The organism is Shewanella nanhaiensis, from assembly GCF_019457885.1.
In the GTDB taxonomy this organism is placed as follows: domain Bacteria; phylum Pseudomonadota; class Gammaproteobacteria; order Enterobacterales; family Shewanellaceae; genus Shewanella; species Shewanella nanhaiensis.
Window position 1 is genome coordinate 57,672 of record NZ_JAHZST010000013.1, and the last position, 57,671, is coordinate 115,342.

Annotated in this window: 49 protein-coding genes (2 of these 49 cut by a window edge); 30 read left to right on the top strand and 19 right to left on the bottom strand. The window is 44.4% G+C overall.

Features of this window, described 5'->3' with window-relative positions; translation table 11 throughout:
• Positions 1-499, top strand: partial view of an AraC family transcriptional regulator gene (locus K0625_RS16835; RefSeq protein WP_220110757.1) — the 3' portion only. The gene continues 521 nt to the left of window position 1, outside the view; only the last 499 of its 1,020 coding nucleotides appear in the window; its start codon lies off the left edge, out of view; it ends in the stop codon at positions 497-499.
• A 53-nt stretch (positions 500-552) separates the two neighbouring features.
• On the opposite strand, the gene mtr is transcribed toward K0625_RS16835, so the two are convergent.
• Entirely contained in the window at positions 553-1,809 is a 1,257-nt protein-coding gene (gene mtr / locus K0625_RS16840; protein ID WP_220110758.1) for a tryptophan permease, read from the bottom strand.
• Positions 1,810-1,916: 107 nt separating this feature from the next.
• Positions 1,917-4,340: a glycerol-3-phosphate 1-O-acyltransferase PlsB gene (gene plsB, locus K0625_RS16845; protein ID WP_220110759.1), complete on the bottom strand. Its 2,424-nt coding sequence runs from the start codon at positions 4,338-4,340 to the stop codon at positions 1,917-1,919.
• Positions 4,341-4,559: 219 nt separating this feature from the next.
• On the opposite strand from plsB, the gene lexA reads away from it, so the two are divergent.
• The 6 genes from lexA (at position 4,560) to K0625_RS16875 (ending at position 10,889) form a co-directional block, all read left to right on the top strand.
• Entirely contained in the window at positions 4,560-5,177 is a 618-nt protein-coding gene (lexA, locus tag K0625_RS16850; RefSeq protein WP_012322830.1) for a transcriptional repressor LexA, read from the top strand.
• The gene (locus K0625_RS16855; protein WP_220110760.1) at positions 5,174-5,686 is read left to right on the top strand and encodes a SulA-like leucine-rich domain-containing protein; all 513 of its coding nucleotides are present in this window, start codon (positions 5,174-5,176) and stop codon (positions 5,684-5,686) included. The genes lexA and K0625_RS16855 overlap by 4 nt, the downstream gene beginning before the upstream one ends.
• Before the next feature lie 597 nt (positions 5,687-6,283).
• Positions 6,284-7,819: a cytochrome c oxidase subunit II gene (gene coxB / locus K0625_RS16860; RefSeq protein ID WP_220110761.1), complete on the top strand. Its 1,536-nt coding sequence runs from the start codon at positions 6,284-6,286 to the stop codon at positions 7,817-7,819.
• Between the two features lie 9 nt (positions 7,820-7,828).
• Entirely contained in the window at positions 7,829-9,451 is a 1,623-nt protein-coding gene (ctaD, locus tag K0625_RS16865) for a cytochrome c oxidase subunit I (protein WP_438944508.1), read from the top strand.
• Between the two features lie 2 nt (positions 9,452-9,453).
• A complete protein-coding gene (locus K0625_RS16870; protein WP_220110762.1) occupies positions 9,454-10,017 on the top strand; it encodes a cytochrome c oxidase assembly protein in 564 nt (187 codons plus the stop codon).
• Positions 10,014-10,889 carry a cytochrome c oxidase subunit 3 gene (locus K0625_RS16875; RefSeq protein ID WP_220110763.1) on the top strand — a complete coding sequence of 292 codons (876 nt, stop codon included), beginning with the start codon at positions 10,014-10,016 and terminating at the stop codon, positions 10,887-10,889. The genes K0625_RS16870 and K0625_RS16875 overlap by 4 nt, the downstream gene beginning before the upstream one ends.
• A 120-nt stretch (positions 10,890-11,009) precedes the next feature.
• Here K0625_RS16875 and K0625_RS16880 read toward each other — a convergent pair whose 3' ends face one another.
• Positions 11,010-11,228 carry a DUF2909 family protein gene (locus tag K0625_RS16880; RefSeq protein ID WP_012322824.1) on the bottom strand — a complete coding sequence of 73 codons (219 nt, stop codon included), beginning with the start codon at positions 11,226-11,228 and terminating at the stop codon, positions 11,010-11,012.
• A 43-nt stretch (positions 11,229-11,271) separates the two neighbouring features.
• Here K0625_RS16880 and K0625_RS16885 point away from each other — a divergent pair, with 43 nt between their 5' ends.
• The 12 genes from K0625_RS16885 (at position 11,272) to K0625_RS16940 (ending at position 23,908) form a co-directional block, all read left to right on the top strand.
• The gene (locus tag K0625_RS16885) at positions 11,272-11,958 is read left to right on the top strand and encodes an SURF1 family protein (RefSeq protein ID WP_232847148.1); all 687 of its coding nucleotides are present in this window, start codon (positions 11,272-11,274) and stop codon (positions 11,956-11,958) included.
• 210 nt (positions 11,959-12,168) lie between these two features.
• Positions 12,169-12,714 carry a redox-active disulfide-containing membrane protein gene (locus tag K0625_RS16890; RefSeq protein WP_220110765.1) on the top strand — a complete coding sequence of 182 codons (546 nt, stop codon included), beginning with the start codon at positions 12,169-12,171 and terminating at the stop codon, positions 12,712-12,714.
• A complete protein-coding gene (locus K0625_RS16895; protein ID WP_220110766.1) occupies positions 12,714-13,697 on the top strand; it encodes a COX15/CtaA family protein in 984 nt (327 codons plus the stop codon). Before K0625_RS16890 ends, K0625_RS16895 begins: the two co-directional genes overlap by 1 nt.
• 102 nt (positions 13,698-13,799) lie before the next feature.
• A complete protein-coding gene (gene cyoE / locus K0625_RS16900; RefSeq protein WP_220110767.1) occupies positions 13,800-14,708 on the top strand; it encodes a heme o synthase in 909 nt (302 codons plus the stop codon).
• Between the two features lie 30 nt (positions 14,709-14,738).
• Entirely contained in the window at positions 14,739-15,380 is a 642-nt protein-coding gene (locus K0625_RS16905; protein ID WP_220110768.1) for an SCO family protein, read from the top strand.
• Between the two features lie 192 nt (positions 15,381-15,572).
• A complete protein-coding gene (locus K0625_RS16910) occupies positions 15,573-15,869 on the top strand; it encodes an STAS domain-containing protein (RefSeq protein WP_220110769.1) in 297 nt (98 codons plus the stop codon).
• Entirely contained in the window at positions 15,869-16,231 is a 363-nt protein-coding gene (locus K0625_RS16915; RefSeq protein WP_220110770.1) for a response regulator, read from the top strand. Before K0625_RS16910 ends, K0625_RS16915 begins: the two co-directional genes overlap by 1 nt.
• A gap of 34 nt (positions 16,232-16,265) precedes the next feature.
• On the top strand, positions 16,266-18,299 hold the full coding sequence (locus K0625_RS16920; protein ID WP_220110771.1) for a chemotaxis protein CheA: 2,034 nt from the start codon (positions 16,266-16,268) through the stop codon (positions 18,297-18,299).
• Between the two features lie 48 nt (positions 18,300-18,347).
• Positions 18,348-18,899: a chemotaxis protein CheW gene (locus tag K0625_RS16925; RefSeq protein WP_220110772.1), complete on the top strand. Its 552-nt coding sequence runs from the start codon at positions 18,348-18,350 to the stop codon at positions 18,897-18,899.
• A gap of 23 nt (positions 18,900-18,922) precedes the next feature.
• Complete coding sequence (locus K0625_RS16930) at positions 18,923-21,904, top strand: methyl-accepting chemotaxis protein (protein WP_220110773.1); 2,982 nt, start codon at positions 18,923-18,925, stop codon at positions 21,902-21,904.
• Between the two features lie 39 nt (positions 21,905-21,943).
• Entirely contained in the window at positions 21,944-22,786 is an 843-nt protein-coding gene (locus K0625_RS16935) for a CheR family methyltransferase (RefSeq protein WP_220110774.1), read from the top strand.
• Between the two features lie 99 nt (positions 22,787-22,885).
• Entirely contained in the window at positions 22,886-23,908 is a 1,023-nt protein-coding gene (locus K0625_RS16940) for a protein-glutamate methylesterase/protein-glutamine glutaminase (RefSeq protein ID WP_220110775.1), read from the top strand.
• Positions 23,909-23,924: 16 nt separating this feature from the next.
• On the opposite strand, the gene K0625_RS16945 is transcribed toward K0625_RS16940, so the two are convergent.
• Positions 23,925-24,953 (bottom strand): polysaccharide deacetylase family protein, encoded by a 1,029-nt coding sequence (locus K0625_RS16945; RefSeq protein ID WP_220110776.1) that lies wholly within the window; start codon positions 24,951-24,953, stop codon positions 23,925-23,927.
• A gap of 24 nt (positions 24,954-24,977) precedes the next feature.
• Between K0625_RS16945 and K0625_RS16950 the strand changes: the two genes are divergently transcribed.
• Positions 24,978-26,312, top strand: coding sequence for an MATE family efflux transporter (locus K0625_RS16950; RefSeq protein WP_220110777.1), 1,335 nt, complete (start codon positions 24,978-24,980; stop codon positions 26,310-26,312).
• A gap of 339 nt (positions 26,313-26,651) precedes the next feature.
• Here K0625_RS16950 and nfuA read toward each other — a convergent pair whose 3' ends face one another.
• Positions 26,652-27,230, bottom strand: a complete 579-nt coding sequence (nfuA, locus tag K0625_RS16955; RefSeq protein WP_220110778.1) for a Fe-S biogenesis protein NfuA — start codon at positions 27,228-27,230, stop codon at positions 26,652-26,654.
• 229 nt (positions 27,231-27,459) lie between these two features.
• On the opposite strand from nfuA, the gene K0625_RS16960 reads away from it, so the two are divergent.
• Complete coding sequence (locus tag K0625_RS16960; protein ID WP_220110779.1) at positions 27,460-30,006, top strand: M14 family zinc carboxypeptidase; 2,547 nt, start codon at positions 27,460-27,462, stop codon at positions 30,004-30,006.
• A gap of 5 nt (positions 30,007-30,011) precedes the next feature.
• Here K0625_RS16960 and K0625_RS16965 read toward each other — a convergent pair whose 3' ends face one another.
• Entirely contained in the window at positions 30,012-30,770 is a 759-nt protein-coding gene (locus tag K0625_RS16965) for a ComF family protein (protein WP_220110828.1), read from the bottom strand.
• A 123-nt stretch (positions 30,771-30,893) separates the two neighbouring features.
• Between K0625_RS16965 and bioH the strand changes: the two genes are divergently transcribed.
• Entirely contained in the window at positions 30,894-31,670 is a 777-nt protein-coding gene (gene bioH, locus K0625_RS16970; protein WP_220110780.1) for a pimeloyl-ACP methyl ester esterase BioH, read from the top strand.
• 61 nt (positions 31,671-31,731) lie between these two features.
• Positions 31,732-32,241, top strand: coding sequence for a hypothetical protein (locus K0625_RS16975; RefSeq protein WP_220110781.1), 510 nt, complete (start codon positions 31,732-31,734; stop codon positions 32,239-32,241).
• Here the strand turns inward: K0625_RS16975 and K0625_RS16980 are convergent.
• The 6 genes from K0625_RS16980 to greB all read right to left on the bottom strand — a co-directional run bounded on the left by K0625_RS16980 (position 32,234) and on the right by greB (position 40,929).
• The gene (locus K0625_RS16980; protein ID WP_220110782.1) at positions 32,234-34,204 is read right to left on the bottom strand and encodes an LTA synthase family protein; all 1,971 of its coding nucleotides are present in this window, start codon (positions 34,202-34,204) and stop codon (positions 32,234-32,236) included. The two genes, K0625_RS16975 and K0625_RS16980, sit on opposite strands and share 8 nt — an antisense overlap.
• A 182-nt stretch (positions 34,205-34,386) precedes the next feature.
• Positions 34,387-36,735 carry a Tex family protein gene (locus K0625_RS16985; RefSeq protein ID WP_220110783.1) on the bottom strand — a complete coding sequence of 783 codons (2,349 nt, stop codon included), beginning with the start codon at positions 36,733-36,735 and terminating at the stop codon, positions 34,387-34,389.
• A gap of 195 nt (positions 36,736-36,930) precedes the next feature.
• Positions 36,931-37,296, bottom strand: coding sequence for a hypothetical protein (locus K0625_RS16990; protein ID WP_220110784.1), 366 nt, complete (start codon positions 37,294-37,296; stop codon positions 36,931-36,933).
• Between the two features lie 200 nt (positions 37,297-37,496).
• Entirely contained in the window at positions 37,497-39,296 is a 1,800-nt protein-coding gene (locus K0625_RS16995; RefSeq protein ID WP_220110785.1) for a thiamine pyrophosphate-binding protein, read from the bottom strand.
• Positions 39,297-39,566: 270 nt separating this feature from the next.
• A complete protein-coding gene (locus tag K0625_RS17000) occupies positions 39,567-40,451 on the bottom strand; it encodes a class I SAM-dependent methyltransferase (protein WP_220110786.1) in 885 nt (294 codons plus the stop codon).
• Entirely contained in the window at positions 40,444-40,929 is a 486-nt protein-coding gene (gene greB, locus K0625_RS17005) for a transcription elongation factor GreB (RefSeq protein WP_012322801.1), read from the bottom strand. Before greB ends, K0625_RS17000 begins: the two co-directional genes overlap by 8 nt.
• A 495-nt stretch (positions 40,930-41,424) precedes the next feature.
• On the opposite strand from greB, the gene K0625_RS17010 reads away from it, so the two are divergent.
• The 3 genes from K0625_RS17010 (at position 41,425) to K0625_RS17020 (ending at position 46,415) form a co-directional block, all read left to right on the top strand.
• Positions 41,425-44,265 carry a TonB-dependent receptor domain-containing protein gene (locus K0625_RS17010; RefSeq protein WP_220110787.1) on the top strand — a complete coding sequence of 947 codons (2,841 nt, stop codon included), beginning with the start codon at positions 41,425-41,427 and terminating at the stop codon, positions 44,263-44,265.
• Positions 44,266-44,337: 72 nt separating this feature from the next.
• Positions 44,338-45,477 carry an N-acetylglucosamine-6-phosphate deacetylase gene (gene nagA / locus K0625_RS17015; protein WP_220110788.1) on the top strand — a complete coding sequence of 380 codons (1,140 nt, stop codon included), beginning with the start codon at positions 44,338-44,340 and terminating at the stop codon, positions 45,475-45,477.
• Positions 45,478-45,488: 11 nt separating this feature from the next.
• A complete protein-coding gene (locus K0625_RS17020) occupies positions 45,489-46,415 on the top strand; it encodes a dihydrodipicolinate synthase family protein (protein WP_220110789.1) in 927 nt (308 codons plus the stop codon).
• Positions 46,416-46,487: 72 nt separating this feature from the next.
• Here K0625_RS17020 and nagB read toward each other — a convergent pair whose 3' ends face one another.
• The 5 genes from nagB to K0625_RS17045 form a co-directional block, all read right to left on the bottom strand.
• The gene (nagB, locus tag K0625_RS17025; RefSeq protein ID WP_220110790.1) at positions 46,488-47,288 is read right to left on the bottom strand and encodes a glucosamine-6-phosphate deaminase; all 801 of its coding nucleotides are present in this window, start codon (positions 47,286-47,288) and stop codon (positions 46,488-46,490) included.
• On the bottom strand, positions 47,279-48,175 hold the full coding sequence (locus K0625_RS17030; protein WP_220110791.1) for an ROK family protein: 897 nt from the start codon (positions 48,173-48,175) through the stop codon (positions 47,279-47,281). Before K0625_RS17030 ends, nagB begins: the two co-directional genes overlap by 10 nt.
• Entirely contained in the window at positions 48,172-48,879 is a 708-nt protein-coding gene (locus tag K0625_RS17035) for an N-acetylmannosamine-6-phosphate 2-epimerase (RefSeq protein ID WP_220110792.1), read from the bottom strand. The genes K0625_RS17030 and K0625_RS17035 overlap by 4 nt, the downstream gene beginning before the upstream one ends.
• Before the next feature lie 45 nt (positions 48,880-48,924).
• Entirely contained in the window at positions 48,925-51,531 is a 2,607-nt protein-coding gene (locus K0625_RS17040; RefSeq protein ID WP_232847149.1) for a sodium:solute symporter, read from the bottom strand.
• A 171-nt stretch (positions 51,532-51,702) separates the two neighbouring features.
• A complete protein-coding gene (locus tag K0625_RS17045) occupies positions 51,703-52,410 on the bottom strand; it encodes a transcriptional regulator NanR (RefSeq protein ID WP_220110793.1) in 708 nt (235 codons plus the stop codon).
• Between the two features lie 421 nt (positions 52,411-52,831).
• Between K0625_RS17045 and ompR the strand changes: the two genes are divergently transcribed.
• Together ompR and envZ are read left to right on the top strand one after the other, a co-directional pair.
• Positions 52,832-53,557 (top strand): osmolarity response regulator transcription factor OmpR, encoded by a 726-nt coding sequence (ompR, locus tag K0625_RS17050; protein WP_220110794.1) that lies wholly within the window; start codon positions 52,832-52,834, stop codon positions 53,555-53,557.
• A 49-nt stretch (positions 53,558-53,606) separates the two neighbouring features.
• Positions 53,607-54,917, top strand: coding sequence for a two-component system sensor histidine kinase EnvZ (gene envZ, locus K0625_RS17055; RefSeq protein WP_220110795.1), 1,311 nt, complete (start codon positions 53,607-53,609; stop codon positions 54,915-54,917).
• Positions 54,918-55,003: 86 nt separating this feature from the next.
• Here the strand turns inward: envZ and K0625_RS17060 are convergent, their stop codons facing one another.
• Complete coding sequence (locus K0625_RS17060; protein WP_220110830.1) at positions 55,004-55,480, bottom strand: peroxiredoxin; 477 nt, start codon at positions 55,478-55,480, stop codon at positions 55,004-55,006.
• Between the two features lie 168 nt (positions 55,481-55,648).
• Between K0625_RS17060 and K0625_RS24615 the strand changes: the two genes are divergently transcribed.
• Positions 55,649-56,047 (top strand): VanZ family protein, encoded by a 399-nt coding sequence (locus K0625_RS24615; protein WP_220110796.1) that lies wholly within the window; start codon positions 55,649-55,651, stop codon positions 56,045-56,047.
• Positions 56,048-56,055: 8 nt separating this feature from the next.
• On the opposite strand, the gene K0625_RS17070 is transcribed toward K0625_RS24615, so the two are convergent.
• A complete protein-coding gene (locus tag K0625_RS17070) occupies positions 56,056-56,844 on the bottom strand; it encodes a class I SAM-dependent methyltransferase (protein ID WP_333473866.1) in 789 nt (262 codons plus the stop codon).
• 196 nt (positions 56,845-57,040) lie between these two features.
• On the opposite strand from K0625_RS17070, the gene K0625_RS17075 reads away from it, so the two are divergent.
• Positions 57,041-57,671, top strand: the 5' portion of a protein-coding gene (locus K0625_RS17075) for a 23S rRNA (adenine(2030)-N(6))-methyltransferase RlmJ (RefSeq protein ID WP_220110797.1). 212 nt of this gene lie beyond the right edge of the window; 631 of the gene's 843 nt are visible here — the first part of the coding sequence; it begins with the start codon at positions 57,041-57,043; its stop codon lies beyond the right edge, outside the window.

The window sequence follows — 57,671 nt, forward strand, 5'->3', positions numbered from 1 at the left end:
AGTGTCAAAGCTATTTGGCTCTCCGGTAGTTTGGAATGCAGCGCAAACAGAGATCTGGTTTGATATTGAGGAGATGGTTCACTCAGTGATCCCAGCTCAGGAATTTAATGCTCCCGTCACCTTACCAAGATCCCTGTTTGAGAAATACCTCAACATGCCTCAACCCCATGACGCACCTAAAGTGCTATTTGAGATGATCAACTACTCACGTTTTTATGGTCTACCAAAGGTAAAAGCAGTCGCTAAGCTTTTTAATATCTCCGAACAGCAGCTACAACGACGTTTACAGCATTTAGGTCTCACCTTCTCGACTATAAGTAACTATATTCTAAGTAATCAGGCAATTAAATATATGCTGGACGGTAAAGAGGTAGAGGAGATTGCCAGTTTGTTAGGTTATGCTAATCAACAGAGTTTTAGCCGAGCTTTTAAGCGATTGAGAAGGTGTACTCCACAGCAATACCTAGATAAGTTAAACCAGCAAACCATACAGAAATAAAAAAGCCCTCAATAATGAGGGCTCCAAATTAAGGCTTAAGGTTAAACTTGGTATTAGCCGTACACAGGAAGTAGATCCGCCATAGCCAAAAGATGACAAGCTCCGGTAATAACACCAAACAACATCACGATGACAATCACCGCATTACCGCCAGGTACTTTAAAACCGGTCGAATTAGGAAACTTCTTTCTAATCTTGTACACCATCATAGCTGGAACAACCGCAGTCCAAACTGTTGCCGCAAGTGCAGCAAAACCTATGGCAACCAAGAATCCATTCGGAAAAAGTAGCCCAAGCACAGTTGGCGGTAGAAAGGTCACCGCAGCCGTTTTAAAACGTCCACCTCTCGATTCATCGAAGCCAAAAAGATCGGCTAGAAAATCAAACAAACCTAAGGTAACCCCTAGGAATGAAGAAGCAACGGCTAGGTTTGCAAAAATCGTTAACATGGTAGTTAACCAGCTACTGCTCATCACATCAGATAGAGCCGCAACCAGAACCCCCATATTGCCGCCTTGGGCGATAATATTAACGAAGTCACCTCGAGCAATATTCCCCATGGTAGCCACTAACCAGCAAACATAGATAACAAATGCGATCAGGGTACCTATCAGTATCGCCTTGATGATAGTATTAGGCTTTTTGCCGTAATATTTGACCAGACTCGGTACATTACCGTGATAGCCAAAGCTCACAAGACCAAAGGGCAATGCTGCTAGCATGTAGGGTAGATAAGTGTCCTCCCCATTAGGTGCAAACAGCTTCACTGTATCGATATCGATCAACAGATCGCCGATTGCAAGGAAGAAGGTGATGATCATACCGCCGAGCATGATCGTGGTGATCCTATCCACAGCCTTAGTGCTGATAAAAACAATAAACGCCAAACCTAATGCGAAAACTAAACCAGCAAGACTCTGAGGCAGCTCGATACCTGACACTTGCAGGCTGTGGTTAACGACAGAGCCACCGCCACTGATATAGGCGTAGGCTAAGATATAGAGAACAAAGGCGATAGATAAACCGTTCACTATTCGCCAAAACTGGCCTAAAGTTTCACGCGTCAAGGTATCGAAACTCGAGCCTGGCTCAAAATGAAGGTTAGTTTCAAGTAGTAGTAAGCCGGAAACCAGCATACAGAACCAGACACCTAACATCATTAGAATTGAATAGCTAAACCACATACCTGCGCCGACAACTGGCAGGGAAAACATTCCTGCACCAACCGCTGTACCCGCAACTATCATCGCTCCGCCAAGCAGAGACTTGCCCGCAGCCTTATCTTTGGCTGCATTCATATGATTGGCCATATAACCCTATCTCTCCAAATCTAAACTATGGCCAATGATTGCCAATTTAATAAAACCGCTTTCAAGATGATGAGGCCGATTTACAGCCCCATACTCACTGTTAATTCTCAAGCAGAGCGCTCCGCAGCAACACTATCGACTATGGTCTGCCTAACAGAAGACCTTAATAAGCCATTGGCTGACGCACGAACTCTCTCAACGTCGGCTTTATTACCGTTATCTTTGAGGTAACCAAGATCTTTAAGCTTCACACTCAAGGTTCTATAGAGGTTCTTATCATAGAACTCAGGTGCGGTGATACCATGAAGGGCACCTAAACGCTTCGCCAGTTTATGACTTTCGGCCTCGAGATCTGAACGCTCCATCTCTGGAAAATCAGCTAACAGATTAAAGATGATGGCGTAACGCTGCAACGTCTCACTCACAGTGCCAGCAAGCAGTAACAGCTGATTAATACTGGTTTCAACCACACTGAAACCAGTATCTTCACGGATCAACTGCTGCTCAATAAACAGATCTAATATCTGCTCGACTAACTTATCGGTATCTTCAACCCCCATAAACAGTTCAGCTTCAAGCAGAGGATAGAAATCGGCGATGATCGCTTTGATCTCATCTCTGGTGATCCGCTCATGTTGAGTCAAACAGCTAGCAACCAGTGAAGGAATAATCATTAAATGAATAATGTTATTACGGTAATAGGTCATAGCAATGGAGATACTCTCATCAATGGAGACGATATCGCCAAGTGGATCGCTATCTAGCTGTAGCTTTTTCAGCTCTAAACCTTGAGTAACTAGTTGCTTACCGTCACCTTCTACTACAGATGTGTATGAGGTATAAGGCAGATCTTTTAGCAACTTAAGATAGAGATCTAGCTGCTTCTCAAGCTGAGTTCTCTCAAGGGCATTTTGCTCAGATGCCAACAGAACTAAGCTAGTCAGGGTGACTGAACTCACCGCCGCAGCGTCATTGATATTGGTCATAACTTGATTTGCTAGGGTGTTAACCACAGGGGTCAACCAAGTTGGTTTCTGCTCAGGATCGCTCGCGATCTCCTCACGCCAATCAGGCACCTGCTCATTTAGAAAACTATGCAAGGTGATAGGTTTACCAAAGTTCACATAACCTTGACCAAAGTTTCCTAGCTTACGCAAAGCACCAAAAACCTGCCAAACCGACTCTTTCTTTTTCTTCTTACCGCTTAATTCTTTATGGTAAGTCGCCACTTCCATCACATGATCATAACCAAGGTAGACAGGAACCAGCGTTACTGGGCGCTCCATTCCACGTAGTACACTGTTAAGTGTCATCGCGATCATACCGGTTTTAGGTGCCAATAGGCGTCCGGTTCTTGAACGTCCACCTTCGGTGAAGTACTCAACCGAGTAACCTTTAGTGAAAAGTTGATCCAGATATTCGCGGAAAACTGCTGTATACAGTTTATTACCTCTGAAACTACGGCGGATAAAGAAGGCACCACCGCGACGGAACATAGGGCCCGCTGGCCAGAAATTCAGGTTGATCCCCGCTGCAATGTGAGGCGGAACCATGCCTTGGTAATAAAGAATATAGGAGAGCAGCAGATAATCCATATGGCTTCTGTGGCAAGGCACATAGATGATCTCATGGCCATCATGGTGTAGCTGGCGGATCTGTTCAGCTCCCTTAATATTGATACCTTTGTAGAGCTTATTCCACAACCAAGTAAGGAAACGTTCGGCAATACGCACTAAGCTATCGGAATAATCCGCAGCAATCTCATCGAGATATTCCATCGCCTTCGCTCTGGCTTCAACCTCTGAAATCTTCTTGCTGGTTGCCTCTTCCTGAATCGCTTTTCTTAAGCTTTCTGAGTTAATCAAGGCATGAAAAAGCGCCTGTCTCTTAGGTAAAACTGGACCTGTCATCACCTTTCGCTGACGACTAAAGTGCACTCGGGCTACGCGGGCAAGTTTATGCGCAATACGCTTATCGGTGCCATGCTCATCGGCCATATAACGTATCGAGACCGAATTAGAGAATTGGACAAAGTTATGTCGACCTAAAAATAGAATCATCAAACACTTACGCAACCAGGTGGGGTTCTCACGCTCAAGCACAGCGGCTTTCATCGTGTCATCCTCTTTACCTGGCGTTCTCCCCCAATAGAGACTCACAGGGACCAGTTGAATATCGAGCTCAGGGCTCTCTTTATGTGCCTTTAGCAGATCCATAAAGCTGCTCAGGAAGAACTCATTACTCTCCCTTTTCCCCATAAGAGGCTTTGCCCCTTCTAGGCATACCACTCTGGGCGTTGACCGCCCTTCAACCTCTAATGACTCATAAGGGCTAGGTAAACCAAGCTCCCCTGTGATCTCACTAAGAGCTGCAATGTCACTGAGAGATTCAGTCTTCATCACATAAACGAGCGGTTTTTCAGGGTCTAAATTGAGATCCTTAAAGGGTTCTTGTGGCACAACAATAGTATGCACCAACTTTTTCTGAAGCCAGCGCAGTGATTTAAACCAAAGGGAGTCTTGTTTGGACATTATTCTTATGCAGTGTGTTTAATTTAATAACTGCATAGAGTACCAGATTTTGGATAATTCCACCAAATTAGCTCAGGCCTTAGATAAGCGCACATATCCGAGTTAAAATCTGACCTTAAATAATACAGATAAGAAAAACAGATAAAACTTGGTTAATACTTGCACTGGTCAAAATACTGTATATACTGACAGTTACTGTATAGAAAGACAGGATTGATAATGAGACCTTTAACACCACGACAAGCTGAAATTCTTGAACTAATTAAATGCAATATTGCCGAAACAGGCATGCCACCAACCCGTGCAGAAATTGCTAAACGTTTAGGTTTTAAAAGCGCCAACGCTGCTGAGGAACACCTAAAAGCCCTAGCTAAAAAAGGCTGTATTGAGATCATTCCCGGTACATCTCGTGGTATTAGGTTAGCTCAAACAGAGGAGCTTGAAGAGCAAGGTTTACCTTTGATAGGCCAAGTTGCAGCTGGGGAGCCTATCCTAGCTCAAGAGCATGTTGAGCAGCATTATCAAGTTGATCCAAATATGTTCCACCCAAGTGCCGACTTTCTACTTAGGGTACGTGGCGACAGCATGAAAGATATCGGTATTCTCGAAGGAGATCTTCTGGCTGTTCATAAGGCTGAGCAAGCAAGAAACGGTCAGGTCGTCGTTGCCCGTGTTGAAGATGATGTCACAGTTAAACGCTTCGAGAAAAAAGGCAGTACTGTTTACCTTCATGCAGAAAATGAAGATTACAGTCCTATAGTCGTTGATCTAACTAACCAAAGCCTAAGTATTGAAGGATTGGCTGTCGGTGTTATTCGCAATGGAGATTGGCAATGAACACATTAATCGGCAATGGCCCAAGACATCCTGGACTTTGGATAGATCATCAGACTCACTACTCCAGCCAGCTACAAAGCAGTACTATCTCTACAGTAACCAGCTCTACACAGGGGCGTGAAGAGTTAAAACAGGTGAGTTCACAGCTTGCCACATTAAGCCAGCAGGGACAGTGGATAGTCTTAATCAGCCCACCGAATATAGGCTATAAGAAGATGTTGGCAGAAGCTGGTGTTAGAATGAACCGCGTACTGCTAGTACATGCAAAAGATGAAGTGGAAACACTCTGGGCAATGGAAAAAGCACTAACAAGTGGCACCTCTAGCGCTGTGCTCTGTTGGACTCAATCGTTAGATGCACGTGATAGTCGTCGTCTTCAGATTGTTGCTAAAAGTGCTAGAGCATTGGGCGTGGTTATTGAAGATGCAAACTCAAGCTCTCAAGTAGAAGCCCATAACCCTATTATCGACTCAGCTTTGCAGCCAAGTTTATTTTCTTCCGTTCATTAATCTTTCCCCCCTATATCTTTAAGCCCCTTAATGGGGCTTTTTTGTCAGTATCACTTCGAAAAGTATCTAAATATCCAGCATATATAGAAAACTTTTAAGCTTATTTAAAGGGCTTTAAACCCATACACCATGAGGTTTTAGTGATTTAAAAACTAATAACTATTTCTTCATCAATACCTTGGATTGAAAAACTTAGCAGTCTCCGAACTGGCTAAATACCTCTATGGAACGGCATTATTAATTTAAAAATAAAGAAAAAGTGATCTTGATCAATATTTCAACACACAGTAAGTTAGAAACATAACAACGATAATTTGTTATATCCAAAGCGATTTAGTCGTCTGCAAAGTAAATCAATTCCCAGTGATATAACTGCATTGTTTACCTAGCAGAAATCGGAACAGATATATTCTGTGGTAGGTACAGGTGTGGTTAACTTCAGCAGCAAAAAAGACTGCTAACTTTCACAATAAAAAGTAAAACCGCTAGCGTACTTTGAAGTCATCGTTGCTTTTTTGGGAACTGAAGAGTTTGCATAGAGCAGAGACTTACTGTGTGGCTCTTCTTTGTCTTATATTTTGGCAGAGGAGAAGTCTAGTGAAGAAAGCGCTGTATTGTTTTCTGGCGTTGCTGTTTACGCCACCCATGTTGGCATCAGAGATGCCCTTGAATATGACTCAAGGGGTCACGGAGATCAGTGGTAGGGTGTATAACCTGCATATGATCATCCTGTATATCTGTTGTGCCATCGGAATCTTGGTCTTTGGTGTGATGATCTATTCCATGATCAATCACAGAAAATCCAAAGGTGCGATTGCGGCTAATTTTCACGAAAGTACAAAGGTTGAGATAGCTTGGACCGTTGTGCCTTTTATCATCCTTATTTTAATGGCAATACCTGCCACTAAAACCCTGATCGCAATGGAAGATCCTTCCGATGCCGATATCACAATTAAAGTTACTGGGTCTCAATGGAAATGGCATTACAGCTACTTTGATGAAGATATCGAATTTTACAGCTTGCTCTCCACTCCCAGAGAACAGATCGATGGCACTGAGGCAAAAGGAGAGAACTATCTCCTCGAGGTTGATAACCCCTTAGTCCTACCAATCAACAAAAAAGTGCGTTTTCTTATGACTTCAGAAGATGTCATCCACTCATGGTGGGTGCCCGCTTTCGCCGTTAAAAAAGATGCCAATCCTGGATTTATTAATGAAGCTTGGACACGAATAGACAAAACAGGCACCTATCGAGGCCAATGTGCTGAGTTATGCGGTAAAGATCATGGCTTTATGCCAATTGTGGTCAAAGCTGTTTCCGAAGCAGATTATGATACTTGGCTAGTCGAGCAGAAGAGTAAAGCAAGCTCTGCTGCCGCTGAAGCCCAAGCTGCGCTCAGTAAAACCTTGAGTATGGATGAGCTAATGACTCAAGGAGAGCAGGTATATATGGCAAACTGCGCAGCATGTCACCAACCTAACGGTGTGGGCCTGCCTGGTGTGTTCCCCTCTCTTATTGGCAGCCCAATGATTAAAGGCGCTGTCGCAGGTCATGTCGATATCGTCTTAAATGGTAAGCCCGGCACTGCGATGCAAGCATTCGCTAAGCAGTTAACAGCAACAGAAATTGCAGCTGTGGTTACCTATGAGCGTAATGCATGGGGCAATGACTCAGGTGATACAGTTCAAGCCGCAGATGTCAGCTCCACTAACCCAGCTCCCGCAGTATCGAGCGAACCAGCAGTTCCAGTAACCTTACCTGAGATTGAGGAGGCCGCAGCAGAAGTGGTCGAAGAGGTTAAAGCTGTTGTACTAGATGACTTAACCATGGATGAACTCATGGCTATGGGCGAGAAGGTCTATATGACCAGCTGCGTTGCTTGTCATCAGGCAGCAGGAACAGGCCTGCCCGGCGCCTTCCCTTCATTAGTAAACAGCCCTGTGATCACAGGCCCAGTAACGGGCCACCTTGATATGGTTATCAAGGGTAAACCCGGAACCGCTATGCAGGCTTTCGGGGCACAATTAACGCCGCAAGAGATTGCAGCCGTGATCACTTATGAACGAAACGCATGGGGTAACAACACAGGCGATATGGTTCAGGCTGCTGATGTTAATCAGCATGGTCAATAGGGGAACGCTATGACTAGTACAACACACGATGCACAAGACAATATAGAGCCAGAACATAATCAAGCAGATCACCATGACGATCATCATGAAGCGATGCCTACTGGGATTAAACGTTGGCTTTTCACTACAAACCACAAAGATATAGGCACGCTCTACCTCTGGTTCAGTTTCATCATGTTCCTCACTGGTGGCGCGATGGCCATGGTTATTCGAGCTGAACTTTTTCAGCCCGGACTCCAGCTTGTTGAGCCAAACTTTTTTAATCAGATGACCACAGTTCATGGTCTTATCATGGTATTCGGGGCGGTAATGCCAGCCTTCACTGGATTAGCTAACTGGCTCATTCCCATGATGATTGGCGCGCCGGATATGGCACTGCCAAGAATGAACAACTGGAGCTTCTGGATCTTACCTTTCGCTTTCGCTATCTTGCTGAGCTCTCTATTTATGGAAGGTGGTGGTCCCAACTTTGGTTGGACCTTCTACGCTCCCCTATCCACCACTTATAGCCCAGACAGCACTGCACTCTTCGTCTTTTCGGTGCATATTATGGGGATGAGCTCCATCATGGGTGCCATTAACGTGGTGGTGACAATCGTCAACATGCGTGCGCCTGGTATGACATGGATGAAACTTCCTCTGTTTGTGTGGACTTGGCTAATCACAGCTTTCCTATTGATTGCGGTGATGCCAGTTCTTGCAGGTACTGTGACCATGGTATTGACCGATAAATACTTCGGTACTAGCTTCTTCGATGCAGCAGGTGGTGGAGATCCTGTGATGTTCCAACATATCTTCTGGTTCTTCGGACATCCGGAGGTGTACATCATGATTTTACCCTCTTTCGGTATCATCTCTGCCATTGTGCCAGCCTTCAGTCGAAAACCTCTGTTTGGTTACTCCTCCATGGTTTACGCAACCGCCAGTATCGCAATACTTTCATTCCTAGTGTGGGCCCACCACATGTTCACAACGGGTATGCCTGTTTTTGCAGAACTCTTCTTTATGTACTGTACTATGCTGATTGCGGTGCCTACTGGGGTGAAAGTGTTCAACTGGGTCGCAACCATGTGGCGGGGATCAATCTCCTTTGAAACCCCTATGCTGTTTGCTGTCGCCTTTATTATTCTCTTTACCATTGGAGGATTTTCTGGATTGATGCTGGCGATCACCCCTGTTGATTTCCAATATCACGATACCTATTTCGTTGTTGCCCATTTCCACTATGTGTTAGTCACAGGCGCTATATTCTCAATCATGGCAGCGGCCTATTACTGGCTACCTAAGTGGACAGGCAATATGTACGATGAAAAGTGGGGCAAGATCCATTTCTGGACCTCTGTCATCTCGGTCAATGTGCTGTTCTTCCCGATGCATTTCTTAGGCTTAGCTGGTATGCCAAGGCGGATCCCTGATTACGCGGTGCAGTTTGCTGATGTAAACCAGATAGTTTCAATTGGCGGTTTCGCCTTTGGTTTATCTCAACTAATCTTCCTTTATGTGGTCATCAAGTGCATACGTAGTGGCGAAAAAGCCGAGGCAAAACCATGGGATGGCGCCGAAGGTTTAGAGTGGACTCTACCAAGTCCTGCTCCATACCACTCCTTTAGTACTCCACCGGAGATTAAATAATCATGGAGAAGGCAGAATCGAACAAAAAGCTGATCTCTATGCTAATAGCAGGTGCTATTGGCATGTTCGGCTTCGGTTTTGCCTTAGTTCCTCTCTATGATGTCCTGTGTGAGCAACTAGGAATAAATGGCAAAACCAGTAGTACAGCAAGCAGCTATCAAGCTATGACCATAGATAAAAGCCGAACGGTTACCGTTGAATTTATGGCGCAGATACAGAGTGATATGCCTTGGGAGTTTACACCAGAGATGAAACGTATGCAGGTTCATCCTGGTGAGTTAATAAGAACAAACTTTAAAGCGATAAACCTCTCAACGGAGGAGACGCTTGGACAGGCAATTCCATCTGTATCCCCAGGTCAAGGAGCGGCTTACTTTAATAAAACAGAGTGCTTTTGCTTTAATCAACAGAGATTAACGGCCAAAGCCAGCGCAGAGTTACCGCTGATATTTTTTGTGGATCCGGATTTACCAGAATCCATATCAACATTGACTCTCTCTTATACCCTCTACAACATCACAGATCGTGGATATGTTGATGCGATAGAGCAAGGAGCAGCAAGATGACAACTAAGCACGAACATTACTATGTCCCAGCCCAAAGCGCCTGGCCCATTATTGGCGCAATAGGGCTGTTTCTTATCGCCTTTGGCGCAGGAAGCTATGTACAACAACTCAATACCGAGAGTAGTAGCGGCGGATATATACTACTCGCAGGAATCGCCGTCATTATCTATATGATTTTTGGCTGGTTCAGAACCGTTATCGCCGAGTCTATGAGCGGACTTTATTCCCAACAGATGGATCGTTCGTTCAGGCAGGGGATGAGCTGGTTTATCTTCTCTGAGGTGATGTTTTTTGCGGCATTTTTTGGCGCTCTGCTCTACGCCAGAATGATTGCGGTACCTTGGTTAGGTGGTGACTCTAATAATGCCATGACAAATGAAGTGCTTTGGCCTGGATTTGAGGCGATATGGCCCTTGGTCAAAACACCCGACGGTACAACGACCCAAGCAATGGGATGGACTGGCTTACCCCTTTACAACACCCTCATACTTCTCACCTCTTCAATCACCTTACATATGGCCCATGTTAGCCTTGAAAAAGGAAAACGCTCGGCAATTGCAGTCTGGTTGGGAATAACGATTCTACTTGGCCTTGCCTTCTTAGGTCTGCAAGTAGAAGAGTATGTTCATGCCTATCAGGAGATGGGATTAACCTTAGATTCTGGCGTTTACGGCAATACCTTCTTCCTGCTAACTGGCTTTCACGGTATGCATGTCACGCTGGGAACGGTATTTTTAATCGTACTCTTTTTCCGGGTTTTAAAAGGACATTTCACACCAGATAAGCACTTCGCATTTCAGGCTGGAAGCTGGTATTGGCACTTCGTTGACGTAGTTTGGTTATGCCTATTTATCTTTGTCTACGTCCTTTAATCGAAACAGATCTGCTGCGCATCTCTATTTGAGCACTGCGCGGCAACCCCTTTTTGAGTGTTCAACCAAAACTATTTATCAGAAAAGATAATCAGCACTCTAGTGAATGACTTTACTAACTCAATATGGCCTTATATTGGGTGTGATAACACCTGTAGCCATGGCCAGCAATAGCAGCACAACCACCAGCACGGAGAAGATAACTCTACGACCAAGATATTGGCTCATGGGGACTTTACTCTCCCCTTTAACCATTATAAATAGGGCTCGGGCAAGATTAAATAAGATGAAAAGCAGTAGCAGTACTAAAACTAATTTAAACACCAATAGTGTATTCACTCGTAATCCTCGGCTATTTTGGAGAGGCACCAAAGTGCTGGTTATGCTTGCTACTGTGAGTCTGTTTTTGCTTCTGGTCAAGCTAGGTTTCTGGCAGTTATCCCGCGCAGAGTTAAAAGAGGACCTACAATCTCAACTGACCTCTAGGCAAGCCGCGGCTCCACTCTCATATCGTCAACTGCTTTCACTTCCTGCGAGCGAGCCACTCACAGGTTATAGACTTAGCGCCACGGTCACTCCGGTGGGGAATAAAGTTTTTTTACTCGACAATCAAATCTTTAATGGTCAAGTTGGCTACCTTGCACTGCAAGTTATGCAGGTCAATCCCACGGCCCCTTGGTTACTGGTTGAACTCGGATTTGTCCCTGCTGGAAATGACAGAAGAGTGCTCCCTAAACTGCCACACATTAATCAACCTCAACCCCTCACTGGACGCCTTTATCAGAAACAAGCGAACCCCATGAGCTCAGATCTTCTGGCCGAAGAGGGATGGCCTAAAAGAGTTCAGAACTTAAATATTTCACAGATAGAAACTAGCTTGAATCATCCTGTGGCATTAGCAGTGCTTCAACCAGAGAGCATTAAAGGCATCGACTTGCCCCATCCATGGCAACCGATCCCACTCTCAGCTCAAAAACACTTAGGTTATGCCCTACAGTGGTTTTCTATGGCTGTTGCATTTGCACTTCTCGTGCTCTACTTCATCAGAGTCAGGATAAGAAAGAAATAATAAAAACAATAAGATGACAATAAGTACAAATGACTATTGCCAACAGAAACAAGACCAAGTAGGTTAGGTATTAAGCAGTTTTTTACTACCAATACAGATAATAAAAATCGTTTCCTAGCCGTCTCGGGAAACAAAATTAGTGTTACCTCGATAGAGAGAGCCCCTAATTTTTTAGGCGATCCCGCGAGGTATCTAACGAGAGGAGAGAGTATGAACTCCCCAAAAAAGAGCGGCAAGAAACCACTTCTCATTTTACTACTGGTATTTATCCTACCTGTGGTCGCCGCAAAAATTGTGCTGAGTTTAGATCTGTATCAAGGGGGCGCTACCAATAAGGGAGAGCTACTTACTACAGGTACCAGTTACTCCTCTCTTGCCATGGAAAACCCTAAACCTAAAGAGTGGCAACTTCTCTACCTACTCCCTGAAAACTGCGAGCAGGTTTGTCAAGATCGTCTCTATATTCTTCAACAAAGCCACGTGGCTTTAGGAAGAGAGCAAGACAGAGTTCATACCCTAATATTAGTTAACGATAAAAGTGATACTTCCGCACTATCAAACAGCTCATTTGAGACAGCCAAAGCAAATAATCAGATGAGTGAGATGCTCAGCCAGCAGCAGATGATCATTGTCGATCCATTAGGCAGTTTAGTGATGCGATACCCTTCTGTATCGGGTCGAGAGCAGCAGATCCTCCAAGGCAAATCCCTAGTATCAGATCTTAGAAAAATGCTGAAACTGTCGAGGGTTGGCTAATGCAGATCCCCTCCCTACTCAAAATCACCATCGTCTTCACCCTATGCGTCATATTGATGGGGGCTTATACCAGATTATCCGATGCAGGTCTCGGATGTCCCGACTGGCCAGGATGTTATGGCATGCTAAAGGTGCCGAGCCAAGCTCATGAACTCTCTCAAGTGCAAACTACTTTTCCTGGCCATGAGGTAGAACCCAAAAAAGCCTGGTTGGAGATGATACATAGGTATATCGCTGGCGCTCTTGGTTTATTGGTACTGCTGATCTTTATTCTCTGTCTGAAAAAGGATGAGGCCCCTAAGAAGTTACCTGGATTGATCGCACTATTAATCGTGTTTCAAGCAGCCCTTGGTATGTGGACAGTCACAATGAAGCTCATGCCCGTCGTGGTGATGTCCCACCTTATCGGGGGGTTTAGTTTAATAGCTTTACTGCTACTACTTTATTTGCGAACTAAGCCATTGAGGATCCCTGGAGGAGACGCCGTTGCTCGTAAACTTGCTCCTCTCGCGTTAATTTGCTTAGGAGTATTAATTCTACAGATCATTATTGGAGGCTGGACCTCCTCAAACTATGCGGCCCTTGCTTGCACAACCTTACCTATTTGTGAAGGTGACTGGTATAACAATCTAAAGCTAGCTCAAGCTTTTAACCCATTTCAGGGTGAGCATGATACCTATGAGTTTGGAGTATTAGATTATGCTTCGAGAATGACAATACATGTTGTCCATCGATTTTGGGCAGTCGTAACCGTTGCGATGCTATTTTGGCTAGCTTTTAAGTTATACCAACAATCTCAATCTTCACTACTAAAGCGTTCCGCTTTACTACTGGTTTTACTCGTATGCTTACAGGTTGCGCTAGGAATAAGCAATGTCGTGCTTCACCTGCCCTTAGGCGTTGCAGTTTCACATAATGCCGGCGCAGCCTTGTTACTACTTAACTTAGTCTTCATTAACTACGCGCTGTGGCGAAAAGCATAAAAAATGAGCTATGACAAAAGCCAATACAGCTATTTGATTAACAGAATTGATTACGCACTATAACTAGACAACACGGCGTAACGCCAATGCAGGGGATTAGCCATGGCAAAACCACTTTCTATACCATCGAGTGACACCCAAAGCCAACCACTTCAATGGCGCGCCTATTATGAGATGACAAAGCCTAAAGTTGTCGCCTTAATGCTACTGACTGTTCTGGTAGGAATGTGTCTGGCACTACCTGGGGCTGTGCCATTACAACCATTAATCTTTGGACTTCTTGGTATAGGTATGATGGCTGGCGCAGCAGCCGCCTTTAACCATCTAATCGATCGACGCATCGATGGATTGATGGCTCGTACTTATAACCGACCTCTTCCCAAGGGACGTGTTTCGATAACGAAAGCGTTAACCTTCTCTATCTCTCTTGCTGTTATGGGTTTTGTTTTACTTTACACCTTGGTCAATGAGCTAACCGCTTGGTTAACCTTCGCCAGCTTACTTGGTTATGCCGTTGTTTATACGGCCTACCTAAAGCGAGCAACGCCACAGAATATCGTTGTTGGCGGATTAGCTGGCGCCATGCCACCACTACTAGGCTGGACATCGGTGACTGGGGAGTTTCACGGCAACGCCCTGTTACTGGTCATCATTATTTTCGCTTGGACTCCACCCCACTTCTGGGCGTTAGCCATTCACAGAAAGGCTGAATACGCCAAAGTCGATATCCCCATGCTACCAGTCACTCATGGTACGGAGTTTACCAAAACCTGTATCTTGCTTTACACCATACTGCTTGCAATCGCATGCCTTCTCCCCGTTTTGGTTGGCATGTGTGGCCCATTATATCTGGTTGGTTCAACGCTTTTGAGTTGCGGCTTTATCTATAAATCTTGGGAGCTGAAATTTGATGATAAACCAGGTTTGGCGATGCAAGTTTTTCGCTTCTCTATCTATCACTTAATGCTGTTATTCATCGTGCTGTTAGTCGATCACTACCTTTGGGTTTAAGCGTTATCAATAGCAAAATAGGATCGGTTTATGAGTAAACGGTTAACAGTTGCAGTTTCAATAATACTCGGCTTAGCTCTTTTAGGACTAGGCGTTGCGGCTGCTATCCAGTTTAAGTCTCATCAAACTAATCCTGAGCTCGCAACTAGCTTTATCTTTCCAACAGCAAAAAAATTAGCGCCTTTTTCTCTAAAAGATCAACATGGAAATCCATTTTCAAATTCACAGCTTGCCGATAAATGGAGTCTATTTTTCATTGGTTATACTTCATGTCCTGACGTATGCCCTACAACCATGGGGAAACTCAGCGCGGCTTACCCCGAGCTATTAAAAGATATCGATCTGCAAATTATCTTTCTCTCTGTTGATCCTCAACGAGACACCCAAGAGAAACTACTCGCTTATATGGATTTTTTTAACCCCGAATTCACTGCTATTACCGGTGAGCATGCCCAACTTTTTCCGCTAACTCGCGACTTAGGCTTTGTTTACGCCATGGTTGGAGAGGGAGAGAATTATCAAGTAGATCATAGTGCTTCCATGGCACTTATCTCACCAGAAGGAAGAAAAGTTGCCATCATAAAACCTAAATCTTCGACACCTGGAACTCTGCCACAAATTTTAACTAAAAACTTAATCTCAGATATAGGAAAAATTGTTCGTAGCTACTAAGGTTATACATCTATAATACAACAACTTACAAGAATAAACGCTACCTCCTCTAAGCCACTATCCTCCTCCCTATACATATCTCTTAACTAAATGTATTCGAAAAAATTTATTCCAAAAGAGGAAATACTCCTGTTTGCCTACTATCTTTTGATCTTGCAGGGATGGACAAAAGTAATCCAAAGGAAAAATTAAATGTCGGATCAAACTATTAAATTGGATTCAGAGATAACGATTCGAAATATTCAGCCTGTATTTGCTCAACTTTGTGAGTTATTTACACAAGCAGAAATACTTCATATCGATGCAAGTCAATTATCTAGAGTGGACACAGCTGGTGCACAACTGCTTCACCTTTTTTCCAAAACATGTGATGCCCGTTCTCTGAAGGTAGATTGGCTAGGTTGCCAAGATGACCTTTTAGCAAGTTTAGGAGAACTAGGGATCTCACTCCCGCACCTAAAAGTGGATACGCTTGAGGAGGATACCTAATGAAAAAAATACTTGCCGTCGATGATTCGGCTTCAATGCGCCAAATGGTTGGATTTACATTAAAAACAGCTGGATTTGATGTAACAGAGGCCTGTGATGGGGATGAAGCACTTAAGGCTGCTCAAGTTGGGGAGTTTGATCTCGTTATCTCCGACGTCAACATGCCTGTGATGGATGGATTAACCTTAATCCGCAATTTACGAACACTTCCAGCTTACAAGTTTACTCCTTTATTAATGTTAACAACTGAATCAGGAGTTGATAAGAAACATGAAGGTCGTTCTGCAGGGGCAACTGGTTGGATAGTAAAACCATTTAACCCAGATCAACTGCTTGCAACAGTACGGAAAGTACTAGGTTAATCACAATACATGGACCTATCGGTGGCAACTAAATATGGAAATAGATCTTAGTCAATTTAGCCAGGTGTTTTTTGAAGAGAGCTTAGAAGGGCTGGAAAGTATGGAGTCTGAACTCCTGAAACTTGAAGTCAATCAGCCCGATGATGAATCCATTAACACCATCTTTAGAGCTGCCCACTCTATTAAAGGCGGTAGTGCAACGTTTGGTTTCACTCAAGTTGCTGACTACACTCACCTACTTGAGACACTTCTCGACGAAATAAGAGATGGTCGCCGTCAGATGACGACTGATCACCAAGATATGTTACTTCTATCGGTCGACCTATTACGCAATATGATAGACGCGTTAATGCGTAAAGTTGATTTCGAAGACCCTTTACTAGCACAGCTAGAAACGAGGTTTACTTCAGCCCTTGCACAAAACTCATCAGACTCGGAAGAGGAGCATAATTCGGCAGAATCAAGCAGTGAGGAGAGTACCCCCAGAAACACGACTTGGATAATTGACTTTCAACCAGGCATAGACATTCTGAGATGCGGTAACGACCCAAGTTTAATGTTTAATGAGCTAAGACTTCTAGGTGAATTAGAGGTTATTTTAGTCGACTCCACACTCCCCGACTTCTCTGATATGGACCCTGAAGCCTGCTATCTCCATTGGCAGCTTACCTTAGTGACAGACAAGCCTTTAGAGCAGATAAAAGAGGTGTTCGAATGGGTCGAAGATGAATGCACAATTAATTATCACCAAGAGACAGATACACAGGTTAAAGAGCAAGTTGAAGAGGTAGGAGCTCCCGCTACCATTGAGACATCTTCTAGCACAGAGGTTATTGCTAAACCTAAGGCTGTTGCACCAGCAAAGACACCTGATGGGGGCTCAATTCGTGTCAGTATCGAAAAAATAGACCTTCTTATCAATATGGTCGGAGAGCTAGTCATAACGCAGGCAATGCTTGGCCAAATAGGCCAGCAAGATACGATCGATGAGGAGTCCCTACTTTCAATGAAACAGGGACTAGAACAGCTAGCCTCACATACCCGAGATCTGCAAGAAAGCGTTATGCAGATCCGTATGCTCCCCATCAGCTTCGCCTTTAACCGCTTTCCTAGGCTCGTTCGTGATATAGGTCAGCAGCTAGGAAAACAGGTCGAGCTCATTCTCAAAGGGGAGGACACCGAGCTAGATAAAACTGTGATGGAAAAAATAGTCGACCCTATGGTTCACCTTGTCAGAAACTCCTTAGATCACGGTCTTGAAACCCCTGAAGTCAGAGTAGGTAAAGGTAAGCCTGAACAAGGAAGCATCACCCTCAACGCTTTTCATCAAGGCGGTAACATCATCATAGAGATCATTGATGATGGGGCTGGGCTCGACACCCAGCTTATTCATAAAAAAGCGATCGATAAAGGATTGGTAACTGAAGATGAAGAGTTGAGTGAAGATGCCATTCATCAACTTATCTTTAAAGCAGGATTTTCAACCGCAGAGGCAGTTTCTGATCTCTCAGGCCGCGGCGTCGGCATGGATGTGGTTCGCCGAAATATCCATGAACTCAATGGCACGATAGAGCTTAAATCAGTTAAAGATAAAGGAAGTCGCTTCACAATTCGCTTACCTCTGACCTTAGCTATACTTGATGGACAGTTAGTGAGAGTTGGAAAACACACTTATGTCGTTCCCTTAGTGTCTATTCATGAGTCTTTACAAGTTGAAGAGCAGAGAATTAATCGCATCAGCGAGAGTCACGAACTGATCAGACTCAGAGAAGAGTACCTTCCAGTCGTTAAAGTATTTCAAGAGTTTGGGCACGAAGCAGATTTTCAAGAGATCAGAGACGGCTTAGTCATGGTGGTGGACTCGAACAACGAGAAAATAGGTCTACTTGTTGATGAGCTTCTTTCACAACAACAGGTTGTCATCAAAAGCCTAGAAGACAACTACAGCAAGGTACCTGGTGTATCAGGTGCAACTATTTTAGGTGACGGTACTGTGGCTCTTATTATCGATATATCCGGACTAGTGGCATTAGCCGGAATAGCTAATATGAAAGAACATGCAGCTTAAAACAGGAATGGATATTTAAAACGTATTCAAGGATTGACGGAGCTTGATATGACACAAACAACCCAACAAGAACAAGCCATTATAGATGATATCAGCCAGCAATACCTAACATTCATCATGGCTAGTGAAGAGTATGGGGTAGATATACTTTCGGTACAAGAGATCAGAGGTTGGGAAGCTACAACCATCATCCCAAACTCCCCTAGCCATGTTAAAGGGGTTATCAACCTTAGAGGCACTATCGTTCCCATTATCGATCTAAGGCAGAGATTCGGCATTGAAACCTTAGAGTATGGGGCAACCACAGTGGTCATTGTTGTCAAAGTTGCTATCGCTAGTGATCACAAGGTGATCGGCATAGTTGTCGATGCCGTATCAGATGTGTTCAGTGTTAATCATAGTGATGTTCGCTGCGCTCCAGATTTTGGTGATGAGACAGATCTAGGCTTTATAAAGGGACTGACCAACACTGAAGATAAGATGGTGATTCTCTTGGATATTAACAAGCTTCTTGGCAGCGAGATACTGCCTGAAGCATCTCAACTTTCTAACCTAATTCATAATATCGATGCTCAGCAGCCACAAGTGGTCAATGAATAAACTGATATAACGAGGATAAACGAATGGAAGCAAACTACGCCAACATATCAAACACTAAAACCTTACCGATTGCAGGTTTGGTGGTCAGTGCTATTGCCTTAGCCTTATCCTTAGCGGGACAAGCAACAAGTTGGATAGCAGCAGCTCAGGTTCTCGCTATCTTATTAATTGCTGCCGGCCTAATAAAGTTAAATCAGTGGCAAAAGCAAACAGATCAAGCGCTCAATGAGGTCAGCAACGCCTTACTTAATAATGAGCCTCCGCACTTTTCAGATATCGACTTGCCTAGCTGGGATCTACTGACAAGTAGAATAGAGGAGTTGCATCATAAAAGGCAAAAAGATGAAACGACCATCAAGGCACTAGATGTCTGCCAAGCTAATGTCATGATGGCTGACGCTGACTTTAACATTGCTTATATGAATGACTCAGTCACCGAAATGCTTAGCCAAAATGAAAAGACACTCCAAAAAACCTTATCTAATTTCGATACGAAAAACCTTATTGGTAAAAGCATCGATATGTTTCATAGCAACCCTGCTCACCAAAGAAGAGTGCTAGAAAGCCTAAACAGTAGTTATGAGGCAAACATTGAAGTTGCGGGCTTAAAGTTTAACCTGATAGCCAGTCCTATTTTTGTAAACGGAAAACGCACGGGGACTGTCGTTGAGTGGCAGGATATGACAGAAAAACTAGCCAAGGAGGCTGAAGAAAAAAGGATTACAGCAGAAACAGGCCGCGTAAAACAAGCACTAGATGTATGTAAGGCCAATGTCATGATGGCGGATGCTAACTACGACATAGTCTACTTCAATGACTCTCTGAAAGAGATGCTAACCGAAAATGAACGCACTCTGCAGGAGAGCCTAAGTAAATTCGATATGTCTACACTTATGGGCTCCAATATCGATATCTTCCATAAAAACCCAGCTCATCAACGAGGTATGCTAGATAGGCTCACCGATACCTATGAAACAGATATTGTCGTATCCGGCCTTACTTTTAGCTTAACAGCAACCCCAGTATTCGATAAGGGGAAACGAACAGGAACAGTAGTCGAGTGGCAAGATATTACCGCAAAACTCGCTAAAGAAGCCGAAGATAAACGCTTAGCAGCAGATACTGGAAGGGTCAAACAGGCACTTGATGTCTGTAAAGCTAACGTTATGATGGCAAACTCAGATTATGAGATCATCTATTTCAATGATTCACTTAAGGCCATGCTTTCCGATAACGAGCGTAGGCTACAGAAGACGCTAAGCCGATTCGATATGTCTACACTGATGGGATCTAATATCGATATATTCCATAAAAACCCCAGCCATCAACGTAACATGTTAGATAAACTCACCAGTACCTATGAAACAAGCATCAAGGTTTCAGGCCTAACCTTTAATTTAATCGCGACCCCAGTATTTAATAACGGTGAACGAACAGGTACGGTTGTCGAATGGCTAGATGTAACGGCTAAATTAGCCAAAGAGGCTGAGGAGCAGAAGCTCGCAGCAGAGAATACACGGATTAAGCAAGCCCTAGATAGCGTTTCAGCTAATACAATGGTAGCGGACGCCGATCTTAATATTATCTATATGAACAACGCTGTATCCAATATGTTTAGAACAGCACAAGCAGATATAGTAAAAGATCTGCCTAACTTCGATGCTAACAATCTCATAGGCGTCAATATAGATGGTTTCCATAAGAATCCGAGTCATCAGCGTAATCTATTAGCAAACCTTACCAGTACCTATTCAAGTCAGCTAAACGTTGGAGGACGTACCTTTAAGGTTGTTGCCAACCCAATAAGAGACACCAACGGCGACAAGATTGGCACAGTAGTAGAGTGGACAGATCGTACCGCTGAAGTAGCGATTGAACATGAGATAGACACCATCATATCTGCAGCAGCTGCTGGTGACTTAAGTCATAGAGTGTCTACCGATGGTAAAGAGGGTTTCTTCCTTAATCTATCCAATGGACTTAACCGTCTAGTCGGTATTGCAGATAGCGTTATCTCAGATGTGGTTAACATGTTTGACGGCCTTGCTAAAGGCGACTTAACCCGCCAGATAAACGGAGATTACGATGGACAGTTCCGTAAACTGCAAACAGATGCAAACGCGACAGCATCGAGGCTAACAGAGGTAATAGGAGGCATTAACGAGTCAGCTAATACGGTGACATCTGGTGCCGAAGAGATAGCCCAAGGTAACTCAGATCTTAGTCAGCGAACCGAAGAGCAAGCAGCCTCTCTCGAAGAGACAGCATCGAGTATGGAGGAGATGACGGCCACTGTAACCCAAAGTGCCCAAAATGCGACACTGGCAAATGAGTTAGCTCAGGAGGCCAATACTAAAGCAGATCATGGCGGTAAGGTTGTAGAGCAAGCTGTGACAGCTATGGAAGCCATTAATGACTCCAGTAAACGTATCTCAGATATTATCGGTGTTATCGACGAAATCGCATTCCAAACTAACTTATTGGCACTAAACGCAGCAGTCGAGGCCGCAAGAGCTGGTGAGCAGGGACGAGGTTTTGCCGTCGTTGCCGGAGAAGTTCGAAATCTAGCACAGCGAAGTGCTGGAGCCGCTAAGGAGATTAAAGAGCTGATACGCGATAGCGTAGGTAAAGTCACAGATGGTACTCAACTGGTGAATCAATCGGGAGAAACACTGCAAGACATAGTACAAGCCGTCACAAAAGTGGCAGATATGATAAGCCAAATTAGTATTGCATCAGATCAGCAGTCCTCAGGCATTCAGGAAGTTAATAAAGCAATTTCTCAAATGGATGAGATGACTCAACAAAATGCAGCACTGGTTGAAGAGGTATCTGCTGCTGGGGATGCTATGGCAGAGCAGGCCCGTAATATGAAGACTCAGCTCAGCTTCTTCCAAGCTAAAGAGCAAACGAGTTCAGGCCTCACTTCAGCGCCACTAGCATTAGTTTCTGGCGATTCCCATGGCAACCTCAATATTAGTGATGAAGAGTGGAATGAATTTTAGGAGAAGCAATTGGAAATCATAGATGAAAAGGAGTTTTCTATGACGAAGGCAGACTTCGAGTTTATTCGAAGTCTTGCCTACGAAAATACAGGGATAGTATTACCAGAGAGAAAAAAACACATGGTGTATTCACGACTAAGTCGTCGTCTACGCCAGCTAAATTTAAAAGACTTTACTCAATATTGCTCTTTTGTTTCAAATACTCCCGATGAACGTATTAACTTTATTAATGCATTAACAACTAACTTAACCGCATTTTTTAGAGAGGGGCATCACTTTGACTACTTAGAACAAGTTGTCATTCCTGAGTGGCAGAAGAAAAGCAAAAAAAGACTCAGAGTTTGGTCTTCGGCATGCTCTACGGGAGAGGAGCCCTACAGTATCGCCATGACACTGGAAAAACACTTTCCTATATCTCAATGGGATCTGAAAATTTTAGCGACCGATCTCGATACCAATGTGCTTGAAAAAGCCTCGATTGGAAGCTACTCCAGGGATTCTGTGACAAACTTGCCGGCCCGACACCTTGATAAATATGTTCGCCACACAGCTGATAATCAACATATACAGATGCGATCAAGTATTCAAAAAATGATCCACTTTAAACAGCTCAATTTGTTAGAGAACTGGCCAATGAATGGCCCTTTCGATGCCATATTTTGTCGCAACGTACTCATCTATTTTGATAATGAAACAAAACAAAAAATTATCGCAAAATTCAGAAAAATGCTGGGGCCACAAGGATATCTATTTATCGGACACTCGGAAACATTAGTGAACATTTCTGAAGAGTTCGATCTTATAGGGCAAACAATATACAGGCCTTTAGGGCATGGTGGTAAGAAATTGCTTAAACCCAAATTATCTGCGCACCACCTTTAAGATATTAAGCCTTGGACATTCTGCATCTAAGCTCCAAAAGGAATGAAATCCCTCAAACAGAGCTCTTTGTGCGGCATGATTCTAAAAAAGGAATACATTATGATAAAAGTCTTAGTCGTTGATGACTCACCATTAGTAAGACAACTACTAACTCACTTACTAAGCGACGCCCCAGATATCAAGGTTGTCGGTACAGCAGAAGATCCTTACGAAGCAAGAGAACAGATAAAAAGGCTGCATCCAGATGTGCTAACTCTGGATATAGAGATGCCGAAAATGGATGGGATCGCTTTTCTTAGAAATCTGATGAAACTTAAACCTATGCCAGTCATCATGGTTTCAACCCTCACAGAAAAAGGTGCAGCAGTCACCTTAGAAGCATTATCTATCGGTGCAGTAGATTTTATTTTAAAACCTAAATCAGACCTCACAAGCAGGCTAATGGAGTACAGAGAGGAGCTGATTGAAAAGATTCATTTCGCTTCCAAAAGCACTATTCGACCACATACGCCAATACCTAAGCCAAGTAGCGCTAAACAGAAGTCAACCTATTCACGAAATAAGGTGATCGCTATAGGTGCATCAACTGGTGGAACCGAAGCCATTCAGCGCTTAATCTGCCAACTCCCACACGACATATCCCCAATCGTTATCGCCCAACATATCCCAGCCGCCTTTAGCACCTCATTTGCTAAGCGCCTAAATAGTAATGCAAGCATGACAGTCATTGAGTCTCAAGGTGGGGAGCTACTAAAACCGGGTACAGCTTATTTAGCACCTGGTAGTGCGCACTTGATAGTAGAAAGGAAGGGAATGTCTCTTTATACCAAGCTACTCGATACAGACCCAGTTAATCGCCATAGACCCTCTGTTGACGTGCTTTTTGATAGTGTCGCTGAGTCGGTAGGTAAATCTGCATTAGGGGTTATTCTCACAGGAATGGGCAAAGATGGCGCCAAAGGTTTACTTAATATGAGAAATAAGGGCTCTTTCACCGTGGCTCAAGATGAAGCTAGCTCTGTCGTTTGGGGAATGCCAGGTGCAGCGGTCGATATTGAAGCCAGCAGTGAGATCCTACATATAGATAGGATCCCACAAAAAATTCTATCCCTATTAAAATAAGCAGATAAAGATACTTTTATTCACTGGCACTTCTTACCCAAGCCTGTGAAAACCAATAGTAACCAGTTCTACTTTTACTGGGTACCGTACAGTTGTAGCGGGATCTTCCAACAGGCAGATCTAATTCGGCCCGTATACTAAACTCATTCCCACTGAGCCAAAGTGGCGCTTTAGCGCCTTGACCTTGGATATAACACATCATCTGATGTGGATAGATATCATTGATATCCAAAGTCACTTTCAACTCAGGTCTCCAGTGACCACTCTTCAACTCAGGATCGCTCATATTCTGCGATAAAACGGGCATATTTAAACTGTGTAACTTTACTTTCAGGCTAGTTAAATCCGCGTAGACTCCGGCAACAGGAAATCGAGGCAGAGCAGTAAGCGATGAGTAGTGTCCCGCAGCCCCAGATTGCTGGCCCAAACCAATAAAACCATTGCGTGTAAGCATTGACTCAATCGCTTGGTTATACTCCCCATACGGATAAGCTAACATCTTATGGTTTTGACCTGTCGCTAACGATATCTCCCGCTCCGTCTTTAAGATATTCTCCTCCACTCTAGCAAGCCACTGCTCCTGCGTCTCTCCTTCGAGCTTTCGAATCAAGTGTTCATGAGCCCAACTATGGTTTGCAATTTCAGCTCCCTCCTTCGACAATGCAACAAGCTCCTCCCAGCTCATCATCTCACGATACTTTGCTTTTATCGGCTCAATCGAGACAAATAAGGTGTAGGGAAAACCATATTCCTTTAAAATAGGGTGGGCTGTTTTGGCGATACTTCGATAGCCATCATCAAAGGTTATCACCACAGTTTTATCAGGAATCGCCTGCTCTCTTTTTATCGCATCTACAACCTGAGAAAGCGGTTTAACAATAAAATCATTTTCAGCTAAATACTGCATCTGCTCACGAAACTGTTCCGGTGTAACACTGGTAATGGCAGGTGTTGATGCTGAAACATGGTGATACTGTAAAATCACAGCGGCCTGCGCTGAAAAACAGATCATTGCAGACAGAATTACTAGCATGCTTTTAAACATAAAATATCGAACCTCTGAGATAATATGCCCCCTGTTGAACTTCTATTAAACAAACAGAAAAACAAACAGTTATTGGCACTCGCTCTGCCCATGATATTGTCCAATATCACAGTCCCTTTACTTGGGCTTGTGGACACGGCTGTAGTGGGCCATTTAAGTAATGCCTACTATCTAGGCGGTGTAGCTGTTGGATCAACTATCATCACACTTATACTGTGGATGTTAGGTTTTTTGAGAATGGCGACAACAGGCTTAGTCGCGCAGTCCTTTGGTGCGGGAGATACACAAACCCAATACAAATTGTTACTTCAAGCGGGAAGTTTAGCGCTTATTTTAGGTGTAACTGCTGTAGTACTGCAACTCCCCATTCTCAATGGTGCATTATCACTCACAGATGCTAGTGCAGAGGTCGAACGCTATTGCCGCGAATATTTCAGTATCAGGATCTGGTCAACCCCATTTGCACTGCTCAACTTGGTTCTTTTAGGCTGGCTACTTGGCAGGCAACAACCTAGAGCCGCAATGTGGCAACTCATTGTTGCCAACTTAGCCAATATAGGGCTCGATGTTCTATTCGTTCTAGGTTTAGGCTGGGGAGTCAAAGGTGCCGCACTCGCTTCTGTTTTTGCCGATATGGCAGGTTTCCTTGTCGCCTTTACCATGATTTATAAAGAGCTAAATAAAATAGGAAACTTCAAATTTTTAGCGCTATGTAAAGAGTTGAACATCAGCAGTTATCACAAACTACTGACCCTTAATGCTGATATATTTATTCGCAGCTTATGTTTGCAACTATCTTTTGCCTTTATGACATTTCAAGGCGCTGGATTAGGAGATAAAACCGTTGCAGCAAACGCTGTGTTACTGAATCTATTACTGCTTATCTCCTACGCGTTAGATGGTATTGCTTATTATGCTGAAGCGGAAGTTGGCCGCGCTTATGGCCAGAAAAACAGAAAATTAATGCAGGAGAGCGTCACTTTAGCCTGGCTCTGGTCTGGGATTTCCGCAGTCTTATTCACGCTACTTTTCGCCTTTGGAGGAGAGAGTATTATCAAGCTGCTAACCAGTATCGAAGATGTGAGATTAGTCGCTAGTGAGTTTCTTTTCTGGGTAGTACTGCTTCCGCTACTCTCATTTGGCTCCTATCTTTTTGATGGCGTATATATCGGAGCCGCTAAGGGCAAGGTCATGAGAAACAGCATGATAATATCCACATTTGGGATATTTTTCCCCGTATGGTTTCTGCTGCAAGATAATGGTAATCACGCCCTATGGGCAGCCATGAGCGCGTTTATGCTGGCAAGAAGTCTGACGCTAACACTTCACTATCGATACCGCTTAAGTAAAATTATCTAATACCAATTACATTAAGTATGTAATCAATTCAGAGTGCCTCAGGGTTTTCTATTCAAGGCGCATTGGCGAGGAAATGGTTACTCCCTTTTAAGTCAATGCAAAGCAGAAGAGGAAATCCTGAGTCGCTCACATAGTGCGGGGTTCAAAGCACTTTATGCTACGTTTGGGGCTTTAGATATAGAATAACTATTAGCTTCAATCCCCAGCCTTGCCTACAGCGCTTTGAACTCCCGCTGAATGGTCAGATACTTAATGCAACTGGTATAACATCTTCGTAACGCAACAAAAAAGCGAGTGGACATAATATCCACTCGCTTTTTTATTTATCAAAACTTGAATTTATTGGTATGAGTGATCGCCAGCTTGATGCTCTGTCGCATCTTTAACGCCTGTTAGCTCACCTGGGAACATCTCAAGCAGCTGCTTTTCGATACCATCTTTCAGTGTCACATCTACCATAGAGCAGCCATTACAACCACCACCAAACTGCAGGATAGCGATCCCCTCTTCTGTCACTTCAAGCAACATGATATTTCCGCCATGGCTAGCAAGCTGAGGGTTAATTTCAGACTGAATCACATACTCGATACGTTCATTAAGCGGCGCATCTGAAGAGACTTTGCGCATCTTCGCATTTGGCGCTTTTAGCGTTAATTGTGAACCAAGCTGATCGGTAACAAAATCGATTGTGGCATCTTCAAGGAAAGGCGCTGATTTCTCATCGACCATGGCATTAAAACCGTTATATTCAAACTCCATATCGTCGGCTTCAACAGCATCAGGTGGACAATATGAAACCCCACACTCAGCTGTCGCTGTACCAGGGCTAATTACGAATACACGAATGTGAGTTCCTTCAGGCTGATCTGCTAACAAGTTAACAAAATGGGCCTGAGCGGCATCGGAAATGGTGATCATTAAGACAAGCTCCGTCAGGTAAAACTTGAGTGTTTTAGTATGGATTGCTCATATGATACTCTGACTGAGTTCAGCTTTGTAGTCCTCAATTAAATTGGTTTACCCTTTTTATTGAAAGAATTACGCAGTAAAGCCCTCCTAGCTTACACTTATTATCGATAATATTTATGGATAAAATAGCACCTAAATGCTAATTTAACCTTATATTACAAGTATAAAGATACTCCCCATGCTAAGAGCTCTGCTTTATTTTTTTGCGGCCAGCTATCTGTTCGTTACCTTGCCATCTGCATTTGCAGTTACCACTCAAAATTTGAGCTCAGTCTCAAATTTGACGCCTATCTCAGGGTTAACGTCACCTGAAGCATTTCTTGGCTACCCATTAGGAAAGTGGCATCTAAGGCACGATCAAATAAACTACTACTTAAAGCAGCTCGCAAGTGAAAGCGATAGATTATCCATTGAACACACTGGTGAAAGCTTTGAACAGAGACAACAATTAACAGCCGTTATCACCTCAAAATCAAACCAAGCGCATTTAGATAAGATCCTTGCTAAACGTAAAGAGGTTAAATCAGGAAAAAAACAGACTGGCCCCCTCATTATATGGTTGGCATATTCGATACATGGAGATGAAGCCAGCGGGGCTCATACCGCCTTAGCCTTAAGCTATCTACTCGCCAGCAGTAACGACAGCTGGGTAAAGCAACTTCTCGATGAGACGGTTGTGCTTATCACTCCGACCCAAAATCCCGATGGCTTTGATCGTTTCTCTAACTGGACCAATAATTACCGCGGTCAGGTCGATGTCAGTGATCCTCGCCATAAAGAGCATAAACAGAACTGGCCAACAGGAAGAACCAACCACTATTTCGCCGATCTCAACCGTGACTGGCTATTTCTACGTCATCCTGAGTCTCGTGGTAGGGTTGCACTCTTTCACAAATGGCAGCCACACTATGTTGGTGACTTCCATGAGATGAATAGCGATAGCAGCTACTTTTTTCAACCGGGAGTTCCTGAAAGAACCCACCCTCTCACCCCGGAGAAAAACCAGCAATTAACGGAAAAGCTCGCTCAGTTTCACCGTCAAGCACTCGATAACGAGGGCCAGGAGTACTTCAGCCGCCAAGTATTCGATGATTACTTCTATGGCAAAGGCTCCACATACCCAGATATAAATGGCTCAATCGGCGTCCTATTCGAACAATCAAGCCCTAAGGGTCAAGTTCAGAACACTGGTAATAGTGAACTAACCTTAAATGATGCCATCAACAACCATTTTGCAACCTCTATATCAAGCTTGAAAGGCGCTTTGGCACTCAAAGCTCAGTTACTTGATTACCAGAGTCAATTCTATCAAGGAAGAGACAAAGCAAAGCAAAAGGGCCGCCAAGCAGGCTACTTAATTGGTGCAAACGAAAACAGAGCTAGAGTCAAAGATCTAGAAGATCTGCTCAAGCAACATCAAATCACCTTCTACTATCTGACTAAGCCAGTAACTCAAAAAAATAGAGAGTTTGCCGTAAATGGCAGCCTGTTCATTCCTCTCAACCAAGCACAAAAAAGTTTACTGCTCGCTATGTTTGATAACCGTAAAGAGTTTAACGACCCTACTTTTTACGATGTATCAAGCTGGAACATAGAGGATGCCTACGATCTGGATATGGCAAGAGGGGTCAAACTCGATATTGATGTGTTATCGACAGAGCCTCCAGTGCTAGATAAATTAACACTCAAGCCTGAAGCTGCCGCACTGCTTATCAATTGGCAACAAGATTCGGCAGCGAGCCTACTTGAGCAGCTCCTCCAGCAAAACATTCATGTGAAGTTTGCAGCTAAGCCTTTCAGTATCCATATTAACGGTAAAGAGCAACATTATGCTGCTGGCAGCTTACAGGTTCCGCTCAAGCAGTCAAAAACCTCCTTTGAGGAACTCAAAAGCACCATCACAGAGTTTCAACGACATCATCCGATTAATATCACCTCGGTTAACAGCAGTGCGAGTCGTTCCGGGATCGATTTAGGCAGCCCAGATTTTCACTTAATTAAGCCGGTTAAACCTTTAATCATCACAGGTTATGGCGTTGATGAGTCTGAAGCTGGAGAGCTTTGGTACTACCTAGATACTAAGCTTGGCGTACCCACTACCTTAGTTGATGCCACACGCGTGTCTCAAATTCCATTGAATGAGTATACCCATGTGATCTTACCCGGTGGCCACTACTCCTCAATGAGTGAAGTACTTGCCAGAAAACTGGGACAGTTTGCCAGTAAAGGAGGCGTCGTTATTGCTCAAAAGGGCGCATTAAGTTGGCTTAACAAGAACCACTTACTTAAAGCCGATCTTAAAGAATCTCGGTTTTTTAAACTGCTTTTTGACAGCAGTGACTTAAGCTTTGGTGACAAAGATACTCTATCGGCTCGTCAATCTATCGGCGGAGCAATACTCGAGCTCAAGCTCGATACTAGTCACCCACTTAGCTTTGGTTTACCAGATTCAAAACTGCCCATACTGAAGAATAAAGCCTTAGGACTTGAAGACAGCTCCACACCATTTAGCCTAGTTGCTAGGTACGCCGAGAAGCCACTTTTAAGTGGTTATCTTGCTAAAGAGTATCAAAGGAGCTTGTCTGAGAGTCCCGCGATATTGGTTGAGCCCAGGGGTAAAGGAGCCGTGGTACTATTGGCCGATAATTTGATGTTTAGAAATATCTGGCTAAGCTCAGAGAAAGTATATGCTAACGCCCTCTACTTCATTCCGGTCTTGAACTAGTTTCATCAATCCAACAGCCCCGGTGCTTCAGCTCTTGCTAAGCACCAGACCTGTACATGGATATGCCGTTTTTCGAGTAAACTGGCTATCTCCTTAGCCGTTGTACCCGTTGTCACCACATCATCTATCAAAGCGACTCTCTGATAGGGAAGATCATCGGCAAGCCTAAACGCCGATAAGAGATTATGACGCCTCTGCTTTCCGGTCAATCCAGCTTGGGATCTTGTATCCACAACACGCTCAACAGCATTCGTTACAATGGGAATATTGAGCCGTTTATCAATTTCATTAGCAATCAACCAAGCCTGATTAAAGCCTCTCTTTCTTAATCGCTTAGCGTGTAGCGGTACAGGTATCAATACCTGAGGAAATTGCAGTAAGTTTAACTTTTCCATCTCTCGAACTCGACGAACTAAAGCTTGAGATAGGATAGGAAGCGCTGCAAATTGAGATTGGTATTTCATCGCGCCAATCCACCTTCCTAGCCCTTGATGATAACTACATGGAGCAATAACACTCAAAGGCTGACTCTTAGTACATTGGCCGCAAAACTTTGTTTGAAGTTGCATTGAGCAACCGCAACCTTGGCAGATTGGTTGGTGGTATAACCCACTGCGCAAACACGCAGAGCAAAGACCTCTAGATGGTAGTGAGACGCTTTGATGGCACATCAAGCAACGATTCGGTAAACTTGCAGAAACCCACTGCATGATCTTGATAAAGACAGATGAAAGTGGCCAGTCTCGAATTAACACAGATTTCATTGAAGAGATACGCAACATAAGCTGGCCCCATAGAGATATGAGTCCTGCACTCATCTTCTGCTTCATAGGCTCATTTTCCAATATAAAGATTAACAACAACTTGAGAATCAGGAAGCCCGCTTAATGAGTTCGAGCTTACACATAGAGTCGATTGGCCAAGGTCAAGAGCTCGTCATCCTTCATGGTTGGGGAGTCAATAGTTCGGTCTTCACTCCGCTACATGCGTCCCTATCTCAGTATAGAGTCCACTATGTCGATCTGCCCGGTTTCGGCCACAGCGACGCGATTGATGGCGATCTGGATGATTGGGTTGATGCCATTATTAATCAAGTCCCTAACACAGCTATCTGGATAGGCTGGTCTCTGGGTGGTTTAGTCGCGACTAAAGCGGCCTTAAGATTTCCCGAGCAGGTCAAAGGGTTAGTCACCATCGCCTCCTCCCCCTGTTTTATGGCGCGTGAGGATGAGTCTTGGCCAGGGATCCCTCCTCAAGTGCTATCGCAGTTCTCAACTCAACTGCAACAAAATATCGGTAAAACAGTCGAGCGCTTTCTCGCGATCCAAGCCATGGGAAGCGCAACAGCAAAAGAGGATATAAAACAACTAAAGGAGCTGGTTCTTTCTCGACCTCTACCCAAGGACTCAGCCCTAGCTCAGGGGTTAGAGATGTTGGAAAACATAGACCTTAGAGCTCAACTCCCCCAAATAGAGCAGCCTTGGTTAAGGATCTGGGGCCGACTAGATGGACTCGTCCCCAGGAGGGTACCGCCATTGATGCCTAACCAACAGGTGCACTTTAGCGATCTCATACTCCCAAAAGCTTCACACGCACCTTTTCTATCCCACAGGGATGAGTTCCTTGCAGGACTTAATGATTGGCTAGACAAGGTGATCACCTAGTATTTCTTTATCTTCGACCTAAACAAGGTTATTATTTAACCAGAGGTCGGAGATAAATATTATGTTAGTCGTCACCAACTACCCCAATGTGCCCATAGCGACAACTAATGCCGCTACCGACGCTGCGCGCACAGATAATCTCCAAAGACCTCCCGTGATCCCGCCACAAGAGATGACCAAAGGTCATGAAGAGCGCCCCTTTACTCCTCAGCATGAACGTACTGCACAGCACGCGGACGTGCTTGCAAGATTAAATGAAAAGAGTCAGGGAAAGCAGCAAGGCACCGGGCAACAGCAAGAGGATGCCAAACAGCAACAGAAGCAGACACAACCACAGCAAGCCTTAATGGTTAAAGACCTCCTCAAGGGAAAACCTGCCCTGCAAAGGCGGGATATTCGTAATAATCAGTACGAGATGAGTGCAAATAGAGATGAAGGCGGCAAAGAGACGAGAACACGGGTTCTCGATCAACCTTCAGAAGTTTATCAGATGTTTGGCCAACACATTGAAGCCTTCTACCAAGAGCAGACTAAGCCTGTCGCTCAATCTGCAATCTCAGCCTTTATCTAAGAGTAACCAGCTCGACGTCATCAGACGCCACACGATACAAGCCTTTTTGATAAGCCATACTTCCCCATAGCGCCCAACTTTTTGCAGTTAACTTCATCTCATCACTCTGAGGAGATTTCGATAATAGCCCAGTTTTTGAGTAATATTTAAAACCAGCAGGCTCACGATCAGGCTGTAAGATCACGACATCATCGCCTCTAAGGTAAGCCATGTTCTTATCATATTGCATCAAAGCACGACCGGGCCAATCTTCACTGGTCTGGGTGAGATCACGACCTAACATAGGATAGCTGCATGAGATCCCCATTAGAGAGATCAAAGTGGGGGCTAAGTCTATCTGACTAACAACACGCTGATCATGCTTTATCCCAACTCCCTCTCCCAGAATGATCCCTGGGATCCTAAAGCGTGGAATAGGCACTAAACTCGCACCACCGACTCGACTATCATGATCGGCAACCACAAGAAAAATGGTATCTTTCCAATAGTTAGATTCTTTAGCCAGTTTAAAGAACTCACCGATCGCATAATCTGCATACTTAGCCGCATTATTACGTGTCTGTTTTGGCTGCTCATACAGTTCAATACGCTCATTTGGAAACTCAAATGGATCATGATTACTCGAACTAAATACTAAGCTAAAGAAAGGTTTACCCTCCTTATGGAACTGCTCAAACTCACTGTTAGCTCTTCGCATCAGATCTTCATCTGATACCCCCCAAGAACCAACAAAAGCAGGGTTTTTATAATCATTTTCATCGACAATATCACTAAAGCCATTACCTAAGAAAAAACTCTTCATATTGTCAAAATGGCTTTCACCACCATAAACAAACTGAGTCTCATAGCCGTGATTTTTAAGCAAAGCCGCAATTGAGAAGAAATCATTTTGGCTCTTACCCAGTTTAACAACAGAGCGCGCTGGTGTTGGGGTAAAGCCAGTGACAACTGCTTCAATGCCTCGCACAGATCGTGTCCCTGTGGCGTAAAGGTTTTCAAATGACCAACCTTCCTGAGATAAGCTGTCTATATTCGGTGTCAATGGTAATCCACCTAAGCTTCCAACAAATTGAGCCCCTAAGCTCTCCTGCAAGATGATCACAAGGTTTTTCGGTTTACCTTGATACGTGGCTTGATTAAATGACATGCTAGGTAAAACTGTAGAGGTAAAGGCTTCAGGCAAGCGTCCACTGTCGCGGCGAATATTATCAATAACCACTTGCTCATCCAGATAACCATAAATCTGAGATGCATTAGCCTCATTACGCATCTGATCGATTGCAAAAACCAGTGAGTAAGCTGAATTGATCACTAAGGAGTTCACCAAAGGATCTTCATTGAATGCTACCATGGCAGGGTTTAACGGGCGGTGACCTAAGGTGGATCTTGCTCCTAGTAGAGTAACAAGGATAACGGCTAGGGCGATAACTGGACGCAAGAGCAAACCTGGGTAACTAACCTTTTTAAGTAGCGCCCCACTTAGCCTCCAACCTCCCCACAAGGTCAATCCACTAATAACCCCTCCTAAGATAAGCTCAAACTTGCGGCCACTCCACAACATGGAGAGCACCTCTTTAGGGTAGATAAGGTACTCGACATAGAGCCTATTTGGGCGAAACCCATACTCCTCAATAAATGACGGCGTTGATATCTCTAAAAATACAATCAACCACAAGCCCAAGGTTAACCATATTCGTAGGATACTTTTCCAGGCTCTACCAAGAGTATGATCGCCAGAGAAGATGGCTGTCCCCAATGCCGCAACGCCCCATAACCAACATAAGCTAGCAACGTCGACTCGCAGACCCTGAATCAAGAGATGAGACCAGCCATCAACCGCTGCGACACGCTCAGCCTGCCATATGCCTAAGCCAATACGACTCAATGTTAGAAACAGTAACGAGATAAAGCAGAAGGTGAGAATTGAGCGAAATGGCCCTAAATAAGACAGTGAAGTACGCATTTTTTAGATGTCCTGAATAGTTTTCGACTCTCTCTGGAGTCCTAATAGCTATATCAGACACATTTAGAAACATTTAGTTCATACTGTATACCAAAAACATCATACTTTTTACTTATGCATTGCACGTGATACAAAAATGCCGAAGTACTAACTCCGGCATCTCTATGCTTTCAAAAAGGAAACTACTTCTTTAGCTTGGCAAAAGCATCAGCAAAGGCATTTCCCATGGCTGCATTAGCAGGTTGAGACTTCTGTTTAGCTCGGTGTTGAGGTTTACCGCCTCCATTTTGAGTCGGCTTGCCACTCGTCGTCTTAGAGGTTGCACGATTCGTGGACTTTTCACTAGGCTTCTCATCAAGACGCATACTTAATGCAATACGCTTACGCTCAGCATCCACCTCCATGACTTTCACTTTAACCACGTCACCGGCTTTAACTATGGTATGGGGGTCGCTCACGAACTTATCTGTTAACGATGAGATATGCACCAGCCCATCTTGATGAACTCCCACATCCACAAATGCACCAAAATTAGTCACATTTGTCACTACCCCTTCTAAAATCATCTCAGGTTTTAGATCGCTAACCTTCTCAACACCCTCTTTAAACGCAGCGGTCTTAAACTCACCACGTGGATCTCTACCTGGTTTATCTAACTCAGCTAAGATATCAGTCACCGTTGGCAGACCAAATTTTTCGGTAATAAAGTCGGCAGCATTGACGCTTTTAAGCAGCTCACTGTTCCCCACTAAGCTATCAAGGGCTTGCCCTTTCGCCGTGGCGATAGCGGTTACCAGAGAGTATGCTTCAGGGTGAACCGATGAGCCATCTAGCGGATTTTTTCCATTCAAAATACGTAAGAATCCAGCCGCCTGCTCATAGGCTTTAGGGCCAAGTCGGGCAACTTTAAGCAGTTGCTTACGCTCAGTAAACTCACCATTGTCATCGCGGTAGGTCACAATATTTCTTGCGAGTGTCTTATTAAGTCCAGCAACCTGAGTCAGTAATGGCGCCGACGCCATATTCAGATCAACCCCAACACTGTTTACGCAATCTTCGACAACACTTTCAAGTGATAGTGAAAGTTGGCTTTGACTGACATCGTGTTGATACTGGCCGACACCGATAGATTTAGGTTCGATCTTAACCAGCTCAGCGAGCGGGTCTTGCAGACGTCGTGCAATCGAAACCGCGCCGCGAATAGACACATCGAGATCTGGAAACTCATCGGCAGCAAGCTCAGAAGCTGAGTAAACCGATGCTCCCGCTTCGCTCACCATGATCTTGGTGATCTTAGGGAGTTCATCTCTGACAGCAGCGATAAGCTCACCCGCCAGTTTATCCGTCTCTCTTGACGCCGTGCCATTACCCACAGCGATCAGCTCAACTTTATGCATTTTTGCCAAGTTGGCTAAAGTACGAACAGACTTATCCCACTGATTTTGAGGCGCATGAGGGAAAATTGTCGTGTGGGCGACTAATTTGCCCGTGTTGTTGACAATTGCAACCTTCACTCCAGTTCTTAGACCAGGATCTAACCCTAATGTCGCCTTAGCTCCCGCTGGGGGGGCCATCAAGAGGTCGCCCAAATTACGGGCAAATACATTGATCGCTTCAGATTCTGCCAGTTCACGCATCTTAGCGATAAACTCATTCTCCATCTGCAGGGCTATTTTTATGCGCCAAGTGGCTGTAACCACAGTTTTCAGCCAAGCATCGACATCACCAGCTCCAAGGTTAAGCTTAAAGTGGTCAGCAATAATCACTTCACAGTAACTACCACGTTTAGATTCATTACTGGGATCAGCATTCATGCTCAAACTAAGTACGCCTTCGTTACGGCCCCTAAGCATTGCAAGTGCACGGTGAGATGGGATCTTAGTTAACTTTTCCGTATGCTCAAAATAGTCACGGAACTTAGCCCCCTCTTGCTCTTTCCCTTTTGTGACGCGACTTTCCAGCACTGAGTTCTCAGTAAGATGTCGTCTCACTTTCTGTAGCAAAACAGCATCTTCAGCAAATCTTTCCATCAGGATAAAACGAGCACCATCCAACACCAGCTTTGTATCAGAAAAACCAGCTTCAGTCTGAAGATATTTGCCAGCTTCAGCTTCTATATCAGCGTCTCTATTACCAAGTAGCAGATCGGCTAATGGCTCGATACCCGCTTCAATGGCAATCTGACCTTTAGTACGGCGCTTTGGTTTATAGGGCAGATAAAGATCTTCCAGAAGCGTCTTACTATCAGCATCAAACAGGGCTTTTTTCAACTCAGGAGTTAACTTACCTTGAGCATCGATACTCGACAGAATCACTTCTCGCCTATCATTAAGATCACGCAGGTAACTCAAGCGACTATTTAAAGTACGTAACTGAGTATCATCTAATCCACCAGTCGCCTCTTTACGGTAACGGGCGACAAATGGAACCGTAGAGCCATCATCTAAAAGAGCGATAGTGGCGGAGACCTGTTGCTCACGAACATTGAGTTCTTGAGCTATGATTTGGGCGATATTTTGCATCATTTGCATAGGAAGTAGTGTCGAGCCTAGAGTAAAAAACGTAGTGGCGCCCAAGATAGCACAGCCAATATACCCAAGCCACTTGGAAATGCAGGATTGAGTACCTGCTGAGTGACTGAGTTCAAAGTATCAAATGTCAAATTTCAGACCGGTATAAGCAGGATAAATCTATGCTTATTCGTCACCTATCAATAATAGGAAGAGTTAATGATAGCCATCATCGCCAATCAGTCTTCTGGCCCGTTCAATATCAAGCAACTCTATCGGTTCTGAAAGATAATAGGGAAGTTCAATAGGCTTACTGCTCAGTTTCACCATCTTTCCTTCCAACAGGCGTTCAATCACAGAATCTAAGGTATCCGCAAGCCCTTGAGGAACGGTTTGGTACTGGCTCCCTATATAATCAATCAACTCATTTAACGTATGACGACCATCGGCTAATGACAATGCAATCCCCATCCAGCCCTCAAGTGGTGTCCTCTCTTGAGGGTTATCTATATCCACCAGCGATACTTGATCGCCTTGGCGAGTAAAGATCACAGTACGGTAAAAATACTGAGCCTTATCCATACTTTTGTTCCTCTTAACCGTTCTACTTCACGCCTATTAATCGAAATAAAATAACAATCAGTGAAATTCATCTTTATTGTTTAATCTAAAAACAGTTAACTTCTGCCTAAGTAAACAATAGACCACTACATTAGCACTCTTTACTAGAGGGCTATTTTGATAAACATCAAGGTTAAACAGCTTAATCAGTTACTTTTTACCTACTGACAAAGCCTACTCCATACAGCAGTGCTCATCTCCTCCCCATTTTTGAAACCTATATAAGTATTCAGCTTTTTTGTGATTTCACACTGATATTCATCTGCTACCGATACAGGTACCTCAATCAGGTGTAACCCTCCCCGTTTTACACTTTCAACCAGAGCATCAACAAGCTGCTCAGCTGTTCCACATAGGTGTCCTTGCCCCCCATATGCTTTAATCAACAACCTCGGTTCAAACTCAATATCATTACACTCATAGATAGGGGCATCCCCAGCCTTCCCGAGATGAAAAATATTATTTCGCATATAGAGAATAGTGACATTAGCCCTCTGTTTCTGAAGGTTAATTAACTCATTGGCCTGAAAATTAAAACCACCATCACCTATCATAACCAGTATGGGTTGCTCGCTTCCTACCTCGGCAATTTGATCAGCGACAGCTCTGGCATAGGGAAGTGCAGTACCCATGGCCGCATACCAAGGGTTAGCGAGATAACTACGGCCTATATCACTGGCCAACACAGTTAACTCGAAGCTGGCAAACAAACTGCTCCCCACTTCTGGAAGGAAGATAAAAGGTTTAGTTAGCCGACTCTGTGCCCCATTAATGCTTTGGGCTAAGTTATGGTATCCAAGAGCTTCAGACTTAAAAGGGAGAGAGTTGCTGTTATCACTACAGCTAAGTGTAAGGGTTTTAGACGTTATACTATCAGGCTGTAACTCCCTCAGAAGCTCAAGCACAGCTTCAATATCTAACTCCCACCTAGCCGTACCTTTCAACATGGTCTTATTGTTGTGGCTATCTATCTTATGGGTTCCACTATTAAAGGCGTTGTTGGTATCAGAGGGAGAAATAGCCGTCCCTAGCTCTAATACATAATCGACCTGCTCCTCAATATAATGCTTATTCTCAAGCTCACTAAATACACCGTTATAACTCCCCAAGCACAGAGACTCGGCCTCATTTAACATCCCTTTACCAAACCAAGTCGTGGCATAGGGAAGCCGGTATCGATGACAAAAGTTCACTATTTTCGATAGTAAAGAGGGATTTAGCCTTAATTTCTCTCCGAGGAACACCAGAGGAGCTCTCGAACTCATCAGTTTGCGATGGATCTCTAAGGCAATGTGCTTAGCCCCACTAAGATCCAGCATCTGATTAACTCTCAGCGCCGTCAGTGAGCTAGGCAATCTCAATGCTTGAGTGGGTTGCATGGTTAGATCCCTTGGGATCTCGATAAAAACAGGCTGACGATTTTGATAAGCATAACTGATTAACTCAAAACATTGCTCCGCCGCAATATTTGGCTGGCCACTGTGCCTCTGTCCCTGAAGCCGCTCTGCACGTAGACCTAGCGCCCGAAATGCATTAAGCGCAGCATCAAGATCCGTATGCCAGGCTGTATGGGGATGAACAGAATGGTGAAGTGCCTCGCTATTCACTTCCCCCTCCCCTGGAGCACCAGAGATGAAAACAACTGGCAATCCCTCCGTTCGAGCAAGAGCTGCTGCCGAAGTACAGGGCAAGCTACCGACTGTATATGTCGTCAAACACACACCCAAAGTATTTAGTTCAGCCTGGGCGCAAGCACTAAAACCTGCATGCATCTCATTACTTGAGGGTAAAACCTGAAGATGCTCATCAAGAGCGTTAATCAAGTTAGCGACAAAATCGCCTCCTACACCATAAACTCTTTTAACACCAAAAAACGCTAAGATCTCGCCTAAACCACTTCCCAGCAGAGGCAAGCTATTAGCGTAATCATCGCCAAAATTATCGTTAATCTTTCCTGACACTGGCAAACCCTATCCATCTAATTGAGTAATTAGCCAGTAGACTAGAGAAGTGGTTAAGGGAGGTTTTGATCAAGATCATTTTTCAAAAAATGACAAAAGAGTCAGAGTTGTACACTCAGGTATACAGATGAAACTTAAGAGCCAGATCGCCATAGGTGAAGGCGTAGATGCAAATTTACACTGTCCCCCATATCTGGGGGCCAAGTAAAATTATTTGAACTTGGTAGTAGAGCTTTAACAACTCTCTATTTTTGTTTAACACCCGATAGATTAGCGTTTTTTAGCCAAAACCGTATGTTCAGGCATACCTCTACGGTTAATTAACACCTCAAAGCCGTGCCTCTCTAAAAGAGTTGCAATATCTTGCTTATGCCAAGCGGGAACAAAAGGCTCATAAACATGATTTGCCAGCCATTTAAAGTAAAGCCCGGTAAAGCCATAACCTTTAAACATCTGCCACCAGCCACCTTTAAACTGAATCGATGAGGGTTCACAGATAGCGAGTAACCCTCCCTCACCGAGCACCCGATGACACTCACTTAATGCCCTGTCTATGTATTTAGGGGGGATTTCATGAAACAGAAAACTTGCAGTGATCCCATCAAAACGCTTATCGGAAAACTTAAGATCTTCGGCAAGTCCCTGTACAAACTTAACATCTGGATTTGCCTTAGCTCCATGCTTAAGAAGATAGGGAGAGGGATCGACGCCCCACACATCTTCAATGCCCTGCTTCTTCACTGCAGCGGCCATCTGACCACCGGCGCAGCCAATATCCAGAACTCGAGTGGCCGAGCTAAACCAAGAGGCGATCTCCTTACGCACTGGCCTCATCTTACCCAACATGGTGCCATCAAATGCACTGATATAGCCTCGGGTAATATTGTTGGAGAAGTTGCCGTTTGGAATACCGTGAAACTCCTGCTGTAGATATTTAGGTAGCTCCCCTTTATCCATCAAGCCATCAGGAAACGCTTCAGGTAGCTCAATGCGGCCGTTGCCCTTCTTAAACAAAGAGCGATACAGCTGGCCAACATTAGTCCAGGTCTTAAAATTTATCTCATCAGCCCAGGTATTCGGTAACTCAATTTTATCCCAGTCAGGTACCAGAGGATCTCGAATCTCTCCGGTGTCCGCTACAGCTGGCTCACTCATCCTTAAACGCCTTATATTGAATCTTATTTACATACCACTCTTTGGCACCGGATGGGGTTTTAACTACCACTTCATCATCCACCTGCTTACCGATTAAGGCCCGTGCCATTGGCGAGTCGATGGTAATATACCCTAACTTAGTATCCAGCTCATCTTTCCCGACGATACGATATTGAACCACATCGCCCGACTCATTTTCGAGCTCTACCCAGGCACCAAAGAAGACCTTGCCCTCCTGCTGCGGTGAATAATCGACAATGGTGAGATCTTCCACCCGCTTCACCAGATAGCGAACTCGACTATCTATCTGTCTTAGCAGGCGTTTGTTATAGGTATAATCAGCATTCTCACTACGATCCCCTTGGGCTGCAGCTTCCTGCACCTTCTTAGTGATCTCCGGGCGATACTCTTTCCATAAGTATTTAAGCTCTTTATCTAAGGCCTGCCAGCCCTTCCTGGTGATTAACATCGCAGTCATTATTATCTCAATATTTACAACAGGTTAAACTGTTTCAAAATGCACCATCGAGTATTATCTCGTAACCTTGTATAAACCCGTCAATAAATAATGGATTTATACCTGACATATTTTACACAAAATATCAGTAGAAAAACCTCAGGATCTTAATTTATTCCCATCCATCGATGGCAAAAATTACACACTTAATGAGGCACTTCTGCAGAATATTTGTACAACAAGGGCCTCAAATAAATTGTATTTATAGATAAACATCTTGCAACCCCCTCTCGAATAAAAACAAAATACCGATAATAAACAGCTAATTATAAGTAAAACATCTTTTCAGTTACTGGCTTGTTAATAAAATTGACAAATATTTTTACGTAATGGTATGCTGGTATAACACCTTAAGAGTGTAACCGCTTTTTGTCATTCAGTTTCCAGAGATAGCATTGTCGTATGCGGTAAGTAAAAACAGCTCAATTAAAATAATTGAAAATAGGATCTCTAACTATGGCCTTACCAAACGCTTCAACCTCATCCCAAAAACGCTTTATAAAAACACTGTTGGCAATTGGCGTTGCATCGGTGACAAGCCAAGCATTCGCACAAGAGAGTGCTGAAGAAAACGTTGAACGTATCGCAGTAACAGGCTCACACATCAAAAAAGGTGATTTCCAGTCTGCATCACCGATAGCGATACTCGATGAAAAAGATATTGAAGGCGTCGGCGCTGTCAACGTAAGCGACCTTCTAGCACGTATCCCCTCCGTTTATGGAGATACGACAGGTGCAAGTTCAAACATTAGTGAGCAGAGTTCTGGGCTAAATACTGTCGCACTGCGTAATTTAGGCGCATCCAGAACATTAGTCCTGGTCGACGGCATACGTTATGTATCTGGCACCTCGGCAGGTGCTGGATATGGTGTTGATCTCAACTCTATCCCTCTGTCTATGGTTTCACGTATCGAGGTTTTAACTGGTGGACAATCCGCTTCTTATGGCTCTGATGCTGTAGCTGGGGTCATCAACCTTATCCTCAAAAAAGATTTTGAAGGTGTCGGATTTAAGGCCCAAATCGGTCAATCAGGTGAGAGTGACAAAGATAAATCTGATATCGAACTTACACTAGGCACCAACTTTGAAAGCGGCAACGCTTGGTTCTCCGCAGGTTACTCTAGTGATGATGGACTGATGGCAAGCGATCGTGACTACTCTCGTGTCCACAAGAGTGCAGTAGATAGTGACGGTGACGGAATCTTAGATACCGCTCAATTTGTCGGCTCATCACATATTTTAAGTGGGAGAATTGGTGGCTACAAAGGAGATGGTACTCCATTTGTTCGCACACCTGATGTTGAAACATCTGACGCCTTTAACTTCCACGAGTATCGCTCAATGCTAGCCCCTACTGATCGCATTTTTGTAGCCAGTGGATTGAACTTTGATATCAACGAAAGATCGCGTGCCAACTTCAACATTAACTATGCCCGTGTAGACTCAACAACCTTCTTTGAACCTATCCCTTTAGATACACGCAACGATATATTCAAACTATCTAAAGGTGGCTCTACAGGCATTGATATCGCAACCCATCCTTGGTTTGCAGGTACCACCTTAGGTAACAACTTACTCAACGATGGCATAACAAATTTAGATGATGTCAGCCTGACATTTAGACGTTTATATGAGTTCGGCGGGCGCGGAGCCGAGAACACTCGTTCAACATTTCGAGTGGCAGGTAGTTACGAATATGATTTAACTGACGATATCTACTTCACCTTAAACGGCACTTACGGTGTAACGGATCAAAATCAAAAGAATAATGGTGACATTAACTTAGATAGAGCCCGTTACGCATTAACCATTGAAGAGGATGGTTTCGGTGGTTACCAATGCAGTGACGACATCGCTCGTATCCAAGGCTGTGTTCCCTTTAATCCATTTAAGATTGATGGTATTTCTCCTGAGGCCGTTGACTACCTTGCGGCGGATACCAACCTGTCTGGTACCATTGAGCAAACCGTGATAACTGCGATTGTTGCCGGTGACTTAGGGTTTGCATTCAGTGATGATGTTGACGCTTTGGGCTTCGCTGCAGGTGTTGAGTATCGTAAAGAGGAGGGAGAAGAGACACCAGATCCTCTTCGTCAGGGCGGAATTGTTCGAGGAGCAAAAATAGCTAAGACTCAAGGGTCATTCGATGTAGTCGACGCATTTGCCGAACTCCACATCCCAGTTCTAGAGCAGCTTAGTTTCGACCTTGCTGTACGGGTAGGCAATTACTCCTCTGTCGGCAGCATTACAAACTGGACCGCAGGCTTCAATGCTCCAGTGCATGATTCAATTCGCTTCCGTGGCGCCATAGCGACTGCGGTACGAGCGCCCAATGTCAGCGACCTGTTTGCAGGCGGTACAGCAACAGCAGCCTTCGTCTTCGATCCCTGTGATGGAATAGATAACAGTACAAGCGGAAACATTGCAGAAAACTGCCGCTCTATTTCCGCCATACAAAACCGAATCAATACTGATGGTTCATTTACTCTTACTCAGGTTGAGCAACAAAACACGTCAGGCCTTCTCGTCGGTTCGCCAAGCGTAAAAGAGGAAACTGCCGACACATTAACCTTAGGCGCAATATTCACACCTGAGTTTCTCGACGGGCTTTCAGTCTCGGCGGATTACTATGATATCGAAATAGATAACGCCATCACCAATACCGACCGAACAGTGATCTTAAATCGCTGCTACTCAGCCGACCCGAGTCAGTTTGACCCTCAATGTGCTGGCACCGTAGTACGCGATGGGCGCTCAGGAGCTGCACTAGAGGTCAACTCGGCTTCCGGTAATGAGAACATCATAGAAACCAGTGGTATTGATCTGGAAGTTGCCTACGAAACGGATCTGGGAGGTGGCGATCTGTATGTTGGCCTAAGTGCAAACTTCCTCGATAAATATGACATTACTGGTATAGAGAGTGGTGACACTCAAAGCCTCGCTGGTGAGATCATGTTTCCTGAACTTAGATTTAACATCAACACCTCATATACCTTAGAGAAGTTCAATGTTTACTGGCAACTACGATATTGGGATGAAACCAAAGATCGTAACGACAACACCAATATGACTGAAGAGCTCAATAGCATAGATTCGGCCATCTATAACGATCTACGCTTTAGTTACAACGTATTGGAATCGACCAACCTATTCATCGGTGTCAACAATATGTTTGATGAGCAACCGCAAGAGCTAACGGCAAACCATAAGTACCAACAAGCCGGAACCCTAACCAACGGAAGCGCATTTAACTTAACAGGCCGTGAATATTACGCAGGTATCAAGGTTCATTTCTAACTTTAAATACTTTGCAAGTGGTGGGGTAGAGGCAAGCTCTCTACCCCGATTTTCCCTGTTCGAGAGTTATCTATGATCACAACCCTTATCCCTGACAGCCTATTCGATGGTGAACGGCTCCATATACAACAACCCATTAGCTTTAAAGATGGGAAGATTATTGCTATGGATACGGTAAAAAAAGCCAAAGAATACCGCTTGAATGGGTTATTAACGGCTGGATTTATCGATACACAAGTCAATGGTGGTGGAGGTAAGCTGTTTAACCAACAACCCGAACTAAGCACTCTATCTAGTATGGTAGAGGCCCACTCTCGGTTTGGCACTACAGCAATGTTACCCACATTGATCACCGATGAGATAACAAAAACCAAGCAAGCAGCCGATGCCATCAGCACGGCGATAGCTCAAAAAGTACCAGGAGTATTGGGGATCCACTTTGAGGGACCCCATATCAGTGCTGTTAAAAAAGGGATCCACCATCAAGATAAAATCCGCCCTATTACAGAGCAAGAGTTAGAGTTATATTGTCGGGACGATCTTGGCATAAAGCTGATTACATTAGCACCTGAAGCCGTTGACGTATCAAGGATAAAAACCTTAATTGAGCATCAAGTTATTGTCTCTCTTGGTCACTCAAATGCCAGTTTTGACCAGGTAAACCTAGCTTTAAATGCGGGGGCCACAGGTTTTACTCACCTCTTTAATGCCATGTCTCCCTTAAACTCCCGCAGCCCTAACATGCTAGGAGCCGCCCTACTCGATCCTAAAAGTTGGTGCGGCCTTATTCTCGATGGGCACCATGTTCACCCTGCCTGCGCTCAGATCGCCTATCAAATAAAGACTGAGGGCAAACTAATGTTGGTCACCGATTCAATGTCAACCATAGGCTCAACCCAGAGCCAATTTCACTTCGACGGCCATGATATTGAGCTAACACAAGACAAGTTAACCAGCCAAACAGGACAACTGGCAGGGTCGGCGCTTAACATGATCGCTGCGGTCAACAATGCCACCTCAATGCTAGGGGCCCCGGCATCACAAGCCCTAAACATGGCCAGTGCCTATCCGGCAGAATTTCTAGGTTTACAGAAACAAAGAGGCAGTATCAAAATAGGTAATGTCGCTGATCTGCTTCTGTTAAATGACTCACCTTCCACCACTCGAGTCCATGTTAAACATGCGTGGATTTCGGGCTCACAAGTTTTTTAAAGAGGCTTTCTATGGAAAGAATTAATAGTTTAATCAATGCACCTTTTACGGCATTCCACCCTGACGGTTCACTCAACTTAACCTTAGTACCAAGTTATATTCAAACCTTGATTAACAGTGGTATTGCCGGTGTATTTATTAATGGTTCATCTGGTGAAGGCCACCTCCTCACAGAGGAGGAGCGTATGATATGTGCCGAAAAATGGGTCGAGTCTGCACCAGCTAACTTTAAAGTGATTGTTCATGTGGGTAGTAACTCAATCAATGCCAGCAAAAAACTCGCTCAACATGCTGCCCAAATTGGCGCCTGGGGATTTAGCGCCATGGGTCCCACCTTTCCAAAGATAAATCGAGTTAATGAACTTGCCGATTACTGTGCTGAGATTGCCGCGGCAGCCCCCACGCTTCCATTTTATTACTACCATATTCCAGCATTTACTGGTGTTTACACCTCAATGGTTGAGCTACTCAAGGCCGTTGATGGGCGTATAGATAACTTCTCCGGTATCAAATACACCTATGAGAGTCTGTATGAATATACTCAGTGTCGTCGATACAGTAATGGGAAATATGATGTTCTCCATGGACAGGATGAAACCTTACTTCCATCCCTTGCTTTCGGTGGAGCTCAAGGCTGTATAGGCGGCACATTTAACTATGCAGCTGGTTTATACACACAAATTCGAGCGGCTTTCAGTGAAGGAGATTTTGACAAGGCACAACAGCTGCAATATCAATCCTTAGATCTTATCGACGTTATCTGTCGCTACAGAGGAAATATCGTTGCAGGGAAACAGATCATGAAGCTTATCGGTCTCGATCTAGGCCCTAATAGAACTCCATTTCAAAACCTTAGCCCCGTTGAGCTTGCATCCATGAAGCAAGAACTCGAGTCGATAGGTTTCTTTAGCTACGCAAATGAGGTCTCACATTTGTAGCCATTTAGCTCAGTCAAAATATTTGGCTGAGCTTTTTTCTCAAAACTCATAAGAGCTCTCTCTACCTATCTTTTATGAGTAAAAGCCGAACTCGTTATTTAGTCGGGTATTTTGTTCGTTCACCCAGGAAAAATACTCGGTATTATCCAACTCACTCGCGGCTTCTCTATCGAGTAAAACCACTGCATCTCGATGCATCTGCAGAGCCGACGCGGGGCACATGGCACTCAAGGGGCCTGTTATCATCTGCTTAACCGCCTTAGCCTTATTAAGCCCCGTTGCCATAAGCAATAGATTACGACTATCTAAAATAGTCGCAATCCCCATGGTCATCGCCATATCCGGTTGATATTCACCCTGCTCAAATAGTCGACTGTTATCTTTAATCGTCTGAGGAGTTAAACTTTTGACCCGTGTTCTAGACCCTAAACTGGAGGTAGGTTCATTAAATCCGATATGACCATTCGCCCCCAAACCTAAGATCTGCAGGTCAACACCTCCCGCTAGTTGAATATTTTTCTCGAAAGCAGCAGCTTCAACTCTGGGATTCTGTCCAATGAAGCAGGTAGGAAGGTAGGTATTGTTATGATCTATATCGATATGCTTAAACAGGTTTTTAGTCATAAAATATCGATAGCTTTGTGGATTATCGGGCGCAATATCAAAATACTCATCTAAATTAAAACTCTTTACCTGAGCAAAACTTAGCTCTCCTTTTCGATATAGATTAACTAGCTGTTTATAAAGTGCTATCGGAGTACTTCCTGTTGCAAGCCCCAGCACAGAATCAGGCTTTTCATCAATAAGGGACTTAACCCTTAAGGCTGCATGCACTGCCACCTGGCTAGCACTATTTAAGATGATCACCTGCATACTCTATCTCCTTTACTGCCCGCTTGGGTCAAATATTGGGAATAGAGCGCCGCTCCCACAAGGTCAGCATTTGCACCAGAAAGTGGCGCTAATAATTTCACCTTATATATCTCAGGGAGCCGATTAAGCAGACTTCGCACGCGAGCGCTAAACTCATGTGACAAGCCAATGCTGCCACCTAAAACCACAACTTCTGTACCAGTCACAGCCTTTATATTAGCAATCAACTCAACTAATGCAGCCGCCCCTCTGTCGATCAGATCATTGACTTCAGGGTTTGACAGATGCATCTCAAATACTTGCTTACAGCTAACCGAGCAGCCTAGTATCTCAGATGCTTGACGGGCAATTGCTCTGCCAGAGGTGATCGACTCAACACAGTTTTTACGCCCACAGACACAAGCCTGCTGATGCCTATCTGGCTGAGGTACCGATACATGCCCCAAATGCGCACAAAAACCGTCATAGGAGGTGACTAGCCGACCATTTTGAACCATTCCCCCGCCCACTCCGGTCGAAACGGTGATATACACTAAGGTCTCTCGGTACTCGCCAATGATATACTCAGACCAAGCAGCGGCTGCTGCGTCATTAATAATGGTAACCGGAAGCTCAAAACTAGCCTCCAACTGCTGATGTAAACAGAGTTCAGCATCTGGACCAACTCCGAGAAACTTAACCCTATCTTCGGCAACTTGACCTGTACAAGCAAGAGCAAGCGAGTCAGCTTTTCCTAACCAATCACGGCAGAGTCTCAACAGTACATCTGGCAAGGTTTTCAGATTTTGATGTAATACCGAAGGGATCTCCACCCGCTCAACAATAACGCCATCTTCAACCAGAGCCGCGGCGATTTTTGTTCCCCCAACATCAATTGAGATAATCATACTTTCCTGCCTGATCCATCAATGCGGGTTACAAACCACTGGGTAATATGTTCAATCCGAGTAATTGCCGAGCCAACAGTGACACAAAATGCCCCTAACTCTATCGCCTTAGCTGCTCGCTCCGGTGAGTTATAGCGTCCCTCAGCAACCACTTTTAATCCCTGTAACTGCCATTTCTCAACTAACTCATAATCTGGCTGTTCAGGCACCGCTTGATCCTGCGTGTAACCTGACAGAGTACTACCGATAAAGCTACAGCCAAGCTTTGCCAGCTTTATCCCCTCCTCAAACTCTGCACAATCCGCCATGGCGATACAGCCACACTCATGAATAGTATTAAGTAAAGTTTCTACATCCACAGGCCTTACTCTGTCAGTCCCATCAAATGCAATAATCTTAGCCCCAGCATCTGCTAGCATTTTAATATCATCGACAAAGGGGGTAATTCTGATTGGACAGCCTGATAGATCCCGTTTGATAATCCCAACAATAGGCAATTCAGTGGCAGCAGCAACGGCTTTTACATTCTCAACGCCTTCAATGCGCACTCCCTTGGCACCACCTGCAATTGCAGCCAGCGCCATGGCACGCACATGCTCCACTTTATCCATAGGACCGTCATCCACTGGCTGACATGAGGCTATCAGTGCTCCCTTCAATTGATTAACTAACTGTTTTTCCAAAGCTCGATTGATTGCAGACATCTTAATTCCTAAATTACTAATCGCCCTAAGACTAACCTTTACCCATTAATGACCTTGGTTTACTGGTTTTTTCATCGTGTAAAGGGTCAAGCCTTCGACCTCTTTATCCTCACAAGGCTTAAGTAAACTCACCAAATAACCAATAATAAAAGAGGAGAGAATACCAATCGTCGCGTAGAGGTAACCATTTGCCCATCCCGCTTTCCAAGCCCAAACCATAATAAACACACCAGATAAGATCCCAATCATGGCTCCTGTGGCATTGGCTTTTTTAGTCATAACCCCCAGAACAAATAGACCGCCTAATGCCCCCATAAACATACCTATCACTTTAAAATAGGCCTCCATTAATGAACGGATCTCTGGATCAATAAAGATAAGCCCCGCAGTTGTCCCTAAGGCTCCCATGATGAAGGTTAACCAACGTGCAGCACTCATATACCCCTTTTCCGTTTTAACGAGATCAAAAGGCTTAATAAAATCAGTCACCAAGGTACTTGCAATGGAGTTCATACTTGTGGAAACCGTGGATTGTGCCGCTGCAAAAATACCTGCCACGATTAGCCCAGCAAACCCAACGGGTAACTCAGTAGCGATAAATGCAGGGAAGATTTGATCTATCTGTAAGTTAGGATCCAGCTTTTCAGGATGAGTGGAATAAAAAGCATATAATCCGGTGCCAATGGCAAAAAACAGCAAGGAAGCAGGTCCAGCTATCAAGGCATTTGCCCAGATTGATTTTTCAGCCGCTTTAATGTCGGTCGTCACCATATACCGCTGAACAATAGCCTGATCCGCAGTGTAACTCGTTAGATTTTGCCCAATGCCACCGATCACAATCACCCAGAGCGACAGTGTCGTGATGCTGTTTAAGCTAAAGTCAGCATCCACGACCTTAAATTTGTCACCACTTAAACCGATATCGATATAACCCGATATACCGCCTTCGATGCCAGATATAATAGTGACAAAGCAGACAAGAGCACCTAAAAGTAAAATGATAGTTTGCACGGTATCGGTCCAGATCACCGCCTCTATTCCACCGATAGTGCAATAGAACAGACATAACACTCCCATGATCATCACACTCTCAGCCGCGGTTAGTGGCGTCACGGCAGACAAGGCCAGTGCTGTCAGCGCCATCACTATTCCCATACGCCCAATATGAAACAGAGTAAATAGTGCGCTCGCAAATAAGCGTACTCCCATATTGAATCGTTTAGAGAGGTACTCATAAGCACTAGTTGCATCGATTTGACGAAAGAAAGGGATGGCAATATAGATCCCCACAGGAGCAACAACAATGATCATCCAGATCCCAACGAGTAGAATCCAATTCGTTTGATAAACGATGGCGGGCAGTGCGACATAGGTTAATGAGCTCAGCATGGTGGCATAGATAGAGCAAGCCGCGGCCCACCAAGGGATCGATTGCCCTCCTCTAAAATAATCATTGGTATTATGATTTCTTAACGCAAAGAAGAGACCCACCATAACTACCAGTGCGAGATAGACGACCAGTACAGTCATATTTATTCTGCCAAAATCTTGTACTTTACTCTCGACACTCAAACTCAATAACGAGCTACTATCTCGCTCTCCATCTTGATACTGGGCTAACACGTAGAGTTCGCCGTCAAGGGAAGCAACAGCCTTGGCTAAGATAGGAGTATTAGAGCTTTTTGACTCACTTTCAGATGATAATAAATGCTGCTTATACTCGCTCCACTGAGCCGTAATCGCGTTAAAAGAGAGTATCTTACCGTCATCCATTAGCGCCAAGATATATGACTGGCCTAAAGGCGTTACAGCATTAAATCTTGAAGAGATAAGCTTCTCGGCAAGCTTTACTGCTCCAACCGATTGCCACTCCAAACGAGTAGGATCAAACTTCCACACTTCCGCAGCTTTGGCCTCTTTCTCCGCAACCGATCCATCTCGTGCTTGATTAAACATCCCGTACACTTTCTCGCCAAAACCATCGTTTTGTACCGTAAGCTTAAGATCACTCTCCGCTGGAATAGGGAGCTGAGTGAGTAACTCCCACTGCTCATCAACCATTAAACTGATATCAACACGATTATCTACTTGCTTTCCCTTAATACCCGCTAAATTGAGACGATAAAAACTAGGTCGTTCTCCCTCCTGATAGGCATAAAGATAAAGCTTCTCTTCAATTATCACAGCAGAGCTAGTTGCCACTTTATAAGGAAGAGAAGGAAGCGGATATTTGGTTAACTCTTCCGATTTAGGGTTCCAAGCTAATAGAGATACCTTGTCAGAAGCAGATACTGAGTTATGACCACCAGCAAGGATCAAACCAAATTTATGCTCAATAACAGCACTACCACTAAGATCATGATAGATCTGGCTTATCTTCTTTTTCCACTGACTGGTTTTTACATCTTTCCAAAAAACTAAAAGCGGCTCCTCATTAGATATTGAACCATGCTCCCCCCCCGATAAACTGGCACCCGTTGAAAGAATTAGTGAGCCAGAAGCCGAGCCTAAAAAAGCACCATCAAATACCTCAACCTCATTAAGAAGATGCCCCCCTTCCACACTTTTCCAATCAAGACGTACCTCTGCGCAGGCAAGAACTGGAAACAAGATCATGGATAACAGGAGGCATCGCCTTAAAAAACAACTCATATTTTCACCAAGTGTACATATTTTACGCTGTATACCTGTTATACCAGCTAGAACTAAATAAGGCTACAGTTTGTTAACCAGTTAGTGACAATTAATGACATTTTTTTAGAGGAAAAATTGGGCAAAAGAGATAGAAAAGGGCCCAAAGGCCCTTACGTTTAGCTGTGAGGACTATTCAGAGTAGGATAAGTCATAGGCTTTTTGCAGATGTTTCATCAATACAGCATCAGCACCTTCCACATCATGGGCCTTAATTCTTTCCACTATGGCAGCATGATCTTCATAGCTCTTCTGATTTAGCCCTTTGGAGTCAGCTTTATCAGGTCGTATATCTATGACCCAATCAACCAGAGCTTGATGAATAGCTAAGAAGATAGGGTTACCCGGTATAGTTGCAATAATTCGGTGAAAGTTAATATCAGTTTTCTTAAACTGGGCATTAATATCGATGGCTTTCTGGTTTAGTGTTAAGGCATATTCCAGCTCTTTAATCTGCTCATCTGTAGCATGTTCGGCCGCATAACGTATTAAACTCGACTCAAAAAACTGCCTTAACTGATCGAAATATCGAGTACCATCGGGCTGATTCAAGAAGTCTTTAGACATCCCCGACAGCTCTGCAATAATCGTATCGGCAGAGGGACGGGTCACTCGGGTTCTCTCTCCACTGCTTATTTTCACTAAGCCTTTACGGGACAGGGATGATAACGCATCTCGAATTGAAGGCCTGCCAACACCAAATGCAGTCATCAAATCACGCTCAGACGGCAACATATCGCCTACAGCAAACTCCCCCTGACGGATCATCTCTTCGAGTTCATCCTCAACTCTTTCCGATAATTTTTTTCGTTCAACTGGTCGTTTAATCGTGATCGACATGTAATTTCCTTCCTTTCCTAGCGTCAACCCTACTAAAGAGCATTATGCTATTTAGCTATCATACCAGTTACTTTACTAAGCTATGCATTCGGATACAAGCACCTAAAATGATGACCGACTTCCGCCCTAAACCTCACACTTCTTAGCCCCCATAGCGCTATTATGCCTCCATACCTCTTCATTTCAATTTAGTTACAATTTCGGTTGCCAACTAGCAATACAGTAAACTTAAACCTATAATTCAACATGTTAACAGTGTTTAACAAAGAAACAGATTGATAACAGAAGCAGGCTTGGCTAAATCACCTCTGGTCTTCGATGGGGAAAAACGGCTATATTAGCCCTATAATAAATATTCGTATTCAATATCAGCCAGTTGGCTACCGATTACCATCGGATCCCTATCAAAAGGATAATAAGCATGGGACAGGAAACCTCTAAAATACTCGTTGTAGATGATGATATGAGGCTAAGAGCCTTACTCGAACGTTATCTAATGGAGCAAGGTTATCAAGTTCGCAGTGCCGCCAACGCTGAGCAGATGGATAGACTGCTCGAACGTGAGAATTTTCACCTGCTAGTGTTAGACCTCATGTTGCCAGGGGAAGATGGTCTCTCAATCTGTCGTCGACTACGCCAAAATGGTAGCCCTATTCCTATTGTGATGTTGACCGCTAAAGGCGACGAAGTAGACCGCATTATCGGTCTAGAGCTTGGCGCCGATGATTACCTACCAAAACCCTTTAATCCTCGTGAACTACTTGCCAGAATCAAAGCGGTAATGCGTCGTCAAACCCAAGATGTTCCAGGGGCTCCGACTCAACAGGAGGAGGAGATCACCTTCGGTGAGTTTGCTCTTAACCTGGCAACACGCGAGATGTACCATGGTGAAGAGGCTATCTCTCTTACCAGCGGTGAATTTGCCGTACTCAAAGTGCTGGTCAGCCATCCTAGAGAGCCACTCTCCCGTGACAAGCTAATGAATTTGGCTCGCGGACGTGACTATTCGGCTCTAGAGCGTTCAATCGATGTTCAGGTATCACGTCTACGACGCCTGATTGAGAAAGATCCGGCTAATCCTAGATATATCCAAACAGTGTGGGGACTGGGATATGTTTTTGTTCCCGATGGCGCTGCTCGTCGATAGATCAATAGATTCATTGGCCGAATAAATCTAAACCATAAGGTAGTTCTGAGTGAAGTGGTTAAAAAAGATCCTTCCCCGTAGTTCATTCAGTCAAACTGTGATGCTAATTGGCTGCCTACTGCTGATCAACCAATTAGTATCTTACCTCTCTGTAGCCACCTACTTTATTCAGCCAACCTATCAGCAAATTAACCAACTGATTGCCCGTCAGGTGAAGCTACTATTCGTCGACGGTGTCGATGTTGGCCGTGAACACCTAACCATGGTTGATGCCCTCAATGCGAAAGTTCGCGGCGATGGTATGAAGATATATAATCAGAAACAAGCACGAGCGGCAGGCATAGAGCAGACCACTTACTATGGCTTTCTATCATCTCAGATGTCAGAGCACTTAGGTGGCAAGGCTGAAGTAAGAATCGCCCAAGGCGATGATTTTGAGATCTGGATCCGTCCTCCACAAGCGCCATCAATCTGGATAAAGGTTCCGCTAACGGGCTTCAATGAATACGATCTCTCCCCTCTCACTCTCTATTTAATGGTCATAGGCGCGCTCAGTGTTGCTGGCGGATGGTGGTTCGCCAGACAACAAAACAGGCCTTTAAAGCGTCTACAAAAAGCGGCGATCTTGGTCTCAATGGGAGATTATCCTAAACCGCTACCACTCAATGGTTCGACTGAGATTGTCGAAGTTACCAACGCCTTCAACCAGATGTCCCACAGCATGAAGCAGCTCGAGCAAGACAGGGCCTTGTTGATGGCGGGGATCTCCCACGATCTTCGCACCCCACTGACCCGTATTCGTCTCGCTTCAGAGATGATGGTTGAGGAGGATGAATACCTTAAAGATGGCATAGTCCACGATATCGAAGATATGGATGCCATCATTAACCAGTTTATCGCCTATATCCGTCAAGATCAGGAGAGCACCCGAGAGCAGGAGCAGATCAACTACCTGATTCAGGACGTAGTGCAAGCAGAGTCAAACCGTGAAGGCAAAATTGAGGTTGAGCTCGCCACTTGCCCAGATATCCCCATGCAGGGCATTGCCATTAAGCGTATTCTCAGTAACTTAGTTGAAAACGCCTTCCGTTATGGCCAAGGTTGGGTCAAGTTAAGCTCCCACTTTGACGGCAAGCGAGTCGGATTTAGTGTCGAAGATAATGGCCCAGGTATACCTGAAGATCAGATCCCCGAACTGTTTCAGCCTTTTACGCAGGGAGATATTGCCCGAGGCAGTGTAGGCTCTGGACTCGGGCTAGCTATTATCAAACGTATTGTCGATCGCCACCAAGGCGAGGTGATACTCACCAATAGAGCCGAGGGAGGACTCCATGCTCAAGTCTGGCTTCCCTTAAGCTAAGCTTAGGTATAGAGAAGAAAGAATTAAAAGCAGCCTAAACAAAAAAAGGAGCTTTAAAGCTCCTATATACAGACAAGCATCTAGGTTTAAAGCAGATCCAGAATAACTTCCGCCTTACTCACTTCAAACATCTTAGGCGCTTCTACATTAAGTTCGGTAACCACACCATTCTCTAGCACCATGGCATAACGCTGAGAACGTATGCCTCCAAAGCCAGCCGTATCCATCTGCAGACCAACCGCCTTAGTAAAACTGGCATCGCCATCGGCCAGCATCATAATCTCAGATGCATTTTGACTATCACCCCAGGCCTTCATCACAAAGGCATCATTCACCGAAACACAGGCAATAATATCAACGTCTTTAGCCTTAAACTGATCGGCCAACACCACAAATCCCGGCAGATGTGATTGAGAGCAAGTTGGTGTAAAAGCCCCTGGGACGGCAAACAGTACCACCTTTTTACCAGCAAAAAGATCGGTCACACAATGAGTCAACATCCCCTCATGAGTCAGCTCACCCAACATGGCGCCATCTGGAACTCTCTCCCCTTGTTTAATCATCATCGACCTCAATCAGAATTAAAATTTCTAGTATTAATATTAGGCTAAATATTCAACCAATTTAAATCAAAACCTCATTTCCTCCTAATCGTGAACTTTCATTCACTGTACATATGCAGGGTAGTTGTCACAATGAGGCCAATGAAGAGGTAAAAAGGATTTAGGCACGTGTTCTACAAACTCACAGTAAGCATAGCATTAGGCTTTTTTGTTTTTATTCTATGGGCCATCTATCAAGCAAATACAGGAAGCAGTAATCTGTTTTTTGATCTTATCCAACCCTTACCTTATGGCGACAAACTTGGCCACTTCGGATTATTTGGATTACTCACCCTGCTTGCTAACTTAGCTTCCCGCTGTAGAACCCTTTCAATAGGAAGATTTAAGCTCTACTGGGGCAGCATAGCTGTTAGCCTGTTTGTTCTGATGGAGGAGCTAAGCCAAGGGCTGATACCCACAAGAACATTAGATATGATGGACTTAGCCGCCGATGCTCTTGGTATTACCCTCTTTAGCTTACTCACCTATTTTATCGCAACAAATACCAGAATAAGCCGAACAGATTAAACGGAAACTTAAGCCGTCATCGCCGCTTTAACATAGACATCGAAGCGGTTTTTCTTGGTAGCGATCACCATGCTTGGCTTAATGCCATCTAAGTCTTCAGCATAATCGGGACGTTTTACGACGACTCGCTTACTGGCGAGCGCCATTGCAGGGGTGAGTAGGCCATCGGCATCGAGATCGGCGCCAACTAAAGATTGGAACACACGCATCTCTTTTTTAACTAAGGCAGATTTCTCGCGGTGGGGATACATGGGATCTAGATAGACCACGTCCACCTCTGTATTTGACGAGTGCGCTGCGTCTGCTAATGAATCAATGCTCGAGCCATGAAACAGGCTCATACGCTCACGCATCCAGTCCCCAATTTCCGCATCTTCATAGGCGCGGCGCAGACCATCTTCTAGCAGAGCCGCCACCACTGGGTGACGCTCAACCATAGTGACCTTGCAACCTAAGCTCGCCAACACGAACGCATCGCGTCCAAGCCCTGCGGTGCCATCGACAACACTGGGGTTAACCCCCTGTTTAAGCCCAACCGCTTTCGCGATAGATTGACCTCGACCGCCACCAAATTTGCGTCTGTGCGCCACGGCACCAGACACAAAATCGACCGAGATCCCTTTCAACTTAGGCTCATCTCGTTTTATAAGAGTCAGAATATTATCTTCAAATACCAGTTCAAACTCAGCATTGGCATCATAAACAAGGTCCCAGCGCTCGCAAGCAGACTCGATAGTGGGATAATGGCGATTAAAGAAGATGCCATAACTGGTTTTAGTTTGATTAACTTGGGTCACTGTGGCTCGATCTAGCGTGATTATCCCTCTATTATGCCAAAAGCTCCCTTCAGGAGATATATTTTAAAGCGTTTGGGTTATAATCCGTCAAATCAGGCAATATTTGCCGTACCCAAATTAATCTCGCAAAGCCAAGTTCAGTTATCCTTTAACGATATCCAGCTTATCGCTATGCCGAAACCCTTTAGGAATCATCATGCTGAGTTATCGCCACGGTTACCATGCAGGCAATTATGCCGATGTATTAAAGCACTCTGTTTTACTGCAAGTGCTAAAACTGATGCATAAGAAACCAACCCCATTCGCCTATATCGATACTCACGCTGGCGCTGGCGGTTACGCGCTAACGGATCAGTTTTCCCAAAAGACAGGTGAGTATTTAGAGGGCGTGGCTAAGTTATGGGGAAAAGAGGATCTGCCTGAGCCACTGGCTGAGTACATTGCGGATGTGGCTCACTTCAACCAAGGCAAGTCAGAACTCTCTTTCTATCCTGGCTCACCAGCATTTGTCGATATGAATCGCTATGAAAAAGAGCGCATGGTGCTCCATGAACTTCACGGTGCTGATCATGCTCTGCTTGAGGAGCAGTTCACTGGTGACCGCCATATTCGCGTCGTCAAAGATGATGGCTTAAAAGGGTTAATCGCTGCGGTTCCTCCTCGCGAGCGACGCGGGGTTATCTTAGTTGACCCAAGTTATGAGATAAAAACTGATTATCAAGATGTGCCCAATGCAATTATCAAGGCCCACAAGAAGTTTGCGACCGGGGTGTACATGCTTTGGTATCCGGTGGTTAACCGCGCACAAACAGAGGGTATGCTAAAAA

Coding starts and splice junctions, on each gene's coding strand:
- mtr (WP_220110758.1), bottom strand. CDS start 1,809: ATGGCCAATCATATGAATGCAGCCAAAGATAAGGCTGCGGGCAAGTCT.
- plsB (WP_220110759.1), bottom strand. CDS start 4,340: ATGTCCAAACAAGACTCCCTTTGGTTTAAATCACTGCGCTGGCTTCAG.
- lexA (WP_012322830.1), top strand. CDS start 4,560: ATGAGACCTTTAACACCACGACAAGCTGAAATTCTTGAACTAATTAAA.
- K0625_RS16855 (WP_220110760.1), top strand. CDS start 5,174: ATGAACACATTAATCGGCAATGGCCCAAGACATCCTGGACTTTGGATA.
- ctaD (WP_438944508.1), top strand. CDS start 7,829: ATGACTAGTACAACACACGATGCACAAGACAATATAGAGCCAGAACAT.
- K0625_RS16870 (WP_220110762.1), top strand. CDS start 9,454: ATGGAGAAGGCAGAATCGAACAAAAAGCTGATCTCTATGCTAATAGCA.
- K0625_RS16875 (WP_220110763.1), top strand. CDS start 10,014: ATGACAACTAAGCACGAACATTACTATGTCCCAGCCCAAAGCGCCTGG.
- K0625_RS16885 (WP_232847148.1), top strand. CDS start 11,272: ATGCTTGCTACTGTGAGTCTGTTTTTGCTTCTGGTCAAGCTAGGTTTC.
- K0625_RS16890 (WP_220110765.1), top strand. CDS start 12,169: ATGAACTCCCCAAAAAAGAGCGGCAAGAAACCACTTCTCATTTTACTA.
- K0625_RS16895 (WP_220110766.1), top strand. CDS start 12,714: ATGCAGATCCCCTCCCTACTCAAAATCACCATCGTCTTCACCCTATGC.
- cyoE (WP_220110767.1), top strand. CDS start 13,800: ATGGCAAAACCACTTTCTATACCATCGAGTGACACCCAAAGCCAACCA.
- K0625_RS16905 (WP_220110768.1), top strand. CDS start 14,739: ATGAGTAAACGGTTAACAGTTGCAGTTTCAATAATACTCGGCTTAGCT.
- K0625_RS16910 (WP_220110769.1), top strand. CDS start 15,573: ATGTCGGATCAAACTATTAAATTGGATTCAGAGATAACGATTCGAAAT.
- K0625_RS16915 (WP_220110770.1), top strand. CDS start 15,869: ATGAAAAAAATACTTGCCGTCGATGATTCGGCTTCAATGCGCCAAATG.
- K0625_RS16920 (WP_220110771.1), top strand. CDS start 16,266: ATGGAAATAGATCTTAGTCAATTTAGCCAGGTGTTTTTTGAAGAGAGC.
- K0625_RS16925 (WP_220110772.1), top strand. CDS start 18,348: ATGACACAAACAACCCAACAAGAACAAGCCATTATAGATGATATCAGC.
- K0625_RS16930 (WP_220110773.1), top strand. CDS start 18,923: ATGGAAGCAAACTACGCCAACATATCAAACACTAAAACCTTACCGATT.
- K0625_RS16935 (WP_220110774.1), top strand. CDS start 21,944: ATGACGAAGGCAGACTTCGAGTTTATTCGAAGTCTTGCCTACGAAAAT.
- K0625_RS16940 (WP_220110775.1), top strand. CDS start 22,886: ATGATAAAAGTCTTAGTCGTTGATGACTCACCATTAGTAAGACAACTA.
- K0625_RS16945 (WP_220110776.1), bottom strand. CDS start 24,953: ATGTTTAAAAGCATGCTAGTAATTCTGTCTGCAATGATCTGTTTTTCA.
- K0625_RS16950 (WP_220110777.1), top strand. CDS start 24,978: ATGCCCCCTGTTGAACTTCTATTAAACAAACAGAAAAACAAACAGTTA.
- nfuA (WP_220110778.1), bottom strand. CDS start 27,230: ATGATCACCATTTCCGATGCCGCTCAGGCCCATTTTGTTAACTTGTTA.
- K0625_RS16960 (WP_220110779.1), top strand. CDS start 27,460: ATGCTAAGAGCTCTGCTTTATTTTTTTGCGGCCAGCTATCTGTTCGTT.
- K0625_RS16965 (WP_220110828.1), bottom strand. CDS start 30,770: ATGAAATCTGTGTTAATTCGAGACTGGCCACTTTCATCTGTCTTTATC.
- bioH (WP_220110780.1), top strand. CDS start 30,894: ATGAGTTCGAGCTTACACATAGAGTCGATTGGCCAAGGTCAAGAGCTC.
- K0625_RS16975 (WP_220110781.1), top strand. CDS start 31,732: ATGTTAGTCGTCACCAACTACCCCAATGTGCCCATAGCGACAACTAAT.
- K0625_RS16980 (WP_220110782.1), bottom strand. CDS start 34,204: ATGCGTACTTCACTGTCTTATTTAGGGCCATTTCGCTCAATTCTCACC.
- K0625_RS16985 (WP_220110783.1), bottom strand. CDS start 36,735: ATGCAAATGATGCAAAATATCGCCCAAATCATAGCTCAAGAACTCAAT.
- K0625_RS16990 (WP_220110784.1), bottom strand. CDS start 37,296: ATGGATAAGGCTCAGTATTTTTACCGTACTGTGATCTTTACTCGCCAA.
- K0625_RS17000 (WP_220110786.1), bottom strand. CDS start 40,451: ATGAGTGAGCCAGCTGTAGCGGACACCGGAGAGATTCGAGATCCTCTG.
- greB (WP_012322801.1), bottom strand. CDS start 40,929: ATGACTGCGATGTTAATCACCAGGAAGGGCTGGCAGGCCTTAGATAAA.
- K0625_RS17010 (WP_220110787.1), top strand. CDS start 41,425: ATGGCCTTACCAAACGCTTCAACCTCATCCCAAAAACGCTTTATAAAA.
- nagA (WP_220110788.1), top strand. CDS start 44,338: ATGATCACAACCCTTATCCCTGACAGCCTATTCGATGGTGAACGGCTC.
- K0625_RS17020 (WP_220110789.1), top strand. CDS start 45,489: ATGGAAAGAATTAATAGTTTAATCAATGCACCTTTTACGGCATTCCAC.
- nagB (WP_220110790.1), bottom strand. CDS start 47,288: ATGCAGGTGATCATCTTAAATAGTGCTAGCCAGGTGGCAGTGCATGCA.
- K0625_RS17030 (WP_220110791.1), bottom strand. CDS start 48,175: ATGATTATCTCAATTGATGTTGGGGGAACAAAAATCGCCGCGGCTCTG.
- K0625_RS17035 (WP_220110792.1), bottom strand. CDS start 48,879: ATGTCTGCAATCAATCGAGCTTTGGAAAAACAGTTAGTTAATCAATTG.
- K0625_RS17040 (WP_232847149.1), bottom strand. CDS start 51,531: ATGAGTTGTTTTTTAAGGCGATGCCTCCTGTTATCCATGATCTTGTTT.
- K0625_RS17045 (WP_220110793.1), bottom strand. CDS start 52,410: ATGTCGATCACGATTAAACGACCAGTTGAACGAAAAAAATTATCGGAA.
- ompR (WP_220110794.1), top strand. CDS start 52,832: ATGGGACAGGAAACCTCTAAAATACTCGTTGTAGATGATGATATGAGG.
- K0625_RS17060 (WP_220110830.1), bottom strand. CDS start 55,480: ATGATTAAACAAGGGGAGAGAGTTCCAGATGGCGCCATGTTGGGTGAG.